Here is a 56624-nt window from a genome sequence, read left to right on the forward strand (position 1 = left end):
AGGAGACCCTCTACGAGCACCCGGCCGTCGCCGAGGCCGCCGTCGTGGGGATCAAGCACGCGGACCTGGGCGAGGAGATCGGCGCCGCCGTGGCCCTCAAGCCCGGCGCGTCCGCGACCGAGGACGAGCTGCGCGAGTTCGTCCGGGAACGGATCGCCGCCTACAAGTACCCCCGCCACGTCTGGCTCGTGGAGTCCCTCCCGAAGGGCCCCACCGGCAAGATCCTCCGCCGCGAGGTCGAACCCCCCGCGCCCGTGGCGGCGCCGACGAGCGTGGACGCGGCGGGCCAGGGGTGACGGCCGCGGCGGAGCGGACGCGCGAGACCTTCGTACTAGTGCACGGTGGTTTCCATGGCGGCTGGTGCTGGCGCCGGGTGGCGGAGCCGCTACGCGTCGCCGGACACACGGTGTTCACCCCGACCCTCACCGGGCTCGGCGAGCGGGCGCACCTGCTCTCCCCGGAGATCGGGCTGGAGACGATGATCTCCGACGTCCTCGGGGTGATCGCGGCCGAGGAGCTCACGGACGTCGTCCTGGTCGGACACAGCTTCGGCGCACTCCCGGTGCTGGCCGCGGCGGACCGCGTCCCCGAGCGGATCAACCGCCTGGTGATCCTGGACGGTCTCGTCGTCGAGCCGGGCGCCTGCGGCTTCGACCTGTTCCCGCCGGAGACCGTCGCGCAGCGCGAGGAGGCCGCCCGCCTTTTCGACGGCGGGACCGCCTTCCCGCCGCCGCCGGCCGCATCGTTCGGTCTCACGGACCCCGTGGATGTACTCTGGCTGGACCGCCGCCTCACCCCGCACCCGTTGCGCGCGTACCGCGATCCGCTGATCCTGCGGAACCCGCTGGGCAACTCCCTGCCCACGACGTACGTGCACTGCACAGCGCCGGTCTACCCGGCCCTGGCCGACGGCCTCCCTGCGGCGGTGCTGACTGCGGGCTGGGAGGTTCGCGAGCTGGCGACCGGCCACAACCTCATGGTCACCGATCCGGACGGCACGATCGCCGAGCTGCTCCGGGCTCCGTGACCGACTCGACGAACCCCGAGGAGCGCTCCACGTGAACACCGAGCTCGCCGCGACGAAGCGGCACAACCTCAAGGCCGCGCTGCAGGGCGCCGTCTCGTCCGGGAAGGCCTTCGCGGTGCCAGGCGTCTTCGACCCGCTGGGTGCGCGCCTGGTGGAGCACCTGGGCTTCGAGGCCGCCTTCCTCGGCGGCTGGGTGATGGGCTCCCACCTCGCCGTCACCGAGCCGCTGATGACCCTCACCGAGACGGCGGACATCACCGCCAAGGTCAGCGCGCGCACGTCGCTGCCGCTGTTCGTCGACGCCGGCGCGGGCTGGGGCGAGGCCGTTCACGTGCGCCGTACGATCCAGGAGCTGGAGCGGGCCGGCGCCTCGGTCATCCAGATCGAGGACCAGTACTTCCCGAAGCGCATGGAGTACCACGCCGGCACCGAGGACATGTGCTCGCGCGAGGAGTTCATCCGCCGGATCCGGGCGTGCGTGGAGGGCCGGCAGAGCCAGGACACCTTGGTGATGGCCCGGACCGACGCCACCAAGGCCCGGGGCGGGAGCGTCGACGAGGCGATCTGGCGGCTGAACGCGGCTCTCGACGCCGGTGTGGACCTGGTCATGCCCTGTATCAACCCCGCTGTGGTCAGCCTGGACGACATGGCTGTCGAGGAGCAGCGCGGCAAGATCCGCAGGGGGCTGCCGGACTCCGCGGTCGTCGTCGCGCTCAGCGGTTACCTGCCCGGGCAGCGACAGCTGTCCCTGCAGGAGTACGCCGAGGAGGGCTGGGGCGTGGTGATGTACCCGCTGATCCCCGCCGTCACCTTCGTCGGGGCCCTGGCCAGTGTGTACCGCCCGCTGAAGGAGACCGGGCAGCTGCCCGCCGAGGGTGCCATCGGCTACCCGGTCGAGGACCACCCTCAGATGCAGGCCCTGGTCGAGGCGATCCTGCCCTACGACGAGCTGCTGGACGTCGAGGGCGACCTCGCCACGAAGTCCTAGGGCCCTCACCCGCGGGCGAACGGCAGGCTCTCCTCGAGGTGCGTCGCCAGCAGGGCCACCCGGTTCCGCCGCGCGGAGTACCGCGAGGGGAAGAGGCTGTAGTAGCGACGGATGTCGACCCCGCCGACCGAGATCAGCCGGTCGGCGGGGATTCCGTGGCGTGAGGCGGCGCGCCCGGTCATCAGCGCCGCCTGCAGGCCGCCGGTGTCGAGGAGGCCGAGCAGCGTCGTCAGGCTGCTCATCCAGCGTACCGACGGGGCCCGCCCGCCCGTGGCGGCGCGCGCGGCGGCGGTCAGCTGGTCCACGACCAGCTGGTAGGGGCGGATCGCGGACAGTTGCAGGTCCGCGAGCGCGGCAGGCTCGATCCGCCCCGCGCCGCGGAGCGGATGGTCCGCCCGGAGCACGACGACGACTTCGTCGCTCCCCAGCGCCACGCCGCCCGGCCGTTCGGTGGCCGGGGCCGTGAGCAGGGCCAGGTCGGCCTCCCCGCCGTCGACGGCGGGGAGCACGTCGTCGTACTCGAGATCGAGGACGACCACCTCCACCCCCGGGTGCCGGGCCTGGAACGACGGCAGCACGGGCTGCAGGAACGACGTCGCCAGGTGCGGGGTCGAGGCCAGGACGACGCGGCCGCTCACCCCGTCCCCGTCCTCGATGAACCCGCCGAGGAACGCGTCCAGCTGGTCGAGCAATGGATCGACCCCCGCCAGCAGCCGTTCTCCCGCTGCCGTCAGCTCCACGCGCCGGGTGGTGCGGGTCAGCAGCTGGGTGTGCAGGGCGGCCTCGATGCGCTGGATACGGCCCGTCGTGGCCGGCTGGGTGAGGTGGAGGCGTTTCGCGGCGGCGGTGAAGCTCCCGAGCTCCGCGACCGCGATGAACGCCTCGATCTCCGCGAGCGTGAGGCGCTCGAGCGCCTGCCGCCGGTGTCCGTCCACGTCGCCGCCCACCACGAGATCCATAAACCTGATGAATGAGTCTATCACGCCATTCGATTGGACCGGCCCGACTGCCCGTGGGTACGGTTCGTCGGCGGATTGCGGGTAGGCAAAGGGAAACGACGACACCTCATCGGGGAGGACTGCTGGTGCGAATAGTCGACGCTCATCACCATTTGTGGGATTTGACGGCACACCATTATCCTTGGTTGACGACGGACATCCAGCCCAAGTCCTACGGCGACTACTCGTCGATCCGGCGGGACTACCTGATCGAGGACTTCCTCGCGGACGTGGACAGCGCCGGGGTCACGAGATCGGTCCACCTGGCCGCGGGCACGGACCCGTTCGCCGAGACCGCCTGGCTCGCGGAGATCGCCGAGGACGTCGACCGTTCCCGCGGTTTCCCGCACGCCCTGGTCGCGGATGTGGACCTCACCGCGGACACCGCGGAGGAGGGCATCGAGCGCCAGGCCGCCCTGAGCGGCCGGATGCGCGGCGTGCGGCAGATCCTCAGCGGCGTGGTCACCGCCGGGCATGCCGATCCCTCGGCGAACCCGGCGTGGCACTCGGGCATCGGCCTGCTCGCGAAGCACGACTTCTCCCTGGACCTGCAGATCCATCCCACGCAGCTCGACCTCGCGGTGGGGCTTGCCCGGGACAACCCGGAGCTCACGGTCGTCCTGGACCACTGCGCACTGGTCGACCAGCGGGACCCCGACGGCCTCGCCCTCTGGCGCCGTGGCATCGCCGAGATCGCCGCCCTGTCGAACGTCCACATGAAGATCTCGGCCTTCATGCTCTACAACCTCGATTTCACCGCCGATTCCATCCGGCCCGTCGTGCACGAGCTCGTCGACAATTTCGGCGTCGACCGTGCCTTCTTCGCCAGCAATTTCCCGGTGGACCGGCTGGCGTGCTCCTACGCGGAGCTGTGGGCCCGCTACCGCGCCTCGATCGCGGATCTCACCGACGACGAGCAGGACCGGCTGCTGTACCGCTCTGCTGCCGCCACGTACCGGATCGACGGATGAGCGCGGGTGGGGTTCCCCTCTTCGTCCCCGCCCACGTGGCGCGGCTGCGGGACAAGGCCGCGGGCCTCGCGGTGCCGCTCATCCTGGACCTCGAGGACGCCGTGCCGCCGGGGGAGAAGGACGCCGCCCGCCGGGGTGCCGCCGATCTCGTCGAGGCGCTGCCCGGCCGCTGCACGGTGCGGATCAACCCGTTGACGGTCGAGCGGGGCTTCGGCACCGCCGTCGGCGCGGACGACCTGCCCGCCGTGCTGCGGCCCGGGCTCGCCGGGATCCTCGCCCCGAAGATCGACGACGAGGCCGCCCTGCACGACGTGGATGCGCACCTGTCCGACGCCGAGCGACGGGCCGGCGTCGCCGAGGGATCGACGCCGCTGCGGGTGATCGTCGAGACGGCGCGCGGCGTGGTCGGCGTGCACGCGCTGGCGCTGGCGGCGGCCGCGCTGCCCCGCCGCGTCGATCTCGCCTTCGGCGCCGGGGACCTCACCACCGATCTCGGCATCGAGTGGGGCCGGGACGAGTCCGCGTTCGACACCCCGCGGGCCCTGGTGCCCCTCGCCTGCCGCGCCGCGAACCTCGGCCGGCCGATGGACACCGTGTTCGCCGACGTCGGGGACATCGAGGGCCTACGCGCCAGCGCGCTGCGCGGCAAGGCGCTCGGCTACGCGGGCAAGCCGGCGATCCATCCCGGCCAGCTCGAGGTGATCCAGGACGTCTACCGGCCGACCCCGTGCGAGCTGGAGTGGGCCCGGGAGGTGGTCGACGCCGCCGCCCGGTATGCCGCGGACGGGGCCGGTGCCTTCCTGTTGGAGGGCCGCATGATCGACGACCCGGTCGTGGCCCGCGCCCGCGACCTGCTCGCCACCACCACGGAAGGACCCCGCTGATGGGCCCCGCACTCGACGGCGTGACCGTCCTGGACCTGACCAGCTACCTGGCCGGCCCGTACGGCTGCGCGCTGCTCGGCGACCAGGGCGCCGACGTGATCAAGGTCGAGGCCCCCGCCGGGGACACGATGCGGGGGTACCCGTCGACACTGAAGGGGGAGAACCGCGCGTTCCTCGGCGCGAACCGCAACAAGCGCTCGATCCGGCTGGACCTGAAGTCCGCTCTGGGGCACGACGCCTTCCTGCGGATGGTTGCGCGGGCGGACGTCGTGGTGCACAACTTCCGGCCGGGCGTCGCCGAGTCCCTCGGGATCGACTACGCGGCGCTGCGCGCGGCCCGCGAGGACGTCGTCTACTGCTCACTGACCGGCTACGGCGAGAGCGGGCCGATGCGCCGGCACCCGGGCTACGACCAGATGCTGCAGTGCTTCACCGGGATGGCTCTCGCCCAGGGCCTCACCACCGCCGCGCCGCAGATCCTGCGGGGCTCCATCGTGGACCTCTTCGCCTCATCGCTGATCGCCCAGGGTGTCCTGGCCGCGGTGCTGCACCGCTTCCGCACGGGAGAAGGCCAGCACGTCGAGGTGTCCCTGCTGCGCTCGGCGATCGCGCTGCAGGCCGGGCGGTTCATCTGGTCGGAGACCGAGCCGCAGGACGTCGAGCGGGAACCGGACTCGAGCAAGTTCAGCGGTGCCGTTCCCACCAAGGAGGGCCACCTGTACTTCCAGGCCGGCACGGCGAAGTTCTGGGCCGCGCTCTGCGAGGCGATCGGCCTGCCCGAACTGGCCACCGATCCCCGCTACGACAGCCTGGTCAAGCGCGCCGCACACGGGGCAACCCTGATGCCGAAGATCAAGCAGGCGCTCCTGGCCCGGACCGCGGTGGAGTGGGAGGAGGTCATGGGCGGGCAGGTCCCGGTGGTCGCGCTGCGGGACATCGGCGAGATGTTCGAGCACCCGCAGGTCCTCGCGGAGGGGCTGGTCACCGAGCACGACCATCCCGAGGTCGGCCGGTACCGCACCATGACCACGGCCGTGAAGATGGGCGCCGGGGACGTCATGACGACCCGGGCCCCGCTGGCCGGTGAGCACACGGACGAGATCCTCGGCCGCTTCGACTTCACCGCCGAGGAGATCGAGGAGCTCCGACGGGCGGATGCGGCGACGTGAGCCCGACCGTCGGCGCGAGTCCTGCTGTCGACGGGGACCCGGCGGTCGACGGTTGCCTCGCGGACGCGATCGTCGGACGGCGGTCCGTGCGGGGGCTCCTGCCGGACCTCGTGCCCGACGACGTTGTCCGCCGGCTGCTCGGCGTCGGCATGTTCGTGCAGAACCTGCTCGTCGCCGCCCAGGCGCACCGGCTCGGGACGTGCCCGCAGGTCGCGGCCGTCTCCTACCCGGACGAGCCGGCCAACACCCTGCGCACGTCCCGGGTGCCGGTCGACGCCTTCGCGACCTTCCACCGGTGAGACCACACACGAGAACAGGTGATCGACGATGACCCGTCCGACCTCCACCGGCCAGACCTCCGGCAACCCGATCTTCGGCCCCAACCGGCTCAAGATGGGCCTCTTCGGCCTCAACGGCAAGGGCACCGCGAACACGCTCGTCCCCGAGGTGCACACCCCGACCTGGGAGAAGAACCTGCGCGCGGCCCAGCTGGCCGACGCCGCCGGGCTGGAGGCGATCGTCCCCTACGCCCGCTGGAAGGGGCACCAGGTCGGCCGCCCGGACCACCCGTCGGGCGTCGTCCTGGAGCCGTTCACCTGGGCGGCGGGCATCGCGCAGGCGACCCGGCACGCCGCGGTCTTCGCCACCTCGCACGCCCCCACGATGCACCCGATCGCCGCGGCCAAGATGGCCGCCACGGTGGACGTCATCTCCGGCGGCCGCTTCGGGCTCAACGTCGTCGCGGGCTGGAACCGGCCCGAGCTGGAGATGTTCGGCGCGCCGCTCAAGGAGCACGACGAGCGCTACGCGCACCTCGCCGAGTGGCTGGAGATCATCACCCGGCTCTGGACCGAGGACGACGAGTTCGACCACGAGGGCCCGTTCTTCACGGTCGTGAAGGCGGCATCTCGGCCGCGGCCCGTCCAGCGGCCCCGCCCCGCGATCATGAGCGCAGGCAGCTCGGGGGCCGGCCGGGACTTCGCGCTGCGCAAACGCGGACATGTGCTTCCTCGCGCTGACCTCGGCAGATCCCGCGGACTGGCGCGCCCAGGTGGACTCCTACAAGACCGCGGCGCGTGAGCAGTACGGCCGCGAGGCCCAGGTGTGGATCATGGCCACGATCGTCCAGCGGAACACGAACGCCGAGGCGGACGCGGCCCTGCGGCGGATCGCGGTGGACCAGGCCGACCACGACTCCGTCGAGGCGTGGATGCAGGAGCGGGCGCTGAACTCCAAGGGCATGTCCGCCCAGACCCGCGACGTCCTGCGCCTGCGGGCCGCGGCGGGGGCCGGCGGCTCCATCCTCTGCGGCGACGCGGAGCGGGTCGCGGACCAGATCCAGGTCGTCTCCGACGCCGGCATCGACGGTGTGCTCGTCGGCTACGTGGACTTCGAGGACGGCCTGGGCCGCCTCGCCAAGGACCTCCTGCCGCTGCTCGAACAGCGCGGCCTGCGCGAACCCTTCGCCCCTCTCGGCTGAGCCCGACCCACGGAACAGGTGAGCAATGACGCTGAACCGCACCTCCGAGACGCCGTCCCCCACGAGTACGGACGAGACGCAGCGCCGCCGCGCGACGTGGTCCGCCCTGCTCGGGACCATGGTGGAGTACTACGACTTCTACCTCTACAGCCTGCTGGCCGCCGTGGCGATCGGCCCGCTGTTCTTCCCGGGCTCCGATCCCACCGCCGCGCTGCTCGCGTCGTTCGCGACGCTCGCCGTCGGGTTCGTCGCCCGGCCCGTCGGCGCCCTGCTGATGACCGCGGTCGGGGACCGGCTGGGACGGCGTCGGGTCCTGCTCGTGACCGTGCTGGCCATGGGGATCGCGTCCCTGCTCATCGGCCTGCTGCCCACGTACTCGACCATCGGCGTCTGGGCCCCGGTGCTCCTCGTCGTCCTGCGCGTCGTGCAGGGCCTGGCCGCGGGTGGTGAGTTCGGCGGCGGGCTGCTGATGTCCGTGGAGTATGCCCGGGAGAACCGTCGCGGCCTGGCGAGCAGCGCGCCCCAGATCGGCCTCTACTCCGGGGTGATCCTGGCCAACGCGAGCCTGCTGCTGGTCTCGCTGCTGCCGCGGGAGCAGTTCCTCGGCTGGGGCTGGCGGCTGCCGTTCTACTTCTCCCTCGTCCTGGTCGCCATCACGCTGTGGGTCCGGGCCCGGGTGGACGAGACGCCGGTGTTCGAGAAGGCCCGCCGGCACCACGAGCTCTCCCGGCGCCCGATCACCGAGCTCTTCCGCACGCAGTGGCGTGGCCTGCTCACGGTCATCGCCGTGGCGTTCATCGTGACCAACGCGTCCGCGCTGAACAACTCGATCGTCCCGGCCTATGCGATACAGACCGGGTTCAGCTCGTCCCAGGCCTTGTCGATGACCCTCATCGGTACCACCACGGGGCTCGTCCTGGTTCCGCTGTTCGCCGCGCTGTCGGACCGCTGGGGACGCAAGCGGCTCGCGCTGGCCGGGGCCGTGCTCGTCCCGCTCATGGGATGGGCGGCGTTCGCGGCCATCGGTCGCGGCACGTTCGGCTGGGCCGTGATCGCCGCGATCCTGCCCGTCGTCGCCCACAGCATGGCGTTCGGACCGGTCGGGGCCTGGATCGCGGAGCTCTTCCCGACCCGGTTCCGCTATGGCGGCGCCTCGCTGGGGTTCCAGATCGCCGCGACGCTCGGCGCCGGGTTCTTTCCGCTGATCGCCACCGCCCTGTTCCGGGCGGCCGGCGGACCGCCGAACTACGGGCTCGTCCTGCTCTACCTCGCCGCCGCCGCGGTCATCAGCATCGTCGGCGTGCTCCTCGCCCGGGAGACCTCCCGGGCGTCCTTCGACGACATCGACGCCACCGGGAAGGACCGAGCATGAGCTTCGCCCTGTTGCGCACCACCGAGGGTCGGCCGCCCGAGTTCGGCCTCATCTACCCGCCGGACCACGGCTGGCTCGCGAAGGCACCGGCCGAGGAGGTGCTGTTCCCCGACCTGCCCGTCGTCGACCCGCACCATCACCTGTGGGAGCACCCCGGGTTCCGGTATCTGCTCGACGAGTTCGCGGAGGACACCGCCGGCGGCCACAACGTGGTCGCGACCGTGTACACCGACTGCCTGACCGCCTACCGCACCGACGGCCCGGAGGCCCTGCGGCCCGTCGGCGAGACGGAGTTCGCCGCGACGGTGGCGGCGCGCGCCGCGAACGGCCCCGTCGCGGTCGGCGCCGGGATCACCGGGTTCGCGGACCTGCGCCTGGGCGCTGCCGTCGAGGAGGTCCTGACGGCCCACATCGCCGCGGGCGAGGGGCGGTTCCGGGGCACCCGGTTCGCCACCAGCTACGACGGCGACCCCGGGATCGAGAACAGCCACACCGGCAGCGTCCCGGGGATGCTGGCCGATCCCGAGGTCCGCAAGGGTGCGGCCGTGCTGCGCGACCTGGGCCTCACCCTGGACACCTGGGTGTTCTTCCACCAGCTCGACGAGGTGGCCGGGATCGCCGACGCGCTGCCGGACCTGCCGATCGTGCTCGACCACTGCGGGGGTCCACTAGGGTACGCCCGGTTCACCGGCCGCCGCGAGGCCGAGTTCGACACGTGGCGCCGCGGTGTGCGGGCGGTCGCGGAGCGGCCGAACGTGAACTGCAAGATCGGTGGTCTGGTCGCCCGGCTCGCCGCGTTCGACTACCGCACCGCGGAGCGGCCCGCCTCCTCGACCGAGCTCGCCGCGCTGTGGCGTCCGTACATCGAGACCTGCATCGAGACGTTCGGGCCGGACCGATGCATGTTCGAGAGCAACTATCCCGTCGACAAGGTCGCGGTCCCCTACCGCACGCTCTGGAACACGTACAAGCGCGTCACCGAGGGCATGACCGACGGCGAGCGGGCCGACCTGTTCGCGGGCACCGCGCGTCGGGTCTACGCGCTGTGAACCCCACCTTCAAGGAGGCCATCGCCCAGGGACGCACGCAGATCGGGCTGTGGCTGGGCCTGCCGTGCACCGAGTCCGCCGAGATCGCCGCGGCGGCGGGGTTCGACTGGCTCGTCATCGACGGCGAGCACGGGCCGTTCGACCTCTCCGTGATCAAGTCGCAGCTGCTGGCGGTCGCGGCCCACCCGGGCGTCGAGCCCGTCGTCCGGGTCCCGTCCGGGCTCGGCGGCTACGGGGAGGCGCAGCTGAAGCGCTGCCTCGACCTCGGTGCCCGGACCGTCCTCGTGCCCATGATCGAGACGGCCGAGCAGGCCGCGGAGGTCGTCCGGCACTGCCGCTACCCCGAGCCCGGCGTCGACGGCCGCCGGGGCGTCGCGGCGACCCGGGCCGCCGGCTTCGGCCGGGACCGGGGGTACTTCGGGCGGGCGAACGCCGAGGTCTGCGTGTTGCTGCAGGTCGAGACCGCCGACGGCCTCGCCGCGCTGGACGAGATCGTCGCGGTCGAGGGCGTCGACGGGATCTTCCTCGGCCCGTCCGACCTGTCCGCGTCGCTCGGTCTGCTCGGCCGACCCGACGCGCCCGAGGTCCGGAGCACGATCGAGGACGCCATCGGGCGCGTGCGGGCCGCCGGCAGACCCGCGGGCGTGATCGCCGTCCGGCGTGAGTCCGCCCGGAGCTATCTCGAGGCCGGCGCGACCTTCGTCGCGGTCGGGACGGAGTGGGGGCTGCTGGTCGAGGGGACCGACCGGCTCCGGGCCGAGTTCTGAGGGCCCACCCTCGGGTGCCGGCCGCCTCGCCGTCATTGCGGGGCTGGGGATCCCGGTGCGGCGCCGAAGGCCTGCCGTTCGGTGAGCCGGGCGATCCTCTCGGTGTCGTAGCCGAGGACCTCACGCAGGATCCGGTCGGTGTGCTCGCCGAGCTGCGGCGCCCGTGTGTGCCGGGTGCGGACCGGGCCCACCCGCACGGCGGAGTTGACGTGCCGGAGCTCCCCGAAGCGCGGATGCTCCGTGGAGACGACGAGGCCGCGGGCGGCGGTCTGTTCGTCCGCGAGCGCGGCGGTCACGTCGTTGGTCGGTGCGCAGGGGACCCCGGCCTCGGTCAGCTGCTCGATCCAGTCCTCGCAGTCGCGGGTCAGGAAGACCGCGTCGAGGATCCCCTCCAGCTCCAGCCGGTGCCGCAGCCGGTCCGCGAACGTGGCGAACCGGCCGTCCGACCCGAGGTCCTCGCGCCCGATCACGGGGAGCAGGCGCGTCCAGAACTTCTCCTTCGCACAGGCGATGACGAGCCATCCGTCCCGGGTCCGGAAGGTCTGGAAGGGGACCAGCGAGGGGTGGGCGGAGCGTCGCGAGCGCTGCGGCCGGTCGCCGCGGCTGAGGTGCCAGGTGGCCAGGTAGGTCAGCAGGCTGACGGAGGTGTCGAAGAGGCTGACGTCGCAGTCCGTGCCGACCCCGTCCCGGCGTGCGGCGTGCACCCCGGCGAGCAGCGAGAGGGCCGCGACGAAACCACCGCAGTAGTCCACCATGGACAACCCACTCTTCTCGGGCGGCGAGCCGGGGTCACCGGTCAGCGACATCCACCCCGAGAGGCCCTGGAGGATCGGGTCGTACGCGGGCTGACGGACCCGCGGGCCCGTCATCCCGAACCCGGAGAGGGAACAGCACACGATCGTGGGGTTGACGTCGGCGAGATCGGCGTAGCGGATCCCGAGCCGCTCCGGGACGTCGCCCCGCAGGTTCGAGTACACGGCGTCCGCCCCCCTGACGAGGTCGAGGAACACCTCCCGTCCGGCCGGGTTGCGCAGGTCCAGTGCGAAGCTCTGCTTGTTGCGGTTGACCGCCTCGAAGTACAGCGAGTCGCCTGCCTCGGCGTGTGGGGGTACCTGCCTCCCGACGTCGCCACCGGTCGTCGGGTCCTCGATCTTGACGACGGTGGCGCCGAGGTCCGCGAGCTGCATGGACCCGAAGGGCCCGGCCCCGAACTGCTCGACGGCGATGACGCGGATGTCGGACAGCGGCAGCCCGGTCACTCCACGCCCCCGTCGTCGAGGAGGGGGGTCCGCGGGGTGGGGAAGGCGGAGCGGCCCCGGGAGGATCCCCGCTTGTGCACCATGAAGGTGCGGACGTAGGACAGCACCTCCGCGCCTTCCTGGTTGAGCCCCCTGCTCTTCACCGTCACGATCCCCGCCTCCGGCCGGCTCCCGGACTCCCGGACGGCCAGCACGGCGGACTCGGCCCACAGGGTGTCCCCGGCGAAGACCGGGCGGGTCAGCCGGATGTTCTCCCACCCGAGGTTCGCCACGGCGTTCTCGGAGGTGTCCGCCACGGTGAGACCACCGACGACGGCCAGGGTCAGCGTGGAGTTGACCAGGGGGCGCCCGAACTCCGACACGCGGGCGACCTCGGCGTTGACGTGCACCTGCGCGGTGTTCATGGTCAGCAGCGTGAACCACACGTTGTCCGTCTCGGTGACGGTCCGCCCCATCGCGTGGCGGTACACGTCCCCGACCGCGAAGTCCTCGAAGTACCGTCCTCGACCCGGCACGATGTCCTCCCTCGGTATCCGTCCTCCCGTTCCTGGGGCGGCCCCGCCGCGTGGCGCGGCGGGGCCGCACGGGTCAGCCGGTGTAGCGGAAGATGCCGTTCCAGGTCGCGAGGACCGCGGCCTGGCGCTGCTGGCGGTCCGCTGTGGTGAACAGCGTGAAGTTGGGGTCACCGGGCTTCGGCAGCACGGCGTCGCCCATCCGGGCCGGCTCGACGTCGGAGCGGGCCGGGGCCAGGCCCAGCGGCCCCAGCTTGCTCTGCCCGGCCCGCGACATCTGCCAGTTGACGAACACCTGCGCGGCGGGGTTCTCCGCGCCCTTGATCGTGATCCCGAACGGGGTGTAGCCGGCCGAGACGCCGTCCGGCGGGATGACCGCGACGACGGGCGCGCCCTGTTCGGCGAGGCTCAGGGCGCTGTTGGCCCCCATCAGCCCGACCGTGAGCTCGCCCTGTCCGAGCGCCGTCCCCATGACCGAGACGCTGTCGAAGATCCGCGGGCCGAGCGCCTGCATGTCCTTCAGATAGCGATCGCCGTAGTCCTGGATCAGCATGTCCGTCAGCGCCGTGTTGTAGCCGCTGCCGTTCGGGTTGACCAGGCCGATCTTTCCCTTGTAGGAGGGATCGAGCAGGTTCTCCCAGGTCTTCGGCGCACTCGCCGACGGGATCGCCTGGGAGTTGTAGGCGAAGGTGTAGATCGCGTAGAAGGCGGAGACGAAGTTGCCGCCCCCGATGTCCAGGGCGCCGTCCTTGCGGAGCTGGTCGTCGAACGGGGTCCGGGTCTGCCCGAACACCCCGTTCTTCGCCATCTCCTCCGCGGCCGTCGTGTCGGTCACGCGGATGACGTCGAAGGAGAGCTTGCCGGCGCCCTTCTCGCTGACGGCGCGCTCGAACAGTTTCGGCGTGGGGAGCCGGACGAAGTCCAGCGCGATGCCGGTGTCGGCCTTGAACTGCTCGGTGATCACCTTCTCCTCGCGTTCGGTCAGTGCCGTCGCGAGGCTCACATTCCCGCCCTTGGCCTTCTCCCACAGGGCCTGGTCGGCGATCGTCTCGCCGTCGATCACCAGCCCGTTCGACGTGTCGATCGAGCGGGCCGCAGGGCCGTCCCCACCGGAGGTGCCCCCGCAGGCGGTCACGCCCAGCACTGCGACGGCGATGGCCGCCGTCAGCAGGCTCCGCGTCGTCCTTCTCATGGTCGTCGTCCTTTGTCGTCGTTGATTCAGGGTGAGCCGGGCGGAAATGCCGGGACTAGGCGTTCGCCTTCTGTCCGAACCGTCGTGGCAGGTAGGCCAGGACGAACATGAGGAGGCAGTAGACGAGGCTGATCGCGGCCGCGGACTGGGAACCGCCGCCGTTCTCGAAGCGGTCGAAGATGGCCACGGACAGCAAGGTGGTGTCGCGGGTGTAGAGCAACAACGGGACGGTCAGCTCGCGCATGCTCAGCATCAGCAGCAACAGGAAGGTCGAGGAGAGCGCGACCTTCATCAGCGGCACCGTGATGCCGAGCACCGCGCGGACCCGGGACCGCCCGTGCACCACCGCGCTGTCCTCGAGATCGCGGTCCGTCGACCGGATCGAGGCCGCCACGCTGCGCAGGCCCTGCGGCATCTGCACCCCGAGGAAGGCGACGACGAGCAGCCCGAGGGTCCCGTAGAGCGGCAGCGGGATCAGGAGCCAGGTCCACAGGATCCCCATGCCCAGCACGAGCGCCGGGATCGCCAGCGGCAGCATCGAGATGGCCTCGAGCTGGGCCCGGGCGCGCGCCGAGGTCCGGTAGACGACGTAGGCGACCGCGAAGGACAGGACGGTCCCGCCCAGCGCGGCGGCGACCGCGACGATCACGCTGTTGACCGTCGAGCTCCAGAACTGGGCGTCGGCGAACACCGTGCCGAAGGCGCTGCCGTCGAGCGCCCCCGGCCGCAGGAGGCTCGAGAACGAGGGCATGAACGGCGACGTGCGCAGGGACGTGACCAGCAGCGCCCCGAGGGGGAGCACGATGGAGGCGACGAAGTACAGGAGGACCGGTACCAGCGCGAGCCACCGGAACCTGCCGAGCGCGATGCGCCGCGCCCGCATTCCCTTGCCGGTCACGGTCGTGAACGAGCGCTTCGCGAGCACCCGCCGCTGCGCCAGGGTGAGCAGCACGACGAAGGCCACCAGCACCACCGCGAGCGCAGCGGCCTCCGTGCCCCGGGACGGGAAGAACCCCATCATCCGGTAGATGTAGGTCGGCAGCGTCTCGATGTTGCCGGGCGTCGCCAGGACCTGGGCGACCGGAAAGTTCTCCAGCACGAGCACGAAGATCAGCAGGGCCGAGCCGAGTACGGCCGGGAGGGCCAGCGGAAAGGTCACCGAGCGCAGCATCCGCCAGCGGGAGCCGCCGTGGATCGCCGCGGCGTCCTCGAGGTCCGGGTTCATCATCGTCATCGACGCGTGGATCAGCAGGAACGCGTACGGCGCGTAGAACAGGGCACAGACCAGGACCAGGCCGACCCGGCTGTAGACGTTGATCTCGAGCCCGAGCCCGAGGTCCCGGAAGGCGACGTTGAGCAGGCCGGACGCCGGGCTGCCGAGCATCGCCCACGCGAGGGCACCCACGTAGGAGGGCAGGAACATCGGGATGAGCCCGCAGGCGTAGATCGCCCGGCCGAACGGGGCGTCCGTACGCGCGGTCACGAAGGCGACGTAACCGCCGATCGCGACCGCCAGGACCGTCGCCGCGGTCGCGATCCCCAACGAGTTGATCGTCGCGGAGCCGACCGCCCCGCTCACCACCGACGCGAGGTTGGCCAGGGTCAGGTCGAACGTGAAGCCACCCGGTCGCGGGACGTCGACGCTGACGGCGGCCAGTGCGACCAGCCCGACCGGGACCAGGATCAGGACGGCGAGAACGACGAGGAGAGGTATCGAGGGCAACCAGCTCCCGCGGCGCTGCCGGGCGGATGTCCGCCGTCGCGGCGGGGCCGCCCCGACCGCCGGGGTACCGACCTCAGGCAGCGGAGGCGAGACCTGGGTGCTCACGACGTCACCAGCACGGCGTCGGGAGCGGTCGCGGGGGTGGTCGACGAGGTCTCCTCGGGCAGGGTGCGCACCCGGTCCGGCGACACCCGGACCACGACCTGCGCCCCGAGGGGCTGGACGGGACCACGCCGGACCTCGCAGACGGCGTCGACGACCGGCCCGTCGTGCAGGTCCACCGAGTAGCGCACCGAGTTCCCCTGGAAGACGGCCACACGCACGGTCCCCGTCCAGGTGTTGGGGCCTTCGGTCGTGTCCCCGGCCGGCCGGACCTCGACGGCCTCCGGCCGGAAGCAGACGGTCGTGTCGTCCGGCGCGACCTCCTCGGCCACCGTGACCACACACTGCGATCCCTCGACCACGACGCTGCCGCGGCCGGCCGGACCTCCGATCGGGAACGCGTTGGTGACGCCGAGGAACTTCGCGATCGAGGCGCTGGCCGGCCGGTCGTACAGCTCGGCCGGCGGCGCGAGCTGGGTGATCCGCCCGCCCTGCATGACCGCGATCCGGTCCGCGAGCGCCAACGCCTCGTTCTGGTCGTGGGTCACGTAGACACTGGTCAGACCGGTTTCCTGCTGGATCCGGCGCAGCTCGACCCGCAGGTCGTCCCGCAGTCGTGCGTCGAGGTTCGACAGGGGCTCGTCCAGCAGCAGGACGCTGGGTTGCATCGCGATGCTGCGCGCCAGGGCGACCCGCTGCATCTGCCCGCCGCTGAGGTTGCTGGCGCCGCGATCGGCGAGGTGCGCGAGGCCGACCATCTCCAGCACCTCGAGCGCCCGGGCACGCGCCGTCGCCTTCCTGGTCCTCTTGACGACGAGCGGATAGGTCACGTTCTGCAGCACCGTCATGTGGGGCCACACGGCGTAGGACTGGAACACCATCCCGATGCGCCGCTTGTGGGCGGCGACGTTGGCCCCGGACGCCGAGTCGTAGACCACGTGCTCACCCAGGCTGATCCGCCCCTCGGACGGCACCTCCAGCCCCGCGATGCACCGCATCGTGCTCGTCTTCCCGCACCCGGACTGACCGAGCAGGACCACCGACTGGCCGTCCTCGACGGTCAGGGACAGGTTCTGGACGGCCACCACGTCGCCGTACCGGAGGCCGAGGCCGTCGAGCGAAACCTTCATCGGTCTTTCCTTCCTTCCGGAGCCGCAACCTGTCGCCCGCCACTGCGAACGGGGCGTCGCCACGATCGGGCCGTCCGCCGGCGATCTCGGGGCTGAGAGTCGGGCGAGGTCGAGCGACCCAGGCGCCCGGTCGCTGCCGGGGCAGCAGCCGATGTCGTGCGATCCATGGCTCTCCTTCGAGCGGATCGGCATGCCGCGTCAGCGGATCACGCGAAATGTCTGACTGGTCGGTCACTGTGGCCGAATGAGAAAAACCTCCGCAATTTAAGTCTCACATGTTGCAACAACACAGCTCAGAAGGGCAAGCTCGAGCGCTGTTCGACCTGCGCCGCTTGATCACGCTCTTGCCACCGCCGAGCCGCAGGTCGGCGAGAACGGCCTTGTAAGAGGTAGCGCGGATTGATGTGTTGATCATGGGTGGCGGGTGGGTCTGGTGTCCCGGCGGTGGGTGATCCAGGCTTGGCGGATCAGGCTACGCACGGTGATGATCGCGTCGGCGAGGCCGAAGAACGCCTGATCACCATTTCGCGTCGTTCGTAGCAGCGCTGCAGCCGGTCGACGAGCAGGACCGTTTCAGGCCTTGTTTGCGTCGGTCGACCGGGGACGGGCCGGCGCACTCGCCACCACCGGGAGCCTTGGTGATGCACCCATCGACGGCGACGTCAGCCAGCAGTAGGCCGACGATGCGGTCGTATGCGTCGCGGGCGATCCGGGCCAGCTCGGCGAACACCCGAGCGCGATCCACTCATCTCGGCGAGCCCGGATCGTGCTCGCCGAGCAGGTCGTGTCGGCGATCGCTGCGCAGGAACAGCCGAGCCGCAGCACATGGACCAGCTTGTCGAACACGATGCGATCCGGGATCCGGCGGCGGTGACAGCCCCACGGATGATTGGCCACGAACATCTCCCGCGGCGGCAGCAGCGCGGCGAACTGGTCCCACAACGGCTCGGTAAGCCAAGATGGCAGAACGGGCACACAGCCTCCACACGATCACGAAGCGTAGACAACTCCATGATCGGCAGGCTGTGTGCCCGCACCCTGCTCACGACACCCGGCGCGACCGAGCTGTGACCATTCCGCGCGAGCTCTTAAGTCATCGCCTCGGCGAGGTCCAGTGCGTCCGCGAGCGCGGCATCGTGGTCGGGATAGGCCCGCATGCGGATTCCGCCCAGGGCCGGGCCGAGGGTGGTGTCGTGGACGGCGATCACCGATCGGAGACCGGATCCAGGGTCTCGGCACAGGACGATCTGTTCGAAGTCGCGGTCGTCCATGACGGTTGCGGGGCTGTTCTAGGCCATGGGGATCCTTTCGGGAACGGGAGACGTGTTCATCGACCGTCCGGTGCTGGAGGGCGGCCGGTAGCCGGCCGACGAGACCCGCAGCCGAGCGGCACGGCTAGCTCAGCAGGAGTTCCCACTTCGGGTTCTCCAGGATTCGGCCGACGCGCGCGAGGACCTTGCTCGCCAGCTCGCCGTCGACGAGGCGATGGTCGAAGGACAGCGCCAGCTGCGTGGTCGACCGGAGCGCGACCTTTCCCTTGTGCTCCCACGGCGAGCGGCGGACCGCGCCGACGCAGAGGATGGCGGCCTCGCCGGGGTTGAGGATCGGAGTCCCGGCGTCGACGCCGAAGACACCGATGTTGGTGATCGTGATCGTGCCGCGGGACATGTCCGCCGGAGTCGCCTTCCCATCGCGAGCGGTGCGCACCAGCTCGGTCAGCGCACCGGCGAGACCTGGCAGCGACAGGGCGCCCGCGTCCTTGACGTTCGGCACCATGAGGCCCCGGGGCGTGGCCGCGGCGATGCCGAGGTTGACCCTGTGGTGCAGCACGATCTCGTTAGTCTGCTCGTCCCAGGATGCGTTGATGTCCGGGAACTCGCGGACGGTCTGGAGCAGCGCCCGCGCGACGAGGAGCAGCATCGTCACGCGGGTGCCCTCGAACGCCCGCTCAGCCTTGAGCCTCTCGACCAGTTTCACCGACCGGGTCACGTCGACGGTCACGAACTCCGTGACGTGTGGGGCAGTGAACGCGCTGGACACCATCGCCGCGGCCGTGGCCTTACGGACCCCCTTGACCGGGATCCGGGTCTCCGCCGGTGACACTGGGTCGGACGCGGGGACCACCGCCTCCCCTGCGATGGGTCCCGCCGCGACAGACTCAGGGGTGACGAGCTGGGGGACGACGTGCTGCGGGCCGCCCACCGCGACCCGCAGCACGTCGTCTCGCGTGATCGCGTGCTGCGGGCCCGATCCCGACAGCTCCCGCAGATCGATCCCGAGGTCCTTGGCCAGCTTGCGCACCGGCGGCTTCGCCCGCGTCTGGGCCGCGGCCACCGCACCGCTGGTGCCGGTCTCGGCGTCCTCGGGCCTGCGCTTGCGCCTGCGCGTGCTGCTGGACTGGCTCGGCCCGTAGCCGACCAGGACGGACGGCGCCGGCTCGGTGCGCTCATCGGCCTCCGCCGGCTCGGCGGCCGGGGCCGGGGGTGCGGCAACGAGCCCGGCGCTGGACCCGATGGCGATGATCGGTGTCCCGACGGCAACGGTCCGCCCCTCCTCGACCAGCAGCCGGGTCACCGTCCCCTCGAACGGCGAGGGCAGCTCGACCACCGACTTCGCCGTCTCGATCTCGACCAGCACCTGGTTGTGGGCGACGACGTCGCCGACGGCGACGTGCCAGGTGACGATCTCTGCCTCTTCCAGCCCCTCTCCGACGTCGGGCAGGCGGAACTCGTGTTCGGTCATGTCGGCACGCTCACCAGGCAAAGGATCGGTCGACGGCGTCAAGGACGCGGTCGAGGTCGGGCAGGTACTGGTCCTCGAACTTCGCCGGCGGGTACGGGGTGTTGAACCCGCCCACCCGCAGGACCGGGGCCTCGAGTCGGTAGAAGCAACGCTCGGTGACCGCCGCGCCGACCTCGGCGCCCAACCCCGCGAAGGTCGGGGCCTCGTGGGCGACCACGCATCGACCGGTCTTGTCGACCGACCGCGCGATGGTGTCGAGGTCCAGCGGCGAGAGCGTGCGGAGGTCGACAACCTCGATGTCCCGGCCCTCGTCGGCCGCGGCAGCTGCCGCGTCCAAGCAGGTCTGGACCATGCCGCCGTAAGTCAGCAGGGTGATGTCCCTGCCCGGCCGTACGATCTGGGCCCGGTGGAGAGGAAGCACCCGGGCGTCGCGGGCGGAGTCGGCGACGTCGGCCTTGGACCAGTACCGTCGCTTGGGCTCGTAGAAGATCACCGGATCCTGCCCCTGCAGGGCCTGGCGGATCATCCAGTGAGCGTCCTGTGGACCGGAGCAGCACACCACGCGCAGCCCCGCGGTGTGGGCGAAGTAGGCCTCGTTGGACTCGCTGTGGTGCTCGACCGCACCGATCCCCCCGCCGACAGGGATCCGGATCACCACCGGCACGGACAGCGTTCCGCCGCTGCGGGCCCGGATCTTCGCCAGCTGGGACACGATCTGCGAGAACGCGGGGTACACGAACCCGTCGAACTGGATCTCGCACACCGGGCGGTAGCCGCGCAGGGCCAGGCCGATCGCTGTACCGACGATGCTGGCCTCGGCGAGCGGTGTGTCGATGACGCGGTCGGCACCGAAGTCCTTCTGCAGACCGTCGGTGACCCGGAAGACGCCGCCGAGACCGCCGACGTCCTGACCCATGACGACGACCTTCGGATCGTCCTCCATGGCCTGACGCAGGCCGGTGTTGATCGCCTTGGAAAGGGTGAGCACGGGCATGTCGACTCCCGTCGAGTGGCCGCGGCGTGACGCCGCGATGAGGATGGCGGTGTGGTCAGTCGATGTAGGAGGCGACGAGCGCCTCGTACTGCTGCCGCTCGGTGGTCAGCAGCACCGTCTCCTCGGCCAGCACCGATCCGAACAGGGCGCGCATGTCGCCCAGCGGGAGCTCGCGGCACACCCGGCGGGTCTCGGCCGCCAGCGCGGCGCCCTCGGCCGCGAGCTCCTGGCGCAGCTCGTCGTCCAGCCAGCCCCGAGCCACCATCAGGGCCTCGAGGCGGGCGATGGGATCCCGGTCCTTCCACGTGTCCAGCTCACCCGGCGTGCGGTAGCGCCCGGGATCGTCCGACGTGCTGTGGCCGGCCATCCGGTAGGTCACGGCCTCGATCAGGGCCGGCCCGCCGCCCCCGCGGATCTGCGCGGCGACCGCGCTGGTGACGGCGTGCACCGCGAGGACGTCGTTGCCGTCCACCAGGTGAGCGTCGAGCCCGAAACCGCGAGCGCGCTGGTGCAGCGGGGCGCGCATCTGGGTCTGTGTCGGCGTCGAGATCGCCCACTGGTTGTTCTGGCAGAAGAACAACAGCGGCACCTCGGCGGCCGCCGCCCAGTTGAAGGCCTCGTTGGCCTCACCCTGGCTGGTCGCCCCGTCGCCGAAGTAGGCGACGACGATCTCGTCGGTGCCGTCGCGTCCCACGCCCATCGCATAGCCTGTCGCGTGGGGCAGCTGGGCGGCGAGCACCAGGGTGTTGATGTGGAACCGGTAGCGGGAGGGGTCCCAGCCGCTGCCCGCGTTGCCGCGCCACTGGATCAAGAGCTCGGCGGGGGTGATGCCGCGGACGAGCCCCGCGGCGTGCTCCCGGTAGCTCGGGAAGACGTAGTCGTCGGAGCGCAGCGCCGTCATCGACCCGATCTGGGCGGCCTCCTGTCCCAGGCTCTGCAACCACAGGCCGAGCTCGCCCTGGCGCTGCAGTGCCAGGGCCTCGTCGTCGAAGCACCGGGCGAGTGTCATCCGCCGGAACAGATCGCGGCACAGGTCCGGGGTGACGTCCAGCGGCCACCGGGGGTGCGGACTCAGTTCTCCGTCGGGATCGAGCAGCTGCACGGGTTCCATGCGGGTCCTCCACGAGATGTTCGCGGACCATCGAGACCCGGTGGGGCGGCGAGGTCCGCGGCAAGCGGCCAGCGGTCGCTGGCATCGGTAGAACATCGAGCTGGAATCCACCGGCGGTGCTCCACCGCCAGGGGCACATCCACGATCGGACGGCCGGGGCGTTCAGCCTCGGCCGACGGGGAACTCGATCTCCCGTTTGACGATCTTCCCCGTTGCGGTCTTGGGCAAGGAGTCGACGAGCCACACGTGCCGCGGATACTTCTGCGGGGAGATGCGGTCCTTCACGTACTCGCGGAGCTGCTCGGCGGACGCATCGGCACCAGGCTTGAGGACCACCGCCGCAGCGACCTCCTCACCGTACGTCGGATCGGGGACACCGACGACCGCCGCCTCGAGGACCGCCGGATGCTCGTACAGCAGCTCCTCGACCTCCCGCGGATACACGTTGTACCCGCCCCGGATGATGAGATCCTTCTTCCGGTCGACGATGAAGAAGAACCCGTCGGCGTCCCGCCTGCCGATGTCACCGGTGCGGAACCACCCGTCCTTCACCGCCGCCGCGGTCTCCTCGGGCCGGTTCCAGTACCCCTTCATCACGTTCGGACCCTTGATGACGATCTCGCCGACCTCACCGGCGGCGAGCTCGGCCCCGGTGTCGTCGACGATCTTCATCTCGACCCCCGACAGGGGCTTCCCGATGGACCCGGCGCGCGTGTCACCCCGGTGGTTGAAGGATGACGTCGGTGACGTCTCGGACAACCCGTACCCCTCGAGGATCGGCACACCGAACACGTCGGCGAAGCTCCGGAGGATCTCCGCGGGAAGTGCTGCACCGCCGGAGACGCACAACCGCAAGGTGGCCGTGTCGGCGACACCGCCCCCCGCGTCGAGCAGCGCGACGTACATCGTCGGGACACCCTGCAGGACGGTCACCCCGTCGCGTTCGATCACCTGCAGCGCCCCCTCCGCGGTGAAGCGGGGAAGGAGCGTCACCGTCGCACCTGCCTGCACGGCGTTGTTCTGCACACAGGTCTGCCCGAACGCGTGGAACAGCGGCAAGCAACCCAGGATGACGTCATCGGAGGTCACCTCCATCATGTCGCCACACGCGGCGGCGTTGAGACGCAGGTTCGAATGCGTCAGCTCCGCCCCCTTCGGCGATCCGGTCGTGCCGGACGTGTAGAGGATCAGCGCGGTGTCCGAGTCGGCCCGATCGACCGTCTCCGGCAGAACCGGCCAGTTCGCCACCACCTCCACCGCGTCCGGGGCGACCGGGACGAGCCGCGATCCGGCCGCCTCGATCGCCCCCTCGGCGGCAGGGACCATCTCGTGCCAGACGAACACCAGCTTCGCGCCGGAGTCTGCGACGTAGTGCCGGATCTCCCGTTCCTTCAACAACGGGTTCATCGGCACGACCACTCCTCCGACCCGGAGGATGCCGTAGTACAACGCGACGAAGGCCGGAACGCCCGGAAGCATCAGGCCGACCCGGTCACCCGGCCCGACATTCTTCTCCTCGAGCCAACCCGCGACGCGCGAGCTCAGGTCGTCGAGCGCAGCGTAGCTGAGGGCCTCGGCGTCGAGCCTCACCGCAGTCCGGTCGGCATGTCGCGTGGCACTGGTCGTCAGGTTCGTCGCGAGGTTGACCATCACACATCCCAATCCGTGCACAACAGTACGAACAGTGGAGTACGACCGTCCCCGACGGACCAGCGGTCGTGGCGGAGCACCAGCTAGCAGGGCGCCGGAACGAGCTTCGTCAAGCCGCACGCCGGTGTCAGGCCGACGCTCAGCGCGTCGAGCGCGGCGACCACGTTGTCGGCGTGGTAGACGAGCGCCGCCTCCGGTGAGCGTCGGTCCTCCATGCGATCGGAATAGGGGCTGTGGCCACGCACGATCGCCCGTACCCGTTCCGGGACACCGCACAACGCGGCCAGCTCGGCGCCCAGTATCCCGTGGTCGGCGAGGGTCCGCCCCGGCCGGAAGGTGACCGAGGCGCCCGAGCTCGTCCACAGCAGGGGCTTGTCCACGTCGTGCAGGACCGCGGCCGCCAGCACCACGTCGTGGTCCACGGCGAGGCCGTAGGTGGTCTCGGCCTGCTCCGTCAGTGCGGTCGCCTGCTCGTCGACCCCGTTGACGTGGTGGAGCAACGTGATCGGTCCCTGCCCCTGGAGGACCTCGTCCAGGCCGGTGTAGCCGGACTCTCTCCATGAGCAGGCCCAGGTGAGGGCGACGGCATCGCGAAGCGCCCGGTCCGTGATCCTCCCGATCGCAGGTATCTGGCCCACGACCTGCGCGACAACGGACTCGTCGACGTCGTCACGGCTGTGTCCGAGCGGTCCTGTGGTCATCTCCCCACTTCCCTCCCCTGCCCGCCGCTACTGTGCAGAGGCGCTGCTCGCCGTGTCCTGAAAGCGCAGCGGCGAGAAGACATTGATGTCCCGGTCGCTGCGACCGTCGAGCGCCAGGTCCGCGAGGATCTCCCCGACCACCGGCACGAACTTGAACCCGTGGACGGAGAACGCGGCCCCGATGGTGACGTTCTCGTGCTCCGGGTGCGGGCCGATGACGAAGTTGTCGTCCGGCGTCTTGGCGTAGATGCATCCGCGGGCGCGCTCGGCCTCCTGCCCCCGCAGCGACGGGATGAGCCGGCCCATGTAGTCGATCACGCTCTCGACCTCCGCTGCGGAGGCCTCACGACGGAACGTGTCCGGCGTCGTCGGCGTGCTCGCGTCGGGTCCCTTGATGAAGGCCACCTTGACCAGGCTGTGCCCGGGCAGCAGGGCGAACCCGGAGGCGACTCGACCGGCCTCGTCCTCGAGCGCGAAGCGGGGGTGCCGGTCGACGGCGAAGAGGGACAGGTCGGCGGCCGGCCGGACCCAGACCTGGACGAGCCGGCCGATCTCCATCGGAATGCCGGGGGCCGCGAGGATGTCACTCGCCCAGGCACCCGGGGTGATGACCAGGTGATCGGCCGTGAACTCCCCTGCCGATGTCGTGACGGTCACGCCGCTGTCACCGGCGCTCCAGCTCTCGACCGCCGTGTCGAAGTGCAGCTCGGCACCGTTGCGGGCGGCCAGGGCCAGGTTCGCCGACACGGCCGCCTCCGGCCGGATGACGCCCTGGCTGTGGTCGAGGAAGGTGAGCGTGCCCGGGGGTGGGGTGAGGGTCGACCACCGCTTCGTGACCTCTGACGGCGTCAGGAGCTCGTAGGGCTGCCCCAGCTGGTCGGCGACGGTCGTCGATGCCGTCACCTCCTCACCCCCCTCCGGTCCGACGATGACCGCATCGCAGGGCGTGACCAGTTCGGTACCGCTGTCCCGTTCGAGCCGCTGCCACAGCGGATACGCCTCCTGCGCGAACGGGACGTGTGCCGGGTCGCTGAAGTAGGCCAGCCGGATGACGCGTGACTCGCCGTGGCTCGAGCCACGGTCGTGCGTGGGCCAGTAGCGTTCGACGCCGATGACCCGGCAGCCACGCTGCGCCAGGCTGGCGGCCGCCGCACTGCCCATGCCTCCGAGACCGATCACGATCACTGTGGGTGCCACTACCATCACCTTCCGCCCACCATCTCACCTTGCGCACTATCATTCCCGCACCCGAACTACGATTCGAATCTCACTTCTATTCTCAGCATGATCTCGACCGCAGTACCTGTCAACAGCCAGAAGAGGCATGTAGATCTGCAAGGTGCGCCTCGTGCTACCGTCCGAGCAGCCTGAAAACTAAGAGACCACTACCTTTTGTCTGGAGGCTGATGTCACACGACCCGCCGAGCGTCACCACCGCCGCGCCAGGCCGAGGTCGGGCGCGACGGCGGGATGCCGTCCGCAATCGTCAACGGCTGCTCGATGCCGTGGGCGAGATCCTCAGGGCCGAGCCGGAGTCGTTGAGCCTTCCGACGGTGGCCGAGCGGGCCGGGCTCTCCGTGGCCACCGCGTATCGCTACTTCTCCTCGCTCGACGACCTGCTGACGAGCTACATGCGTCAGGTCGTCATCGAGCTCCGCGACTACAGCCACGACTGTCCGCAGACCGGCACCGCGCTCTTCGACGCCGTCGCGACTCACTGGGCGCGCCAGGTGCGGTTGCACGGCCCGGCTATCGTTCAGCTGCGTTCACGACAGGGCTTCCTCCGCCGTCTTCTCGACAACGACGAACTGACCGGAATCGTGCGGGACGCCTGGGAACGACCCATTCGTGGCGTCCTCCGGCAACTGCGTATCTCCGATGAGCACTTCAACCACGCCCTCTTCCTCTACAACCTTCTGTTCGACCCTCGTGAGTTGCTCGACCTGGTCGACACCGGCCTCCAGGAGTCCGAGGCCGTCAGCCGGCTGATCGCCGCCTACTTCGGCGCGTTGGAAGGATGGGCGAGAGCCGGGAGCCGTTAGCTCCCGGCTCTACCGTCACCAACCGATCGCGTATCCCGGCCGCCTCGGGTCCGCAGCTCCCTGGTGCACACCGTTCTTGGAGTCGACCAGGCAGACCGCCGCCGCGCGTCCGGTGAGGTCTGGCCACCAGTTGACGTCGTGACCACGGGCCGCGAGGTCCGCGCCCACCGCCTTCCCGATTCCCTCCTCAAGGTTAAGCCGGCCGGGAAAGAGCTCATGGGGTTCGAACGAGTCCGGGAAGCTGTAGCTGGCGAAGCGGGGCACCTCGACCGCCTGCTGCGGGCTCATCCCGTGCACCAGCAGGTTCATCAGAACCTGCGCCATCGCCTGCACCTGGACGTCGCCACCGGGCGTCCCGAACGGGATCAGCCGGCCGTCCGCACCCACCGCCAGCGCCGGGTTGGGAGTGAGCCGCGGTCGTTTTCCGGCCAGAACAGAACTCGGGTGGTCCGGATCGGCCCAGCTCTGCGACCCGCGCGAGGAGACCGTCAGCCCGGTACCCGGAATCACCGGCGTGTCGAACGAGACGTCGCTCGGGGTCGCTGAGAAGCAGTTCCCCCACCGGTCGACGACGCAGATGTACGACGTGTCCGGCACGGGACCGGTGGGGTCGAGACGCGGCTCGAGGCTCAAGGGCAGCGACGGATCGCGGTATCCGCCCTGGATGGGAATATCCGGGATGGACTTCTCCGGGTCGATACGGGCCAACCGCTCACGTGCGTAGCTCTCCGAGGTCAGGAGGTCCATCGGCACGGGCACGAAGCGCGGATCACCGATGTAGGCGTGCCGGTCCGCGAACGCCAGCTTGATGATCTCGACGAAGTGGTGGAGGTAGTCCGCGGTGTTGTGTCCGTACTCTCCGACGTCCCCGAATTTCAGCATCTGCAGGATCTGAAGGAAGGATGGGCTCTGGCACCAGGCTCCACAGCCGTGGACGTCGACGCCCTCGAAGGCCACCCTAGGGGTGTCCTCGATCTCGCTGGCGTACTCCGCGAGGTCATCGAGCGTCATGAGGCCGCCGTTGTCGGCGTGGAACTGGGCGATGGCCTTCGCGATGTCGCCGCGATAGAAGGCATCCCGCGCGGCGTCGAGACCCGCCTCTCGGCCCCGGCCAGCCGCCGCGGCCTCCTGGTCGACCATGTACTGCAGCGTGTTGGCCAGATCGGACTGGACGAACTTCTCACCGGAGCGGGGCGGCTGCCCACCGGGGAGGTAGATCGGCGCGCTGGTCGGCCACTGCGAGTACTCCTTCTCCCACGTCGTGATGCTGTCCACCAGCGCGGGGTACATGACGAACCCGTCGCGGGCCAGGCGGATCGCCGCCGTGGCGACCTCGCCGAACGACATCGTCCCAAACTCGCGCAATGCGCGGATCCACGCGTCCGGAGCCGCGGGGACGACGCTGCGCAACACCCCGAGCGGGATCTTGCCCTCGTGGCGGTCGCGGAAAAGCGTCGGCGTCATCGCGCGCGGCCACCAGCCGAGACCCGAGATCGACTTGACCTCGCCGGACGTCCCGTTGCGGACGATGATCGGCGCCACGCCGGCGAAGTTCACCATGTCGCTCTGGACCACGCCCAGCGCGATGCCGCCGGCCACCCCGGCGTCGATCGCGTTGCCGCCCGCCTCGAGCACCTCGAAGGCGGCGACGGCGGCCAGGTAGTGACCCGCCGAGACCATGTGATTGACGCCGGCGATCACCGGGCGTCCCGCGTCCGCGCCGGTCGGCTTGCGGCGTTGCTTGGAGATGCCGTCGATGGTCATGTCAGTGTGCTCCTGCGGAATGCCGTGGACCGCCCGTCGGGCGGCCGGGTCTGCAATGGTCGTCAGGCGGAGGCGGGCTCGTCCGTCGGTCGGCGGACGGCGGGGGGTGGGCTGAAGGGCTCGACCCCCAGCTCGCGGTAGATGTCGGCCGGGAAGTAGGCGTCCCCATCCTTCATCACCATCCGGACGGCGCGGACGGCGCCGATGTCCACGGTGGGGTCACCGTCGAGCAGGACGCAGGAGGCCACCTTGCCGTACTCGACGGAGCCGTGGTCACGCTCCAACCCGAGGTAGCGGGCGCAGTCGTACGTCGCGCGGCGCAGGACCGTTGCCGGCGCGAGCCCGGCGGCAACGAGCAGCTCGAGCTCGCGGTGGTAGGTGAAGCCCGTGCCCTCGTCGTCCGTTCCCGGCCACACGTCGAGCCCGTTGCCGTCCACGACGGTGACGAGATCGAGCATCGTCGCGAACGCCGCGTGGTAGGCCGCCAGCTCCTTCTCGTCCGTGGTGGGCACCCAGGTCCGGCGGCGACCGCGCTGGAAGCTCACCGGCATGTGCGAGAGGAACGGGGCGTCCGCCTCCAGACCCGTCCGCGACCGCATCCGCAGCACGCGCTCCATGAACCCCACGGTCGCGTCCAGCCCGATGCCCCGCTCGCGCATGAGCGCGATCGTCCGACGGACGGCCTCGGAGGACAGGTCCAGGCCCGCGCCCCGGGCCATCGACGTCACCCGGACCATGGTGCGGCTGTCCTCTCCCTCCTCGAGCAGCCAGCCGAGCATCAGCTGGTTGAGGTGGGTGATCTCGTCGTAGCCGGCCTCGATCATCGCGTGGGCGGTGGTGAACGCAGGTAGGTGGCCGACCACCCGCAGGCCGAGGCGGTGCGCCTCCGCCGCCAGCGGCGCGACCCACTCGGCCGGGATCGAGTTGTAGAGCTTGATCTGGTGGTAGCCCCGGTCCGCGTACCAGTGCACTCCGGCCAGTGCCTCGCCGAGGCTCTCCGCGACGACGTCCGCGCGCACGCTGTAGGGGCTACGCGCCTCGATGAGCCCGGAGCGAAGCACCGTCGGCCCGGCCACGACGCCGGCGTCGATCCGTCCGACCAGCTCGTCGAGCATCTGGTTGTCGTTGCCCATGTCGCGCACGGTCGTGACGCCCGCGGCGAGGTAGTAAAGCGAGCTCCAGGCCGACAGATGGACGTGCATGTCGTGGAACCCCGCAACGAGCGTCCCACCCGCGCCGTCGATGATGGTGTCCCCCGGGCCGGCCGGCTCGGTGTCGCCCGGCTCGATCCGGGTGAACCGGCCCCGCCAGACGGTGACCGACGACGGGCCGGTCAGCCGCTTCTCGTGAGGGTCGAAGATCCGCACGTTGCGGATGCGCACCAACCCGTCGTAGCGGTTCCGGACGCGCTGCTGAATCCCCTCGAGCGCGTCCGCCGTCACCTGCGCCTGGACCCGGGACAGGGTGTTCGCCTGCGTGACGACATCCTCACGCACAAGGATCTCGCGATAGGTGGAGCCGCCACCGATGCTCGCGACGAGATTCGCCCCCGCATCGGCGAACAAGTACTGCGGGAACAGGCTCGCTCCGGTCACGGTGACGACATCCACCTCCGTGTCGCCGACGCGAACCTGGTCGGACACCGACGCCCGGACCTTCCCCGACGGCAGCGCGTCCACACTGCCGCCCGCTCCCAGCGCCGCGCGGGCGTACAACCAGCCCGCGTAGGGGCTGCAGTCCGCCGCGATGTACAACTTCCGTGCGCCGTCGGGGTCCCGCCCCTCGTCGGCCTGGCTGACCCAGGACCGCGAGCTCCCGTCGGTGTCCATGCGCTCGGCGACGGACCCGCCCAGATCCGACTTCCCGTCGATCGTCCAGCTGACGGGCAGTTCGTCGGAGTCCGTCCGGATCCACTCCTCCAGGTGGGCGCCGCGGCCGTTGTTACTGACCTGATAGGTGACCCCGATGCCGTCGGCATCGCTCCGGACCGTGCCACTGCCCAGACGTTCCTCACCCGCGACGACGGCATAGCTGCCGCCGTGCACTTCAGACCCTCGCATCGTCCTTCTCCTTGTCAGCGCGACGGGTGCCACCAGTGCAGAACCCGCTTGCGTCCCGCCTCCGCTGCCATCACGACGATGAGCCCGATGATCGCCAGCAGGACCGCGGTGGTGAAGGTGAGCGTCGCGTCCGCCGTGCTGAGGGACTGGGTGATCAGGAAGCCCAGACCGTTGTTACCGGTGAGCACCTCGCTGGTCACCACCGAGAGCAGCGCGAACGTCACCGCGTTGGGGAGCGACGCGAGCGTCCACGCGAGCACGTACGGCGCCATGATCCGCCAGGTGATCTGGCGCTTCTTCGCCCCCAGCAGCTGCGCGTTCTGCGACATCCGCAGGGGGACCGACTGTCCGCCCTCGTACGCGTTCCAGAACACCACGAAGAAGACGATGAGCACGGAGATGACGATCTCGGCGCCGAGGGAGGCGCCGAAGGCGATGATCACGATCGGGATGAGGGCGATCCGCGGGACGGCGTTGAGCAGCACGATGAACGGGCGCAGCAGCGCGCTCGCGAACGGCGAGTTACTCAGGACGAGCCCCATCACACCGCCGAGGACCATGCCGACGACCAAGCCGACAAGGCTGGCGAGCAGGGTGGGCTGGACGTACGACCACACCGTGAAGCTGCCGTTTCGACCCGTCAGGACATCGACGAGCCGCGAGGCGATGGCCGTCGGGGAGCTGACGAAATAGGGGTCCAGGAAGTGGAAGCGGCTGCTGAAGAAGGGGATCTGCGGCAGCTGCTGCCACGCCACCAGGAACGCGGCCAGGATCAGCAGCTGGCCGACGAGGACCTTGACGTTGTCCTTCGCCCAGACGAGGCGGGCTTTGAGCACTGAGTCGGTGCCGGGCTTCGCACCCGTGACGACGGCGGTCATGATTCCTCACCTCGGATCTGGCGCCGGAGGTCGCTCCAGACCTCCCCGTACAGGTGCAGGAAGTCCTCGGACTCCCTCATGCCCAGGACATCCCGCTCCTTGCCGAACGTCATCAGATGCCGTCCGGCGACCCGGCCCGGGCGCTTCGACAGGACCAGGACCTCGTCGCTGAGCGAGACCGCCTCGGCGATGTCGTGGGTGACAAGGACGAGCGTCGTCCCGAGCTCCTGCGTCACCCGCAGGACGTCCTGGTGCAGGGCCACCCGCGTCGGCTCGTCCAGCGCCGAGAACGGCTCGTCGAGCAGGAGCAGCTGAGGCCGCGGCGCGATGGCCGACAGGAACGCCACCCGCCGCCGCATGCCGATGGAGAGCTGGTACGGGTAGGCGTTCTCGAAATCCTGCAGCCCCACCAACGGCAGCAGCTCGCCGATGAGGTCGCGGACGTAAGACTTGGGCCGACGCCGGAACTTGAAGTGCAGCGCGATGTTGCCCGCCACAGTCAGCCACGGCAGCAGCGTGTCCTCCTGGAACATCATCGACAGGGGGTGTGCCCCCTCCGGCACCGGCCCCCGCGCCAACATCCCACGGGTGGGGGTCGTGAGACCCGCGGCCAGCCTCAACAGAGTGCTCTTGCCGCACCCGCTGGGCCCGGTGATCGCGACGTTCCGCCCCGGCTCCACGCGCAGGTCGACGCCGTCGAGCGCCAGCAGGCCCGAGTCGTACCGGAAGTCGACGTCCCGGAACTCCACGATGGCGGGGGTTGCCTCGTCGGGATCCGTCGTGCCGACGTCGGCATCGGCCCCCACGAGATTCGCATTCGGAGCGGTCACTACTTACCTCCTCGTCAACGGGTGAGCGCCATCGGGCGGGCCGCTCCCGACAGCGGCCCGCCCTGGTGTCACGGGGGTCGTTCCTCAGGTGTGGGACGCGGCTTTGCCCAGCGCCGCATCGAGATAGGACATATCAACGCGCTTGCCGAACGACCAGGTCGGGGCGGTCGCGCCCCCATCCAGCGCGACGCCGCTCGCCTCGATGAAGCTCAGCAGCGGCTGCCAGTCGCCCTCGCTGATGACGCCGCGATTGGGCCAGCGCGCGGGCTGCTGCGCCTTGAGGCTGGTCACCACATCCCCGACCGACTGGGTGTTCCATCCCGGGACGGTGATGATCGCCTTGGCAGCATCATCCGGCGAGCTGTTCATGGTCTCGACGGCCCTGACATAGGCCGTGAGGAACGCCGTGACGGCCGCCTTCTTCTGGCCGAGGTTGTCCGTCAGGCCGAACACCACCGAGCTGGGCAGGTTGGTCGGGAACCCGGCGGGCAGCCCCTTCCTCGTTGCTCCGTCGACGAGCAGCGTGCCCTTACCGCTGCTCAGGGCGGGGGCGAGGATGGAGGAAGGCAGGACCGTGCAGTCCGCCTGACCGGTGGCCATCAGGTTCACCGCGTCGGTCCCGGAGCTGAGGGTCTTGATGGTCCAGGTGGTGTTGAAGGACTTCTCGAAATACTTCGTCAGGCCGTAGCTGCCGGTGCCGACGCCGGTGGTCGAGACAGTCTTGCATTGCTGCACGTCCGTCACGCCTGGGCGGCCAGCGACCTGCGCGAGCGCTGCGCCGTTGCTCTTCTCCGCAAGGATGGTGGTGCTTTTCCCCTGCGCGGCGGGCAGCATCGGCCCGGGCAGGCCGATGGCGCCGATGTCGGCCTGCCCGGACACGACGGCGGCCACCACGTTGCTGCCCGAGTTCACGAACTTCACGCTCAGGCCGACCTCCTTGAAATAGCCCTTCGCCTCCGCCACCGCGCCCTCGGCCTGGCTGGCGTCCAGTGCCGACAGCGCAACGGTCAGTGGAGGGAGCGACTCACCGGCGCTCTCTGTGCCGCTCCCGCACGCGGCTGTCACGAGTGCGATCGCCGCCGACAGACTCGCCGCGGCGAGGACGCGTCTTTTCGGAATCCGCATGATGTCAGGGCGTCCCTTCACGATCCAGGCTTTCGGGCGGCCAGCGCCGCGTCCAATGTGTCACGTACCTTGATGAGGTCGATCAGGCTGGCTCCACCGGCTATGGCTGTCCGGTAGCCGGCCTCGGCTTGTTCGCGCCGCGCACCGGCCGCGCACGCCTCGTCGACGAGTTCCTGCGGCACGACCGTGACACCGTCGGCATCGCCCACGATGACATCGCCCGGCCGCACGGTCACCCCGCCGCAGACGATCGGCTCGCCGACCCGTCCGAGGTTGACCTTGTCCGTGCCCTTGATGCACACGTCCCGGCAGAAGACCGGGAAGCCCAGGCCGACGATCGCCCGGCTGTCCCGTACCGCGCCGTCGATCACCAGACCCGCGATACCCTTCTTCTGGGCGTACTCGCTGAGGACATCGCCCCACGGGCCGGCCGCGGTGAACTCCTTGGCGTCGACGACCAGAACGTCGCCCTCGCCTGCGAGGTGGGCGCCGTAGTGGACGGCCAGGTTGTCGCCCGGCGCGCTGTCCACGGTGAAGGCCCGGCCGACCACAGAGAAGCCCGGGTCCAGTGGCTTGATCGCGTGATCCATCGCGCCCACCCGGCCGAGTGCCTCGTACACGGTCGCCGCGCCGAGCTCCTTGAGCCTGCGCAAAGCGTCGGCTTCGCTATCCATGTGTCGACCCCCTCGTGACGTGGACGAGATGCGGGAATTCCGTTTCCTCGCCCGGTTCCCGGTCCAGTACCTGCTCGACGCAGTCGACGAAGCGGTCCATACCGATCCGCAGCTGCGCCGTCTCGAGCGCGAAGGAGATGCGGATGTGTCCCTCCCCTGTCGGCCCGTACTCGCTCCCTGCACGCACCAGCACCCCAGCTTCCGCCAGGCGCGCCTTCCACTCCACCGAGCTACCACCGAGCCTCGGGAAGGCATAGAAGGAACCCCGAGGGACCTCCAGCGACACACCGGGGATGTCGCGGAGCCGCTCGCACACCATGTCCCGGCGGTCCTGCAAATCCTTGACGACCAGATCGACGTGTTCCTGGGGAAGGCGCAACGCCACCGCCGCGGCGTCCTGGACGAAGGTGTTGAGGGGGCCGTTGATCGTGCGATGAACGAGGTTGATGTCCTGGGCGAGGCGTCGGTCCGCCAGCACCCAGCCGAGCCGCCAGCCGGTCATGGCGAAGCTCTTGGAGAACGTCCCACAACACACGACGTGCGGGTTCTCCGCGATCAGCGGGGCCGCCGACGCGAAGGCCGAGCCCTCGAAGACGATGTCGCGATAGGCCTCGTCGACCATCACGGCGGCGCCGTGCTCGCCCGCCAGCCGCACGATCCTCGCCAGCTCGTCCGGCGCGAGGACGTAGCCCGTGGGGTTGTTCGGGTTGCAGATGATCACCAGTCGCGAGCCCGCCATCGCGGCCTCGAGCTGTGTGAGATCCGGCCGTCCGCTCGCGGCACTGGGCACCCACCGGACCCGCCCACCAGCCATCACGACCTGGTCGGCATAGAGCGAGTAGGTCGGTTCGGGGAGCACCACCACGTCGTCGGGGTCGACGAGCGAGAGGATCGTGGCCCCCAGGCCGGCGCTCGCGCCGTGGGTGACGACGACATTCTCCGGAGTGATCGCCTCACAACCCTCTACGTTGAGCCGGTGAGCAACGTGCGCACGCAAGCTCGGCGAGCCACTGATTCGTTCGTACTTGGTGCGGCCGGACCGCAGGGCGGCGATCGCGGCGTCGACGACCGCCTTCGGCGTCGGCTCCGTCGGCTCGCCCATCGCGAGCGAGATCGCACCCGGAGAAGCGCCGCCGAGATCCGACGGCCGGGTGGAAGCCGCGCGCAGGCGCCCGATCAGGTTCGAGGAGCCGACCTCTGACGGCTTCCTTCGAGGGAATTCGTTCGTAGTCATCGCTACAAGTTGCCCCTTGCTGTGGAAGTCCTGACGTCTGCGACGAGGCCGATCGAACGGGTCACGGAAAGAACTCACTCGCCCGTTCGCCGATCATCACCGCGGTGGCATGAGTCCCCCGGCTCACCACGGACGGGCAGAGGGAGAGGTCGAGCACCCGCAGGCCCGCGACGCCGTGCACACGCCCCTGCTGGTCGACCACGGCGTCCGGATCCGACGGCGCACCCATCCGGGCGCCCGACGAGGTGTGGAATCCCGTGCTGAGGTTGTCGTCGATCCACGCATCGAGGCTTGCGTCGTCCGTCTCCGGTGGGCAGGGCGACACCCGCTGGACACCGATCCTGCGGAACTCGCCGCTGTCCAGCAGTCCGGCTGCCAGTCGCACTCCGTTGCGCAGGCGTTCCCGGTCGTCCCCTGCGGACAGGTAGTTCAGCTCGATGCGCGGCGCCACGTGCGGGTCCGCGGACACCAGTGTCAGCCGCCCCCTGCTGTGCTCCCGGTTCAGTGAACACAGCAGTACCCGGTCATCCGGCTCGTGCGCCTGCTCCATCTCGAAAGGAGCCGACGCAGCCGCTTTGGTACCGGAGCCGCGTTTCCTCCCCCGGAACGAGCCACCCGCCCCGCCGATCTGCATGTCCTCCGCGAAGGTCGACCCCTCGGCGGTGTAGGTGAGACCCATCTGGACGGGCACGAGGTCCCGCTCCGTACCGGCGGCACCCTTCGTCCGGTAGTGAAGCGCAACCGACGGATGGTCCTGGATTCCCCGACCGACGGGCAGGTCCTCGACCACGGGGATGTCGAGGGCCCTCAGCTCGTCCGCCGGTCCGATGCCCGACAGCAGCAACAAGTGCGGCGACTCGATGCCTCCGGCGCTGAGCACCACCTCTTCCCCAAGCCAGGTCTCCCGGTCACCACCCCGGCAGACCTCCACGCCCACCGCCTGCTTGCCATCGACGAGGACGCGCTGCACGAGGCTCTCCCCCAGGATGGTCAGGTTCGGCCGCTCCCGAGCCCCCGCCAGGTAGCCCAGAGCGGTGTTCCACCGGATTCCGTCCACGATGTTGCGGGGCACCGTGCCGACTCCGATTCCGTTGTCGGCGTTCTTGTCCGGGTCCTCCGGGTAGCCCGCGGCCCGGCAGGCGGCGAGGAACGCCCGCGTGGCCGCCCCGAACTCGTCCACCCCGGGGCGCCGGATCCGCATCGGCCCAGCACTGCCGTGCACGTCGGACTCCGGGAAGTCGAGGTCGGTCTCGCTCCTGATGAAGGACGGGAGGACAGCCTCGTAGGACCACTGGTCGTTGCCCGCCCGGGCCCACTCGTCGAAGTCCGCACGACGGCCGCGGATGAAGTACCCGCCGTTGATCGCGCTGGATCCGCCGACGACCTTCCCGCGCAGCACCGGGAAGTTCCACTCCGGGGTCAGCTCAGCGATATAGGACCAGTTGTGGGGATGGCCGGGCGACAGGGCTGCCAGCGAGCTCGCCTGCGCGAGGTGCTCGGGAAACTCCGAGAGGGACCCGTAGAAGGGCCCCGCGTCGATGAGCAGAACCGACCGAGAGGGGTCCTCGCTGAGGCGGGAGGCAAGAGCCGCGCCCGTCGACCCGCCTCCGACCACGATCACGTCGTACGTCGTCACTCGGAGTGCTCTCCTTCCGGTCGGTTCTGCTCAAGGACGATCCGGCACGCCGGCTACGAGAACTGCGGGATGATCTCGCGCCCGAACAGCTCGATCGAGCGGCGCTTCTTCTCTTCCGGCATGCCGGGCAGTCCGAAGGAGCCGAAGATGTACTCCAGGCCCATTTCCTCCAGCTCCTTGATCCGGTGGGCCACCGTCTCGGGTGAGCCCACGAGTGCCGCGGTGCCCGTCGTGTTGTCGGTGACCCGCTTCTCCCGGTCCTTGACCCGCATGGCCCAGCTCTCGTAGCCGGGCGGGACCTCGCCCGCCGGGCTGAGCGGAGAACCGATCTGACTGAGCAGCTTGACGTCCCAAAGCTGGTCGATGGCCGCGATGTCGGCGGCCGCCTGCTCATCGGTCTCCGCCACGTAGATGCCCTTGGCACACGGAAGGACCTTCCCGGACGGGTCGTTCCCGTGATTCGTCATCGCCTGGCGCCAGCGCTCGATCACCTGCGGGGCGATTCCCATGATGTCGGTCGGACCGCCCACGAGAATGCGCAGGTTGTGGCTGGCCGCTAGCTCGAGGCTCCGTGGACTGGCCGAGACAGCGACGTACACGGGAAGATCCGGGCTCTGCCGAGGCTTCGGGTGGATGATCAGCTCGTCCTCGGCGTCCCAGGAGCGGAACTTGCCCTGGAACGAGAGCGCGTCCGAGGACCACGCTGTCGTCAGGATCTCCAGGGATTCGATGAAGCGCTCGCGCGATTCCTTGATGTCGACGCCGAGCCCGTTGAACTCGCGCCACTGGTAACCGGCGCCGACGCCCAGGTCGAGCCGCCCCCCCGACAGCACGTCCACCATCGCGGCCTCCTCGGCCACGCGGAGCGGATGGTGCAGCGGGAGAATGACGACCGCTGTCCCGATCCGAAGGCGATCGGTCTTGCCTGCGATGTGGGAGGCGAGGGTGAGAGTGTTCCCGTAGATTCCGTGCCGGCTGAAGTGGTGCTCCCCGAGCCAGATCGCCTCGAAGCCGAGCTCCTCCGCGAGCTGGGCATGATCGACGACCGCGCGGTAGACCTCCTCGCTGGTCTCGCTCTCGTGCCAGTGACCGACGTCCAGGATCCCGAATTTCACGTGCGTTCCTTCCTCATGAAACGGTCACGAACCCAGTGCGGGCCTATTTCTGGATGTTGATCGCTGCGCGGAGATAGCTCATGTCCACGCGGTTGTCGTACGACCAGATGTCCGCATTGACCCCACCGGGAAAGCTCGTCCCGGCAGCCTCGAGAAACGCGAGCTCGGCAGGCCACGCGGAGCTCTCGATGATGCCGCGACCCGGCCACCTGCCGGGTTGCTGGGCCTTGATGGCAGCGAGGATCGAGTCGGCCGGCTGGGCGTCCCAGTTGGGCACCGAGTGGATGGCCTGGGCCGCGTCCCCGAGCGAGTTGTTCATCAGGGTCACCGCCTGGTCCCAGGCGGTGAGGAAGGCGACGACCGCCTGCTTCTTCGCCTTGAGGTTGTCGTCGAGCCCGTACAGGACCCCACCCACGAGGTTCGACGGGAAGCCGGGCGGCAGACCGGTCTGGCTGGCGGCGGACACCAGCAGCTTCACCTTGCCGGCCTCGACCACCGTATTGAGCAGGGCGAGATCGGCCACGGCACAGTCCACCTGGCCGGTGAGCAGCAGGTTCACCGCGTCCGTCGGAGCACTGAGCGCCTTGATCGTCCAGTTCAGGTTGAAGGCCTTCTGGAAGTACATCGTGAGGTTGTACAGGCCGGTGCCGACACCGGTGGTGGCAACGGACTTGCACTGGTCCACGCTGGTGAGGCTGGGCTTGGCCGCGATATTGACCGAGCTGGTCGGAGTGTTCTTCTCCGCGATGATCTTCAGGTTCTTACCCTGTGCCGCAGGCAAGAGCGGACCGGGCAGCCCCGAGACCGAGATGTCTGCCTGCCCCGACAGGACGGCGGCGAGAATGTTGCTGCCGGAGTTGGTGAACTGGACGTCCAGGCCCAGGTTCTTGTAGTAGCCCTTCGCGATACCGATCGCCGGCTCGGCAGCGGTCGCGTCGATGGCGGGCAGGGCGACCGTGAGCTTCATCGGCGTGCTTGCTGCGGCCTGACCCTTCGTGTCGCGGGCAGCGTCACTCGATCCGCAGGCCACTGTGCCGAGCGCGACTGCCACGGACAAAGCTATTCCCGCAAGGACGCGGCGTCTTGGACGGACCATTTCTCGGAGGACCTTTCTCCCGGGCGGCAGCTCAGCCGCCCTTCTGCCATGAACCGATCACTTCCCCGACTTGCGTGACTACAGACTGCGCCTTGATCAACACCGCGAACGAGTCGTTGACCTCGACGACCACCGAACGGGCATCAAGCGCCACCTGAACGGCGGCCGAGCCTCACAACATGGAGCTTGAACTGCGACCTGTTTCGCAGTTCGCAGTAGCTTGGCGGCCACACGTCGCGATGTCAAGACCAGTAGTCGGACAGACTTCCTCCTCGACGCCTCATCGCCCCCCGCGCTCGACCTACGGTCGCTCCGCCGTGGCCCGGCTCCGCAGGAAGGAAACGCAAGACCAGGTTGCCTGACCTTCGCAGCGAGGTGGAGCCCCCGCGCAGGAGACCCCTCGCGCCGACGTTGGACGCCCTGGCCGGCCATGCCGCCGGAAGTCGCAATCGGACACTTGACGTGATTGCCCGCCGACCCCCAGACTCTCGATCCAAGTAAGATCTCAGTCGCAGTTTCTTCGACTTGCTCGTGTTCGCCCAGCCAGACGTCTATCGCTCTGCGCGAGCACGTCAGAACAGCCCGACACCGGACGAGGAGCTCTTGGTGAGTGACCTGCTGACTATCGAGGACTTCGAGGCCCGCAGCCGCGAGATCCTCCCCCGCCAACTGTTCGACGTAATCTTTGGTGGCTATGGCGTCAGCGGCTTCGAAGGCAACAGCCACAGCCTCGACGCGTTCGAGCGGTGCCGCACCCGCCCGCGGGTGATGACATCGGTGGGGACACGACATGTCGGGACGAGCGTGCTCGGGACCCCGATCAGCTTTCCGGTGATGATCGGCCCGGCGGGAAACCACCAGCGGGCCCACCCCGAGGGCGAGCTGGCCACCGCGCGGGGCGCCGCGGCGGCGGGCACGGTCTTCACGTTGTCGGTCGGTTCGGCCTACAGCATCGAGGAGGTTGCCGAGGCCGGCGACGGGCCACTGTGGTTCCAGATGTACATATTCCGGAACCGCGAGCTGTGCCGACGGCTGATCGGACGTGCCGAGGACGCGGGCTACAAGGCGATCATGGTGACCGTCGACCATCTCGGGCGGAGCCGGGAACGGGAGACCCGCTTCGCGTATGACAAGCACAGCGAACACCGCACGATCCGCACCATCGACCCCGCACGTATCCAGAAGAACTTCCAAGGGATGGCGGGACTGGACCTCGACGATGCGGGCCCCGGCACGGACCCCGAGACGTGGTCGGACGTCTACCACGGCAACTTCGACGGAGAGTTCACCTGGGCGGACCTGGCCTGGCTCCGCTCGTGCACGTCGCTGCCCATCGTCATCAAGGGCATCCAGACCGCCGAGGACGCACTCCTCGCCCGGGAGACCGGCGTCGACGGGATCGTGGTGTCCAACCACGGCGGGCACGGCTCACCGGACTCGAAAGGGACGTTGGAGATCCTCCCCGAGGTGGTCGACCAGGCGGGCTCCTTGATGGAGGTCTACCTGGACGGAGGGGTCCGGAAGGGCGCTGACGTCCTGAAGGCACTAGCTCTCGGGGCACGCGCCGTGCTGGTTGGTAGAGCGACGTTCTGGGGTCTCGCGGTGGACGGACAGGAGGGCGTCACGACGGTGCTGGAGATCCTGCGGCGTGAGCTCGACGAGACGATGATGCTGTGCGGTCTCGCCGACGTGCGCAACGCCTCTCCCGGCCTGGTCGCATTTCCTGGTGACAGCGCTCGGCTGGTCGATGCGCTGGGCGATCTGGTCCGGCTGCACCACGCCGGTGACCTCAGCGAGGAAGAGTTCAGGTCGGCGAAACAAGCACTCCTGGCCGCTGGTCACCGCTGATGAACCGAGTCCGGCGACTTACCGTGATCGAACCTTGAACTCCGCAACGACCGTTTCAGCGTGTCGGAAGGAGGTGGGGGGCACAGGCTCTGCCTGTTGATCGTTCCTGCCGCCGTTCATATCTGCAGGAATCATCAGACGATCACGGGAGAACCGCCCAAACCAGCTCGCCCACACGCCGCACGGTCAGTGCGAGATCGTCAAACGTCGCGATCGCGCGCTAGGCCGCGCACGACGCTCACGACATCACGGATGTCGCTCGCAGGCGTCTGAGCCAGCCAGAGCTGAAGATTGAACCAGGACTGTGAGGCTAGCTGACCGCACTCTTCCGCTCCGTCACGATTCCCGAGGGCGGCACCGTCGGGTCGGGCGCGCATACTCGGCTCCATGTCCTGGACCGCGGACGCGCCCACCTGGGTGGTGCCGTCGCGGGCCGAGATCGCCGACCTGCACTGGCTGGCCTACGCCGATGCAGTCGAGACGCGCTCGCCGAGCGCCGGCGGGATCACGGCCACGCTTGCCTGGGTTCGTGGCGGGGCCGTCGCACCCGTGACCGGGCGTGATCAGCAGCCGGTCACCGTGGCGATGGCGGAAGCCGAGCTCTGGGCAGCATGGGCCCTGCTCACCCCCGACGTTCCCCCGCCGTTGGAGCAGATCTCCCGCGACCTCGGCGTTCCGTTCCTGCCGCCGTTGCCTTTCGCCGCGGGTCGAGGGGACGGCGCGGCGACGGTCCTGAGCTGGCTGCTCGGAACGACGACCGTTCCTCCCATGCCGTTGCCCGCGCGTGCTCCCGATGGACGACCGGCCGATGCCCAGACACTGGTCGAGTCGGCTATTGCCGCTGCGCCGCATCGAATCTGGGGTCCCGAGGAACGGCACGCCGCACGGGCCGCCGCACGCCAGACGGTCGAGCGCTCGCAGCGATTGCTCGCCCGGATCAGGGCAGCGCAGGAGCGGGTCGGCTAGCGCTCGGCGACGAGGTCGTCGTCCCATTCGGCAGTCTCCTCTCGGGTGTCGTCCTGGTGCACGTCCGCCCAGGAGTCGTCGTGCAGGTCCTCGGCGTCGGAGCGGGACCTGATCTCCGCGAGCGCAATCTGCGCGCGGGCGACTGCCTCGGCGGTCTCGTCGGCGGTCGGGATCCGTGTCCGCTCCTGGTCCGCGGTCTCGGTGGGATGGGCGTGGCTTCGGTCGCGGAGATCGGGGACACCTGTCTCGGGGCCGGCGTGCGCGTCGAGCTCGCCGCGGCTTTCGGCGATGTCGAGCTCGCCGATCGCACGGTGGAGGTCCTCTTCACGTTGCGCGGCAACGTGGACGGCGAGCCACTCCTCCGCGGTCACGAGGTCGACCGGCCTCGCCATGTCGACGCCGCGAGCGGCCAGCTCCACCCGAGCCCGCTCCGCCTTGTCCCGCGTCTGCGCGGTGTGTGCGAACCATGTGGCACGAGCGTCGTCGGCAGAGCCGAGCTCCGAGGCGCGTGCAGCGAGCGCGTCCGCCTCCTGCCGCGCCTTCTCAGCGGCGGCGCGCAGCTGGTCGCGCTCGGCCGGCGCCTCGTGCGTGTCCGCGCGAGCCGCCCATACCTCCGCGTCTGCTCGGGCCCTCGCCGCGGCATGGTGGGTGTGGTCGAGCTCGTCGCCCACCCAGCGCGGCGCCCACGCGGTCTCGCGCTCGTACGCCCGGACCCGCATGCGGAGCAGGCCGTCGCTCAGGCCGGCTTCCTCGGCGCCGGCGTCCGGCAGGTCGAGCGCGCGGTGAGCAGCACGGAATATGGCAGCGGACTCCGCCATCCCTGCCGGCGGAGCCGCACCGAGCGGGTCGGTCTCGTCGCTGTGGCCGGCCATCTCCCGATAGGCGGCAGCCCACCCGGCACGCTGCTCCCATTCCGCTCGTCCGATCACGTCGTCCGGAACCGGACCGAGGGCCGTGACCGCCCACGCCGGCGCCGCCTCGGACATCTGCTCACCGAGTTCGCGACGGCGCTCGTCGATCGCTTCGGCCCTCGCGGAGAGCCAGGCGGTCCAACCGTCCGGAGCATCGCGCGGCACCAGGTCGACAGCGCTGGTGATGTCAGGGGTGAGCCTTCCCGCCAACGTCGTCGAGATGCGGTGGTGCAGGACCTTCGCGGGAGACCGGGCGTCGTCGAGGCCGCGGCCGTCGACTGCTGCGGACAGGACAGCCCGCGGATCGTGCCCGGCGAGCTCGGCGGTGCGGAGCAGCCGGTCCAGCGAGCCCCCGGCCTCGTCCGCCGCGAGCCGCTCGCGCGCCTGAGCGGTCAGCATCCCGGCCGCCGTTAGCCGGTCGAGAGTGGCCGCTGTGCGGCCCGCGGTGACATGCCCGATCCCCTCGACGAGCTGTCCGCCGTGCGTGAGGGTCGACCGGGCCGCGATGGCGGCCTGCTCCCGCTCGGCCAGAGCGGTGCGGTCCTCCTCGTTGCGGCGCAACGCATCCGCCAGGACGGCGCGGGCGTGACGCGGCTCGACGTCGAAGGTCTCCCCCGGCTTCGCGTCGGCCCCGGTCGGACGAGTGACGGTCCAGGCGGTGTTGGAGTTCCGGCCCCGGGTCATCGCGACGTAGAGCGCGGAGGCGTCGACGCCCGAATCGACGACCACATGAGCGCTGTCCACTGTCCTCCCCTGGGCCGCATGCACCGTGCTGGCGTAGGCGAGCGAGAGGTGGCTGCGGGTGTAGTCAGCGGGGAGCTGAATCGGGCGGCCCCCGAGGACGGGGCTGACCGTCAGTCCTCCGTCGGCCCGAAGAGCGGTCACCGTGTACGTGGTGCGGTTGATCGGCGCGCGCTCGTTGCCCTCGAACCCGCGCAGGTGCCAGCCGTTCCGCCTGGCCTGCACGAGGTCCCCGACACCGGCGACCGTTCCCTGAGCGAGTTCGACACCTGTCTCCTCGACCCGGCCGAGCTCGATGAGCTGCGCCCGTAGCGCTGCGCTGGCCCGGGCAGCCGCGTCGTTGCTCCCGACGATCAGGACGGACTCGCGACCGCCGAGGGTGTCGGCGAGCCAGGCCCGCGAAGCGGCAGTCTCCGCCTGCTCCGGGGTTCCGGCGTCGATCAGGCGGCCATGACGCTGGTACTGGTCGAGCGCCGCGGGGTCCGCCTCGCGGAGCTCGAGCGACGCCTGGCGCTCCCACGCTGCCGAGAACCGCCGGACCTCACCGAGCTCGTAGACGATCCCTCGTGCCGCGACATCCGCCAGAGCGCCGCCCGGCCCGACGGCACCGAGCTGACGGGAGTCGCCGACGAGCAGAAGCTTCGCTCCCGCAGCATCGCAACGGCGCGCGATCTCGGCCAGATCCGGTGTGGTCGCCATTCCGGCTTCGTCGACGACAACCAGATCACCGTCGCCGGCGGCCATCCCGTCCGATGCGTCGAGGAGCCACCGCGCGATGTTCGTCGCCGTCAGCCCTTCCTCGGTGAGGAGATCGGCGGCGACCTGAGACGGCGCCAACCCGATCACGCGATGCCCGGACTCCGTCCACGCCTCGGCCAGCGCGCCCATGGTGAACGTCTTCCCGGTTCCGGCCGCTGCCGAGAGCAGCTCGACTCGCGCCCCTGAGGTCAAGACACCGCGCACCGCCGCTGCCTGGTCCGCGCCGAGCTCGTGACCCGACTCGGCGAACCGGGCGATGACGGCTGCAGCCTCCTCCGCGTCGATGGCGCTCGCCCCACGCGCGACCGCCCTTCGCCGGAGCTCGCCCTCGGCGACGAGATGGCCCTCGACGCTGAAGCGGTCGCTCCCCGGTCGCAGGAACATCGACTGGCCGTCCGCACGGCGAAGCTCGTCGGGAAGGTCGTCCAGCACCGGAGGCGGAGTGATCGGCACGGCGTCGCGGAGAGCGAGATCGGTGAGCCGCTCCAGGAGCGGCCGCACCTGGTCGGCCTCGAGACCGAGCCGCCCGGGGAGCTCGTCCGACACCGCGCGCATCAGGTCCTGACGCGACCACGACGCCCGTCGCTGCCCGACATTGGCGAGAGCCCGCTCCACGACGTCCCGCTCGGACCATTCGGCGCCCGGCTCCACGTGCTGGGCCCGACGCACGACGTCGTCCGCGACCCTGCTCAGCCCGCCCACGACCGCGCGACGGGACTCGGCCTCCCACCGATCCAGGCGTTGCGCGATCGACTCGCCGCCCGCGGACTTCGACGCGCGTGTGGCCAGAGTGGCCTGCTGAGCGAGGCGGGTGCGCTCCAGCGGCGCAGGCTCTCGCCCGAAGCGGGCGACGAACGCCTGCTCGAGCTCCCGGGAGCGGGCGGTGATGGCATGGCGGCGGGAGGAGAACAGGTCGAGCAGCTCCCGGTCGACGCCCACCACCTCTCGGGCTCGCCCGTCCGGGCGGGTGGCGACCTCGACCCCGAGGGTGCGCGCGAGGTGGGCCTCCATGACGCGCTCGGCGATCGCGCCCGCCGCTCCCCGGTGGGCGTGGATCGTGCGGGAGTCCAGCGCCCGCCAGGCGCCGTCGACGCTCTGGACGCGGTTGAGGATCGCGTTGTGGACGTGGAGCTGAGGATCCCGGTCCCGGGAATCGTGCTGCAGGAACTGGGCGACGACGAACTCGTGGGCGTCGACCCAGCGCCCGCCGCCGCCACCGTGGTGACCTGCGCGGGAGTAGCCGGCGGCATCCTGCAGATAGTCGAGTCCCGCCCGCGCACCGGACAGCACGGCGTCCTCGACCGCCCGCTGATGCGCGGACCACGCCTCGGCCGCCCGCTCGTCGCCCGCCGCCCGGGCGTCGTTGGCCGCACGTTCGAAGGCCACCCCCAGCACCGTCACGCTCTTCGGAGCGGAGAAGGTCGCATCGATGAAGGACACCGCCTGCCGCGCGGAGCGCTCCGCCTGCAACCGCAGCTCGGCCCGGCGCTCCGGGCCCGTCCCCTCCTCGGCCGCGAGCAGGTCGGCGTAGACCTGGTCCGCAGAACGGAACGCCTTGTGCCTCGACGCGAGCAACGGGGCTTCACCCCACGTCGAGCGGCTGTGCGTCGCCTGGTCCCTAGGGTCGAGGAGATGTGTGTAGACGGCCTCCATCAGATCGGCGTCGACCTCGCCGGCCAGCCCGAGCCGCTCCGCGCCGGCGCCATACCAGAGCCCGGCGGGCTCGCCGGTCGTCACCGCACCCGTGTAGTAGCCCTCCCGGCCGCCGGCGACCGCGCCGGTGAGATAGCCGGTGTCGTAGCCGATCGCGAGGCTCAGCACGAGCACTCTCCCGTCGCCTCGCGACGCTCCATCGGATCGTGATGCCTTGGTGTGAACGGCTTTGTGATCTTGCTTTGTTGATCTTGCTTGGAGTTGGTCATCGGTGGCTCCTGCGGTGCTGTGCTCGGTCGTACTGCTCGGCGTCGTTCAGCTGGGGCTCGGTCGGATCGGGTAGCGCGCGGCTGGTGGTCCAGCTCCGTGCGATCTCGGACGCGGCGTCGGCGAGAGGGGCGATCGGTCCGTCGTGCAGGTCCGTTCCGGCGCGGTGGAGGGCGAGCTCGCAGTCCCCGACGGCGGCGCGCAGCCGCTTGACGACTCCGGGCCGGAAGCGGTCGTGCCAGTCCCCGATGCGCTGCCACGAGCCGGCCGAGTCGTCGAAAGCGGCGCCATGCGCACCACGGAGCCACCACAGCTCCTCGACCACTGCCGGATGCCAGAGCCAGCAGGACGGGAGTTCGGCGTCCGGGAAGCGGAGATAGACGCCTTCCACCCACTCGATCAGGTCCGCGATCCCGGCGGCGCTCACCTCGTGATCGGCCACGCCGAGCCAGCCGCCCGGGTGGCGGCCGCCGTCTCCCGCCTCGCCGACAGGCGCTCCCGCCGGCGGGTTGGCCCGGGCGAGCGTGGCGACGTCGGTGGCGAGACGCCGGACGAGCTCCTCCAGCTCACCCACCCGCCGCAGCGTCCGTTCGAGCGAGCGGGCGAGGCCGACGACGGTCGGGTCGGCGCCGCTCACCCGCGCGACCCGGGCAGCGGGATGACGTTGGCCGGAGACTCGACCGCCGCGGGCGGCGCCGGATCACGACGGGCGTCGTTCGCCTCGCGGACACGGCGGGCAAGCTCGCCGAACCGGTCGGGCCAGCGCGACGCGAGGCCGTCGACGATCGTCCCCAGCACCACATCCCGTCGAACTCGTAGCCGGATTCGGCGCCGGGCTGCGCGCTCCGCCCGCGCGTGTGCCCGGACGTCGCGACGACGCCAGGCCATCTGCACCCGACCGACGACCGGCGGAATACCGCGCCGGTAGACGACCGCCTGCCCTGCCGGGAGATTCGCAACCTGCGCCGGCGCCAGGACCGGTACACGCCGCACCGTGCGGGAGAACGCCCGGCCGTGCAGGTCGGTCGTGGTGACGGGCTCGTCCCGCTCTCCTGCGAGGGTCGACCAGAACGCGAGGTCGTCCTTGTCCCTCGTCCCGCCGAACACCATGACCGCCGCGGCGTTGTTGAGGATGATCGCCGCGCCGTTCTCCCCCCACCGCGTCGCGACCTGGGCACGGGACTGGAAGGCCGCGATGATCGTGACCCCGCGACCTCCCATGTCCGCCGTCCAGGACTCGAGCGGCACCGGCGAGATCAGCGCGGCCTCGTCGAGAGCGAGGGTGAGCGGCGGGTCCAGCCGCCCGGACGGTCGCAATGCGGCCAGCCGCCGGGCCTCGCGAGCGACGTAGCCGGTGAGCGCGCAGACCAGCGGCGCTGCCTGGGTCTCCTCGGCGCCGAGCAGGTAGACGGTCGCCCCGGAGTCGAGCAGGTCCTCGACGACGAACGGGTGCCGGCCCGTCGCCGCAGCCGACGCCGCGGGCGATGTCAGCCAACCGAGCGCGGGCATGATCGTCGAGGTGATCGACGTCCTCGTCCGGTCGTTGGTGGTGACGAACTGGGTCGCGTCCTTCGCGTACTCGGGGGCGGGAGAGGAGCGGAGCAGCGAGGTAACCTCGCGCTGCGCCTTGTCCGGATCGGTGACCCACTGCAGCACCTCGCGCATCGACAGGTCGCCGAGCGCGGCAGCGTGCATCAACGCGGCGAGCACCCGGCGGGCCTGGGCGTTCCAGAACTCGCGGTCGCCCCCGCCGTGCGTGCTGGCACCGAGGAGGTCCCCGGCCCGTTCGGCCGCAGTGACCGGGTCCGCGCAGCCCGTCAGCGGGTCGAACGTGATGGTCGACGGGCGACCACCAAGTCCCACCGCGTTGAAGACGTAGACGGGTCCGCGCCGAGCCCGAAGCGGTCCGGTCAGCTCGAGCAGGTCGGTTCGGGTCGAGGTGACGAGCACTGCGCCGGGAGCGTCGATGACCCGCCCGGCCAGCCAGCCCGTCTTGCCGGTCCGCGGGCCGCCGAACGTGATCGCGACGTCCTCGACTGAGGAGTAGACCGGCTGGAAGCCGACGCGGCAGAGCAGCATGCCGACGTCGCCGGCCCGGATCGGCCCGCGCTCCGCGAGCGGGAGGGCGGTCAGCTCGGGGCGCACCGCTGCCGCCTTCCTGCGCATCGCTGCACCGGACGCGACCCGGGCGATGTCGACGGAGGAGGCGACGCCGGACTTCCGGCGGGAGCGCGCACCCCAGCGCACGACTCGCGACGAGGTGCGGCTCCAGCGATGCCATCCGAGTGCGCCGATGAACACGAGGCCGACGGCGACGTAGCCCCACCCCACCTCTCCGGCGAGGCGCCAGAGAACGAGCACCGCGAAACCTGCGGCCGCCACGGCAATCACCCGGGCGCCCTTCCGCCACGCCAGGACGCAGGCGATCACCGTGCACACCAACAGGATCAGAGTCATTTCGGGTCCCCTTCGGTCTGGTGCAGGCCGGCGCCGTTCGTCGCCCGGGACGCCGCGAGCAGCTGTCGGGCCTCGTGCTCGGTCACGCCGAGCTCCTTCGCGAGCCGCCGCCGACCGACTCCGTCGGCGATCAGCTGCGATGCGCGGTCAAGAACGTCGGCGGCCGGGGGCGCCGTCTCCCACCACGACAGGCCCTGGTCGTGGAGGTCGGTCTCCGGCTCGGGAAGGTCGACGATCGGCCGCCGACCACCCCGACCGACGAGCACCGCCAGGTGCACGACGGCGCCGAGAACCGCGGGAGCCACGCCCGACACGACGACCACTACCCACCAGACCGGCTCGAGCCGGTAAGCCTCGAGCGCATGCCCGAGCGCGTTGGCCGCCACGGACAGGACGAGGAGCCCGAGCGCGAGGCTCCGGGCGAACCGCCGCGCCTCGTCCACCGCGTCGTCTCCGAGCCAGACCATTGACCCGGCGGCGGCACCGGCGTCGACCACCACCGGCAGCAGCCACGCGAGCCGCGGGTCGAAGCCGCACAGGCGCGCGAGATCCCGCAGGGCAGCGAACGAGAGGACGGCAGCGGCCGCCGCGACCACGGCCAGCATCGCGAGCAGCCAGCGCTGTGGGCTCACGACGAGCCCTCGATTCGAGGGCAGTGGTCCTCGTGGCCCGACTCGTTGTTGACCGCGCAGCCGTCGTAGGGGCCGTGATCGACGACCGACTCGCCGCACGATCCGCAGGTCCAGCGAGCTGTGGGCTGCCACAGCGACCGACGGCGCGGGACGGCCCGACCCTCGACGATCAACTCGTAGGCGAGCTCGGCCGGTACACCGTGCTCGTCGTCGACACCGAGCGCCTCAGCGATGTCCGCCCAGGTCGAGCCCGTCGCTCGAGCACCGGTCGCGTAGTCGTATAGCTCGGCCCGGGCGACCGACGCAGCGAGAGCCGACGCCCGGACGCCCGCGAGCCCGTCCTCCAGGCGGGCTACCGACACGATCGATCCGGGAACAAGCGGCCTGTCGACCACGGTGGCCCCGAAGACGTCGCCCGCGATCGAGCAGATGAGCTCGGCGAGGCGCCGTCGAGCCCACGATCGGGCATCGGGGCTCATCGCTCCCCCCGCCGGTCGTGCCGGCGACGGGCGGTGGCGCTCATCCCGACGCATCGGAACCCCCGCCGTTCAGCACGGGCGTCGCGGCGTGGTCGATCGTCGAGAAGAACTCTCCGATCGCCGCGGGAACCCCTCGACCCACCGGCGTCGCCACGAAAAGTGTCAAGGCGATCAGCGAGAACACCACCGCACCGCCCGCCGCCCGTGCCCTCGCACAGATGGCGGCCCCGACCAACGCGAGGAATATCGCGATCCCGAACCCGGTCTCCATGTCCGTCCTTTCCGTCGGTTCGTGTGGTCATGCGGCTCGTCCGCCTCGAGCCGGAACCGGGAGGCCGGCTCGCCGGAAGTCGCGCGCGAGGCGGTTGCGCTCGCGGCCGGTCAGACCGCCCCAGATGCCGTACGCCTCGCGCTGGACGAGCGCGTGGGCGAGGCAGTCGAGCCGCACCTCGCAGGAGTTGCAGATCGCCTTGACGCTCTTCGCGGAGTCACCCTCGTCCGGGAAATAGAGGTCCGCCGGGATCTCGCGGCAGCTCGCCACTGCGCGCCAGTCCGGGTCCGGCTCGCCCTCGAAGAGGGCCGCGTGGAGGTCACCCGTGTCCATCGGAACCATCCGCGGCCGCGGCGGTCCACTCGGCGACGTCGACGACGCGCCGGCTCGAGACCGCCTCCTCCGTCAGCGCCTCGGGGGCCCGGGCCGGGATGACGATCCGCCCACGGATCCGCAGCGCCGGGAACTCGCCGTCCTGGACTGCCCGGTAGATGGTCATCTCCGACGCCCCGAGCATCCGTGCGGTCGCGGCCACGCTGTAGAACGCCGGCGCGGTCTGCTCCCCACCATTCGTCTGAAGGCTCATCCGAACTCCTCCATTCGCCTTAATCAACTATATGCACATAGTGCTCATGATGCAGTAGGTCACGACACGCCTGTGGATGGATCGACCGCGCCTCCCCGGGTCCGGACCGGCAGAATGCCGAGACCGAGGCAAGGAGGGCGGGTGGCCAGGAGCCCGAAGTACCAGCAGGTCGCCGACGACCTACGCCGCAAGATCCGAGACGGGACCTATGCGGTCGGGGACCTCCTGCCCTCCACGTCCGCGCTGATGTCGACCTACGACGTCTCCGTCACCGTCGCCAGGGCCGCGATCAAGCAGCTGCAGAACGACGGCATCGCGGAGGGACAGCCCGGAAAGGGCGTCTACGTCTCCCGCGAGCCCCGCGCTGCGGAGCCGTCCGCCGAGTTCCTGGAGATCAGCCGCAGGGTCGACGACCTCCGGGCGGCTCTCGCCTCGGCGATGCAGGCTCTCGACGCTCGGGTCGCCGAGCTGGAGAAGTCCGTCCGTCGCTGATCCGGCCCGAGAGCTCCTCGATCTGACTTACGACGCCATCCGCCCACGCGCGGACCTGCGCGCCGAGATCGTCGAGCCGGGAACGGATCACGTCCACCTCGTCGCCGGTCATCCCGTCCTCCCCCTCCGCCGCCTGCCGCCGCTCCTCGTTCACCTGATCCACTCTGGCTTTCGTCAAAACGCCACGGCAGGGCACAGAAGGGGGCACACTCGGACGCCGGTGGGCACAGAAGGGGTCGATGGCGGGTGAACGAGCAGCTCAGAGGCGTGCTGCTCGACGCCGGCTTCCTCGACCGCGACGGCACGGTGGGCCGGAAGCGCTTCGCCCGGGCGGTCACCGAGGCCGCCGCGAGCCGCGGGCTCGAGCGGGTCTTCACGCACACCTACGTGAGCCGGTGGCTCGCCGGGACCGTGCCGCGCGACGAGGAGACGCGGGCATGCGTCCTCCAGGCCCTGGGCCGACAGCTGGGACGGGCGGTGCACCCGGACGAGGTGGGGTTCGCCCTCGGCGGCGGACTGTCCCCCGACGTCGGTCTGGCACTACCCAGGTCTTCCGACGAGGCCACGGCGGCCGTCGCTACGCTCCTCCAGGCCGATGCTGACGACTCGTCCGTGCTGGTCGACTCAGCGGTCAGCCCGACTGCCTGGACGGACGCGTCGCTGACCTGGCTCGTCGGTGCACGGCGACCGCACGACGAGGTTCGCCGCTCCGTCGACATCGCCGATGTCGCCCGGTTGAGACAGACGCACGTCCGCTTCGGCTCGCTCGACAACGCGTTCGGGGGCGGCCACGCCCGGCAGGCTCTGGTCACCTACCTTCGGCACGATCTCCCGAAGCTGTTGCGCGCCAATGCCTCCGATGCCGTCCGGACACAGCTCTTTGCGGCGGCCGCCGAGATCACCCAGCTCGCCGCGTGGTCGTCGTACGACTCCGGCCGCCACGGACTCGCGCAGCGATACTTCATCCAGGCACTCGGCCTCGCCGACGTCTCCGGAGATCGCGCACTCGCGGCCGGCGTCCTCGACGCCATGAGCCACCAGGCTACCTACCTCGGACGCCTCCACGAGGCGACGAACCTCGCGCGAGCCGCCCGACTAGGCACCGACGAGCTCGCGTCGCCGATCCTGAGTGCGCACTTCCACCTCATGGAGGCACGGGCGCTCGCGCGCGCCGGGGACGCGGCGGCGTGCGATGCCGCCATGAGTGCGGCAGTAAGCGCCTTCGACCGCCACGCGGTGGGCGACGGTCCGGAGTGGATCCAGTACTTCGACGAGGCCGAGTTCGCCGCCGAGCTCGCGCACTGCCATCGCGATCTGGGCCGGCCGGCGGAGGCGATCGAGTGGGCGACGGCCGCGGTCGACGCGGCGAGCGGGGACTACGCGCGGAGCGACTTCTTCGTGACGATGGTGCTGGCGCACGCCCAACTCGACGCCGGCCATCCGGAGGCCGGCGCCGAGACCGCCCTGCGCGCGTTGGAGTTCGGCGAGACACTGCACTCCGCGCGCGGCGCGCAGTACGTCAGAGAACTGCGCGAACGACTTCCCCGCTTCCGCGGCTCCCGTGCTCTCGCCGGCTTCGCCGATCAGGCGCGGCATGGCCGGCTCTGGCAGGAGATCAGTACGGGGACCAGTCGCGCCGGCAAGCCCCCGTCCGGATGGCCGCAATCCGCTTGGCCGCCTCGCGTGCGGAGCGTTCCGAGGTCGCGGCCTGGGTACTGAGCCACGCCGTCATCGCGATCTCCCGCATGTCGGCGAGCTGCTCGTAACCCTCCCATTCGCGCAGGTCGTACCCGTAGACGTCGACGAAGCGCGCGTACTCCTCCGCGGTGTGCCAGCCGAGCCGGTCGGCGAACAACGCCGTCTGGACGAGGTCCCATTCCCGCGGGCCGACCGAGACGCTGTCGAGGTCGATCAGGAGGGGCCGGCCGTCCCGACCGATGATCACGTTGCCCACGTTCGCGTCGCCGTGGATCACTCCCCGCGGCAGGGCATAGGGAAGCTGAGAGAAGGACTCCCGCGCCCAGTCGTACCGCTCGCGGAGGAACGACTTGTCCGGTTCGGCCAGTCCGTCCAGCGGCGGGAGCTTAGAGCGGAACGGTTGCGACACAGGAAGTTCGAGGCGATCGGGTTCCTGGAGCTGATGCAGCCTCCGGAGCAGGTCGGCTACGTCCGCGATGTCCGCGTACGTCTCGTCGTCCGACGCCGACCGCCAGAAGGTGACAACTCGGTTGGCGGCGGCGACGGGCTGCGGTATATCGACGACCTCGACTGCCGGCAGGTTCATGTCGGCCAGCCAGCGGGCGACGTCGACCTGCCGCCGCGCGTCGCTCAAGGATGCGCCGGGGCGCGAGACCCGAGCGATGACGTCGTCGGGGAGCCGGAATACCGCGTTGGAGCCGTATCGAACGAGCGTCGCCGGCTCCGCTCGTAGCTCTGCTGTCGCGGCCGCCGAGCGCAGTGCCGGGAGTGGATCGTCGGCAGACTGCCGCTCGGGATCCTGGGCGTCGTTGATCGTGCACCTCATTCCGTTGCAGGGACCTCCGTCGCCGTGCGCCGAGCCTACGGCGGGAGGCACGGCTGTCAGTCCGTCGGGTACAGGCGCCGTGTGAAGCAGCGCTGTTGCTCGTCGCCGTTCATGAACCAGGCGACCGAGCTGCGCGTGCCGAGCTGCCCGACGAGGAAGCTTGTCACCGACGTCGACAGCACCCGCTCGTCCGTCGACCGCGACCGCGCGTAGGCACGGGCCTCCCGCTCGGTCCGGAAGATGACCTCCACCGCCCCCACGTCGTCCGGCTTGGTTGCGTGGACCGAGAACACGATCTCCGACACGACAGCCTCCGTAGATACGTCAATCTACGACAAGATACGACATTTGGTCGGCGGGGAGCTGACAGCTGCTTAGCCTGCGTGTCGTGGGGAGGTTGCTGACGAGCGGAGAGCTCGCGAAGGAGCTCGGAGTCAGCTTCAGGACGATCCAGCGTTGGTTCGCGGATGGGGTCATCACCCCGAAGTACCGAACCGCCGGGCGCCACGGGCGCTACGACGCCGACGAGGTCCAGGAACAACTTCGCGAGCACGAGAAGCGCAGCGGCCAGTAGGCCTCAATGGCGCCTGTAGGGCAGCACCCTCAATGGTCGGATACGGCAAAGCGGCGCGAGTCCACCCTGACGCGCACAACGCTCAGCGGGATCTCCTCGGCCATCGGGCCTAGCGTGCGGGTCGTGAATGACGATCCGGTCGCAGGCCCCTCGACCCTGCTGGAGCGAATGATCGCGATGTCGATCGGCGAGGACCGCGCGCAGGTTCATCTACGCGGCCGCTTCGTGAGAGTCGGCGGCGAGCCGGTCACCGACCCCGACTTCCGGACGACGGCCCCGTTCGTGATCTGCCCGCCGGCGATCACCGAGCACCAGGCCGCCACGGCCTGACACCGAAAGGACCTGGCCGGCCTGGCCAGTAGCGGCCGAGTCACGCCGGCCCAGCGGCCCCGAAGGACCTCCGCTGAGCCCAGCCTCGCCCGGCGGGGGCCGCGACCGAGCTCCCGACCAAGCCCCACCAGCCCGCCCGCAGTGCGGTCCGCCCTCCCCTCCCGGCCCAGGCGGCCGGGAGCCCTTCCCGTGCGGAGTGCGGGCCGGCGCGCCGTTCGCCGGCCGGTGCTCCGCACGACACGACACCGCCCGCGAGGCCCGCTTCCCCGACAGGCCGGGCCGAGCGAGACATGCCGCCTCACCCGGCCCGGCGCGGTCAGAGGATGCGGATGGTCGAGCACACCCACCGCGTGGGCCGCCGCACAAACGGCCCCGGACCCGCCGGGATGAACGACGCGGCCAACGCCCGCGGCCGACCGGCGACCCTGACCGATCCCGCGACCTCCACCGCCTCCTCGTGCGGCTGGGAGCAGCGCAGGGACAGCAACCGGACGCCGCCCCGCCCACCGGAACGCCTGGTCGGGACAGCCCGCAGGTACCGCAGCACCTGCGGCGCCGCGAGCTCGGCGAGCTGCTTGGGCGGGCGGCGCTGGTCCAGCACGTCCACCAGCCCGCCCACCGTCCGCGTCGCCGCGGCCAGCGCCGCCGGGTCCGCCACCACATCCCGGGTCGGCTCCCCCGGCGGCAGACTTGGCGGGACCTTCACCGGCGGCAGGTGCCCGCAGTGCGTGCAGACCTCGATGAACCCGCCCCCGTCGTAGATGACGGTCCGGACCGGCTGCAGCCCAAGCAGGTGGCGCAACTCCTGATCGGTCTCGTCCTGGCGGATCTCGTTGTGATGGTTGTGGGTCGTGGACATCGGCAGCCTCCCGGCGGGTAGGCAGCCAGCCCGGGCTGGGCTTGTGATCGGTGGGGCTGGCTGCGGGGCGCGGTGCGAAGCGCCCGCCCTTTCCCCCGCGCCCGACTCCGCCCGGCGAGGCTCACGAGCAAGGGCGGCCCGCAGGGCCGTCAGCGCCAGCTGATGCCGAAGGCACCCTTTCTCGTGAGACCGGGCGGAGTAAGCGGCCCCACCCTGTAGTCACAGCCCGGCCTCAGGCCGGACAGATAACGTCACACTTCGCGCCATAACACTCATCGACAGCTCGAACGACCAGTACTGCGAACTTCGGCACTCCGAGTGGGCACGGCACCGCCACTTCCAAGTTGCCACGCTGGCTCGAGTATCGTTCACCAACGCACAATACCCACCTCGAGGGCGTGCAGAAATGGACGAATCGGTGCCGGAACCGGAGCTTAAATGCATCTACTTCGACTTGCCCTTCGTCCTCTGGCTTCGCGACAGCATGGATGATCCGATCCTTCGCGAATGGGCGAAGGCGTGGTCTGCTGGCGATCGCGAGAACTTGCCCGTCTCACCCTATGCGCCAGCGACCGTCGATCACGAGATCGTCATCGGCGGTCCGTGCCCGGTATACCTTCCGCCTCAAGAACTCGCTGACTACTACCAGGTCAACCTTTTGGGAGGCGAGATCGAGTGCGGCCTCCGACTGCTGCGGCGGGCGAACAATCGCGGTCGGCCTGGATTCCATATGATGGGCGCAACCCCCGGCGACAGACTAGGCCGCTTCTCCTTCAAAACTGTCAAAGCAATGTTCGATCTGGACCAGGTTGATCGATCCCGGTTTCACGATCCAGCATATTTCAGCAACCTTGCAGTGGATGCCATAAATCACTTGATCAGCCACTATAGGGTCATCGCCGACGCACCATGGATCAACCCGGTCACTTCCGAGATGCTAGGCGAGTTCCAGGTCGAGACCATCTACTCGGACAGATCCGCCGAGTGCTTCGCCTACGGCGCGAGTGCTGGACCACTCGAAGGATTTGGCAGCGCCCTCGATGCCAATCGCGATCACGCCCTTCGCATTGCGGCAGCCTCCGTTGGTCCGCCCGAAATGTCCCTAGCCCTTGACGTCAACGTCCGCAACAACCTAGATCTTCGAGATTGGCGGATGGCCGCGATCGAATCAGCGGTCATGTTCGAGGCATGGCTAATTCCGGCCCTGAAGACACGACTTGCGGTTAATGGAATTCAAGACCCCGACATCGACTCACAGTTCCGCAAGCCAGACGGGTTCCCGCGCAGCATCACTCATGTCGCAAAGAAGGTCGTGAAGGAGGCGTGCGGCCTGGACTTCGAGGCGACTACGGAGTTCACGGAATGGACCAGGAATGTTTGCGACATCAGAAACGCACTCATTCACGGTTCGCGAATTGACGCGACTCCGGACGAGGCGCTCCTTGCCTACCGTTCCGCCCGAGCAGCGATGAAGCTCATCGAGGCGGCACTCTGAGACGTGGCTCAGGGTGTACTCAAGCACTCAGAGCGACTGCCTATCGCGGACGCTCACACCGCCACGAAGGTGCGAATCCGCTCTTTCCTGACCGGGTCGGCGATCTCCATGGTGAAGTCGGCCAGATCGGAGGGGTCGCGCCCGTCCCGCCTCACCGCGCCGACGAGTAGCTCACGCAGGGCGGCAGCGTCGTCCGTATCTGCCTCGGCGGAGAAGTCCGCGATCACGTAGCCGCGGCGGCGCACGACAAAGTCCAGCATCCGGTTGGGCGATCCAGCGACGTCCTCGGCGGGGCCAGCCGACGTGGGCTCGGGAACTGGCTCCGGCTCGAGGCGCGACTCCGGGGCGAGCACAACCGGTCGGTTGCCGGCCTGCGTCTGGACAGCACCCCAAATACGCAGCAGCTCGAAAGCCTTGTAGACGGTGCCGATGCCGACCGAGTACTCCGCCGCGAGTTGGTTCACGGACGGGAGCTTCTCTCCCACCGCAAACTCGCCGGACTCGA

56 protein-coding genes and 1 pseudogene (1 of these 57 running past the window's edge) are annotated in these 56624 nt (G+C 70.1%); 20 read left to right on the forward strand and 37 right to left on the reverse strand.

Translation table 11 applies throughout. The features are described 5' to 3' along the window. The 3 genes from ABD324_RS21150 to ABD324_RS21160 all read left to right on the forward strand — a co-directional run. Positions 1-296, forward strand: a 296-nt coding sequence (locus ABD324_RS21150) for an AMP-binding enzyme (protein ID WP_425565877.1), incomplete at its 5' end; no start/stop codon positions are given. Beyond that, entirely contained in the window at positions 293-1027 is a 735-nt protein-coding gene (locus ABD324_RS21155; RefSeq protein WP_344419739.1) for an alpha/beta fold hydrolase, read from the forward strand. The genes ABD324_RS21150 and ABD324_RS21155, both read left to right, overlap by 4 nt. Positions 1028-1058: 31 nt before the next feature. Next, entirely contained in the window at positions 1059-2015 is a 957-nt protein-coding gene (locus ABD324_RS21160; RefSeq protein WP_344419742.1) for an isocitrate lyase/PEP mutase family protein, read from the forward strand. A gap of 5 nt (positions 2016-2020) precedes the next feature. On the opposite strand, the gene ABD324_RS21165 is transcribed toward ABD324_RS21160, so the two are convergent. Continuing rightward, positions 2021-2974 carry a LysR family transcriptional regulator gene (locus tag ABD324_RS21165; protein ID WP_344419745.1) on the reverse strand — a complete coding sequence of 318 codons (954 nt, stop codon included), beginning with the start codon at positions 2972-2974 and terminating at the stop codon, positions 2021-2023. A gap of 11 nt (positions 2975-2985) precedes the next feature. Here ABD324_RS21165 and ABD324_RS21170 point away from each other — a divergent pair, with 11 nt between their 5' ends. Genes ABD324_RS21170 through ABD324_RS21210 form a run of 9 tightly spaced genes read left to right on the forward strand, consistent with a single transcriptional unit; the run spans position 2986 to position 10705 of the window. After that, on the forward strand, positions 2986-3984 hold the full coding sequence (locus ABD324_RS21170) for an amidohydrolase family protein (RefSeq protein ID WP_344419748.1): 999 nt from the start codon (positions 2986-2988) through the stop codon (positions 3982-3984). Continuing rightward, positions 3981-4868 (forward strand): HpcH/HpaI aldolase/citrate lyase family protein, encoded by an 888-nt coding sequence (locus ABD324_RS21175; protein ID WP_344419750.1) that lies wholly within the window; start codon positions 3981-3983, stop codon positions 4866-4868. The genes ABD324_RS21170 and ABD324_RS21175 overlap by 4 nt, the downstream gene beginning before the upstream one ends. Beyond that, a complete protein-coding gene (locus ABD324_RS21180; protein WP_344419753.1) occupies positions 4868-6037 on the forward strand; it encodes a CaiB/BaiF CoA transferase family protein in 1170 nt (389 codons plus the stop codon). The genes ABD324_RS21175 and ABD324_RS21180 overlap by 1 nt, the downstream gene beginning before the upstream one ends. Further along, the gene (locus ABD324_RS21185; protein ID WP_344419755.1) at positions 6034-6336 is read left to right on the forward strand and encodes a nitroreductase family protein; all 303 of its coding nucleotides are present in this window, start codon (positions 6034-6036) and stop codon (positions 6334-6336) included. Before ABD324_RS21180 ends, ABD324_RS21185 begins: the two co-directional genes overlap by 4 nt. A gap of 28 nt (positions 6337-6364) precedes the next feature. Next, the gene (locus ABD324_RS21190) at positions 6365-7117 is read left to right on the forward strand and encodes an LLM class flavin-dependent oxidoreductase (protein ID WP_344419758.1); all 753 of its coding nucleotides are present in this window, start codon (positions 6365-6367) and stop codon (positions 7115-7117) included. Next, positions 7038-7517 (forward strand): LLM class oxidoreductase, encoded by a 480-nt coding sequence (locus tag ABD324_RS21195; protein ID WP_344419761.1) that lies wholly within the window; start codon positions 7038-7040, stop codon positions 7515-7517. The genes ABD324_RS21190 and ABD324_RS21195 overlap by 80 nt, the downstream gene beginning before the upstream one ends. Positions 7518-7542: 25 nt before the next feature. Then, a complete protein-coding gene (locus ABD324_RS21200) occupies positions 7543-8889 on the forward strand; it encodes an MFS transporter (protein WP_344419764.1) in 1347 nt (448 codons plus the stop codon). Further along, entirely contained in the window at positions 8886-9938 is a 1053-nt protein-coding gene (locus ABD324_RS21205) for an amidohydrolase family protein (protein WP_344419766.1), read from the forward strand. Before ABD324_RS21200 ends, ABD324_RS21205 begins: the two co-directional genes overlap by 4 nt. Next, positions 9935-10705, forward strand: a complete 771-nt coding sequence (locus ABD324_RS21210; protein ID WP_344419769.1) for an HpcH/HpaI aldolase family protein — start codon at positions 9935-9937, stop codon at positions 10703-10705. Before ABD324_RS21205 ends, ABD324_RS21210 begins: the two co-directional genes overlap by 4 nt. Before the next feature lie 32 nt (positions 10706-10737). Here ABD324_RS21210 and ABD324_RS21215 read toward each other — a convergent pair whose 3' ends face one another. From ABD324_RS21215 to solA, 13 genes and pseudogenes are all read right to left on the reverse strand, one after another. Next, positions 10738-11964: a CaiB/BaiF CoA transferase family protein gene (locus ABD324_RS21215; protein ID WP_344419773.1), complete on the reverse strand. Its 1227-nt coding sequence runs from the start codon at positions 11962-11964 to the stop codon at positions 10738-10740. Continuing rightward, complete coding sequence (locus ABD324_RS21220) at positions 11961-12479, reverse strand: MaoC family dehydratase (protein ID WP_344419776.1); 519 nt, start codon at positions 12477-12479, stop codon at positions 11961-11963. The genes ABD324_RS21215 and ABD324_RS21220 overlap by 4 nt, the downstream gene beginning before the upstream one ends. 73 nt (positions 12480-12552) lie before the next feature. Continuing rightward, positions 12553-13668 carry an ABC transporter substrate-binding protein gene (locus ABD324_RS21225; RefSeq protein ID WP_344419779.1) on the reverse strand — a complete coding sequence of 372 codons (1116 nt, stop codon included), beginning with the start codon at positions 13666-13668 and terminating at the stop codon, positions 12553-12555. Between the two features lie 55 nt (positions 13669-13723). Beyond that, positions 13724-15391, reverse strand: a complete 1668-nt coding sequence (locus ABD324_RS21230) for an ABC transporter permease (protein WP_344419782.1) — start codon at positions 15389-15391, stop codon at positions 13724-13726. Positions 15392-15492: 101 nt separating this feature from the next. Continuing rightward, entirely contained in the window at positions 15493-16623 is a 1131-nt protein-coding gene (locus ABD324_RS21235; RefSeq protein ID WP_344419785.1) for an ABC transporter ATP-binding protein, read from the reverse strand. Between the two features lie 411 nt (positions 16624-17034). After that, positions 17035-17598, reverse strand: a pseudogene (locus ABD324_RS21240) (transposase). A 113-nt stretch (positions 17599-17711) separates the two neighbouring features. Next, on the reverse strand, positions 17712-17894 hold the full coding sequence (locus ABD324_RS21245; RefSeq protein ID WP_344419787.1) for a Glu/Leu/Phe/Val dehydrogenase dimerization domain-containing protein: 183 nt from the start codon (positions 17892-17894) through the stop codon (positions 17712-17714). 124 nt (positions 17895-18018) lie between these two features. Further along, complete coding sequence (locus ABD324_RS21250; RefSeq protein WP_344419790.1) at positions 18019-19365, reverse strand: dihydrolipoamide acetyltransferase family protein; 1347 nt, start codon at positions 19363-19365, stop codon at positions 18019-18021. 10 nt (positions 19366-19375) lie between these two features. Next, on the reverse strand, positions 19376-20359 hold the full coding sequence (locus tag ABD324_RS21255) for an alpha-ketoacid dehydrogenase subunit beta (protein ID WP_344419793.1): 984 nt from the start codon (positions 20357-20359) through the stop codon (positions 19376-19378). A gap of 55 nt (positions 20360-20414) precedes the next feature. Continuing rightward, entirely contained in the window at positions 20415-21470 is a 1056-nt protein-coding gene (locus tag ABD324_RS21260; protein ID WP_344419796.1) for a thiamine pyrophosphate-dependent enzyme, read from the reverse strand. A gap of 162 nt (positions 21471-21632) precedes the next feature. Beyond that, complete coding sequence (locus ABD324_RS21265; RefSeq protein ID WP_344419799.1) at positions 21633-23120, reverse strand: long-chain-fatty-acid--CoA ligase; 1488 nt, start codon at positions 23118-23120, stop codon at positions 21633-21635. Between the two features lie 83 nt (positions 23121-23203). Beyond that, the gene (locus ABD324_RS21270) at positions 23204-23821 is read right to left on the reverse strand and encodes an HDIG domain-containing metalloprotein (RefSeq protein WP_344419802.1); all 618 of its coding nucleotides are present in this window, start codon (positions 23819-23821) and stop codon (positions 23204-23206) included. 27 nt (positions 23822-23848) lie between these two features. Continuing rightward, entirely contained in the window at positions 23849-25018 is a 1170-nt protein-coding gene (gene solA / locus ABD324_RS21275; protein ID WP_344419805.1) for an N-methyl-L-tryptophan oxidase, read from the reverse strand. Positions 25019-25326: 308 nt separating this feature from the next. Between solA and ABD324_RS21280 the strand changes: the two genes are divergently transcribed. After that, positions 25327-25863, forward strand: coding sequence for a TetR family transcriptional regulator (locus tag ABD324_RS21280; RefSeq protein ID WP_344419807.1), 537 nt, complete (start codon positions 25327-25329; stop codon positions 25861-25863). Positions 25864-25878: 15 nt separating this feature from the next. Here the strand turns inward: ABD324_RS21280 and ABD324_RS21285 are convergent, their stop codons facing one another. From ABD324_RS21285 to ABD324_RS21335, 11 genes are all read right to left on the reverse strand, one after another. Next, positions 25879-27564: a gamma-glutamyltransferase family protein gene (locus ABD324_RS21285; RefSeq protein WP_344419810.1), complete on the reverse strand. Its 1686-nt coding sequence runs from the start codon at positions 27562-27564 to the stop codon at positions 25879-25881. Positions 27565-27689: 125 nt separating this feature from the next. Then, positions 27690-29687, reverse strand: a complete 1998-nt coding sequence (locus ABD324_RS21290) for an amidohydrolase family protein (RefSeq protein ID WP_344419812.1) — start codon at positions 29685-29687, stop codon at positions 27690-27692. 14 nt (positions 29688-29701) lie between these two features. Next, positions 29702-30565: an ABC transporter permease gene (locus tag ABD324_RS21295; RefSeq protein ID WP_344419815.1), complete on the reverse strand. Its 864-nt coding sequence runs from the start codon at positions 30563-30565 to the stop codon at positions 29702-29704. Continuing rightward, on the reverse strand, positions 30562-31395 hold the full coding sequence (locus tag ABD324_RS21300; protein ID WP_344419818.1) for an ABC transporter ATP-binding protein: 834 nt from the start codon (positions 31393-31395) through the stop codon (positions 30562-30564). The genes ABD324_RS21295 and ABD324_RS21300 overlap by 4 nt, the downstream gene beginning before the upstream one ends. A gap of 84 nt (positions 31396-31479) precedes the next feature. Next, positions 31480-32520, reverse strand: a complete 1041-nt coding sequence (locus tag ABD324_RS21305; protein WP_344419821.1) for an ABC transporter substrate-binding protein — start codon at positions 32518-32520, stop codon at positions 31480-31482. A 17-nt stretch (positions 32521-32537) separates the two neighbouring features. Further along, complete coding sequence (locus tag ABD324_RS21310; protein WP_344419824.1) at positions 32538-33194, reverse strand: 4-carboxy-4-hydroxy-2-oxoadipate aldolase/oxaloacetate decarboxylase; 657 nt, start codon at positions 33192-33194, stop codon at positions 32538-32540. Continuing rightward, positions 33187-34296, reverse strand: a complete 1110-nt coding sequence (locus ABD324_RS21315) for a pyridoxal phosphate-dependent aminotransferase (protein ID WP_344419827.1) — start codon at positions 34294-34296, stop codon at positions 33187-33189. Before ABD324_RS21315 ends, ABD324_RS21310 begins: the two co-directional genes overlap by 8 nt. A gap of 193 nt (positions 34297-34489) precedes the next feature. Further along, complete coding sequence (gene mftG, locus ABD324_RS21320) at positions 34490-36064, reverse strand: mycofactocin dehydrogenase MftG (RefSeq protein ID WP_344419830.1); 1575 nt, start codon at positions 36062-36064, stop codon at positions 34490-34492. Positions 36065-36117: 53 nt separating this feature from the next. Beyond that, positions 36118-37179, reverse strand: coding sequence for an LLM class flavin-dependent oxidoreductase (locus tag ABD324_RS21325; protein WP_344419834.1), 1062 nt, complete (start codon positions 37177-37179; stop codon positions 36118-36120). A gap of 43 nt (positions 37180-37222) precedes the next feature. Further along, complete coding sequence (locus tag ABD324_RS21330) at positions 37223-38230, reverse strand: ABC transporter substrate-binding protein (RefSeq protein WP_344419836.1); 1008 nt, start codon at positions 38228-38230, stop codon at positions 37223-37225. A gap of 76 nt (positions 38231-38306) precedes the next feature. Then, positions 38307-38429, reverse strand: a complete 123-nt coding sequence (locus ABD324_RS21335; protein ID WP_344419839.1) for a hypothetical protein — start codon at positions 38427-38429, stop codon at positions 38307-38309. A gap of 452 nt (positions 38430-38881) precedes the next feature. On the opposite strand from ABD324_RS21335, the gene ABD324_RS21340 reads away from it, so the two are divergent. Together ABD324_RS21340 and ABD324_RS21345 are read left to right on the forward strand one after the other, a co-directional pair. Continuing rightward, positions 38882-40123: an alpha-hydroxy-acid oxidizing protein gene (locus ABD324_RS21340; RefSeq protein ID WP_344419842.1), complete on the forward strand. Its 1242-nt coding sequence runs from the start codon at positions 38882-38884 to the stop codon at positions 40121-40123. A gap of 387 nt (positions 40124-40510) precedes the next feature. After that, positions 40511-41089 carry a hypothetical protein gene (locus ABD324_RS21345; protein WP_344419846.1) on the forward strand — a complete coding sequence of 193 codons (579 nt, stop codon included), beginning with the start codon at positions 40511-40513 and terminating at the stop codon, positions 41087-41089. Here the strand turns inward: ABD324_RS21345 and mobF are convergent. The 8 genes from mobF to ABD324_RS21385 form a co-directional block, all read right to left on the reverse strand. Beyond that, positions 41086-45321: a MobF family relaxase gene (gene mobF, locus ABD324_RS21350; protein ID WP_344419849.1), complete on the reverse strand. Its 4236-nt coding sequence runs from the start codon at positions 45319-45321 to the stop codon at positions 41086-41088. The two genes, ABD324_RS21345 and mobF, sit on opposite strands and share 4 nt — an antisense overlap. A gap of 97 nt (positions 45322-45418) precedes the next feature. Further along, positions 45419-46057 carry a hypothetical protein gene (locus ABD324_RS21355; RefSeq protein WP_344419852.1) on the reverse strand — a complete coding sequence of 213 codons (639 nt, stop codon included), beginning with the start codon at positions 46055-46057 and terminating at the stop codon, positions 45419-45421. Continuing rightward, on the reverse strand, positions 46054-47877 hold the full coding sequence (locus tag ABD324_RS21360; protein ID WP_344419855.1) for a type IV secretory system conjugative DNA transfer family protein: 1824 nt from the start codon (positions 47875-47877) through the stop codon (positions 46054-46056). The genes ABD324_RS21355 and ABD324_RS21360 overlap by 4 nt, the downstream gene beginning before the upstream one ends. Then, the gene (locus tag ABD324_RS21365) at positions 47874-48509 is read right to left on the reverse strand and encodes a DUF2637 domain-containing protein (RefSeq protein ID WP_344419858.1); all 636 of its coding nucleotides are present in this window, start codon (positions 48507-48509) and stop codon (positions 47874-47876) included. Before ABD324_RS21365 ends, ABD324_RS21360 begins: the two co-directional genes overlap by 4 nt. Then, on the reverse strand, positions 48506-48871 hold the full coding sequence (locus ABD324_RS21370) for a hypothetical protein (RefSeq protein ID WP_344419860.1): 366 nt from the start codon (positions 48869-48871) through the stop codon (positions 48506-48508). Before ABD324_RS21370 ends, ABD324_RS21365 begins: the two co-directional genes overlap by 4 nt. A gap of 157 nt (positions 48872-49028) precedes the next feature. Further along, positions 49029-49259, reverse strand: coding sequence for a hypothetical protein (locus ABD324_RS21375; RefSeq protein WP_344419862.1), 231 nt, complete (start codon positions 49257-49259; stop codon positions 49029-49031). Between the two features lie 27 nt (positions 49260-49286). Then, positions 49287-49592 (reverse strand): WhiB family transcriptional regulator, encoded by a 306-nt coding sequence (locus ABD324_RS21380; protein ID WP_344419865.1) that lies wholly within the window; start codon positions 49590-49592, stop codon positions 49287-49289. Further along, a complete protein-coding gene (locus ABD324_RS21385; RefSeq protein ID WP_344419868.1) occupies positions 49579-49845 on the reverse strand; it encodes a helix-turn-helix domain-containing protein in 267 nt (88 codons plus the stop codon). The genes ABD324_RS21380 and ABD324_RS21385 overlap by 14 nt, the downstream gene beginning before the upstream one ends. Positions 49846-49986: 141 nt before the next feature. On the opposite strand from ABD324_RS21385, the gene ABD324_RS21390 reads away from it, so the two are divergent. Then, positions 49987-50337 (forward strand): winged helix-turn-helix domain-containing protein, encoded by a 351-nt coding sequence (locus ABD324_RS21390; protein WP_344419871.1) that lies wholly within the window; start codon positions 49987-49989, stop codon positions 50335-50337. Between the two features lie 246 nt (positions 50338-50583). Continuing rightward, positions 50584-52056 carry an NsdA family TPR-like regulatory protein gene (locus ABD324_RS21395; protein ID WP_344419872.1) on the forward strand — a complete coding sequence of 491 codons (1473 nt, stop codon included), beginning with the start codon at positions 50584-50586 and terminating at the stop codon, positions 52054-52056. Here the strand turns inward: ABD324_RS21395 and ABD324_RS21400 are convergent. Further along, a complete protein-coding gene (locus ABD324_RS21400) occupies positions 51953-52861 on the reverse strand; it encodes a phosphotransferase family protein (protein ID WP_344419874.1) in 909 nt (302 codons plus the stop codon). The genes ABD324_RS21395 and ABD324_RS21400 overlap by 104 nt on opposite strands. Positions 52862-52917: 56 nt before the next feature. Then, a complete protein-coding gene (locus ABD324_RS21405; RefSeq protein ID WP_344419876.1) occupies positions 52918-53166 on the reverse strand; it encodes a hypothetical protein in 249 nt (82 codons plus the stop codon). Between the two features lie 83 nt (positions 53167-53249). On the opposite strand from ABD324_RS21405, the gene ABD324_RS21410 reads away from it, so the two are divergent. Next, positions 53250-53435 (forward strand): MerR family transcriptional regulator, encoded by a 186-nt coding sequence (locus ABD324_RS21410; RefSeq protein ID WP_344419879.1) that lies wholly within the window; start codon positions 53250-53252, stop codon positions 53433-53435. Positions 53436-53558: 123 nt separating this feature from the next. After that, the gene (locus ABD324_RS21415; protein ID WP_344419882.1) at positions 53559-53765 is read left to right on the forward strand and encodes a hypothetical protein; all 207 of its coding nucleotides are present in this window, start codon (positions 53559-53561) and stop codon (positions 53763-53765) included. A 316-nt stretch (positions 53766-54081) separates the two neighbouring features. On the opposite strand, the gene ABD324_RS21420 is transcribed toward ABD324_RS21415, so the two are convergent. Next, positions 54082-54624 carry an Rv3235 family protein gene (locus ABD324_RS21420; protein ID WP_344419885.1) on the reverse strand — a complete coding sequence of 181 codons (543 nt, stop codon included), beginning with the start codon at positions 54622-54624 and terminating at the stop codon, positions 54082-54084. Positions 54625-55030: 406 nt separating this feature from the next. Here ABD324_RS21420 and ABD324_RS21425 point away from each other — a divergent pair, with 406 nt between their 5' ends. Beyond that, on the forward strand, positions 55031-56119 hold the full coding sequence (locus ABD324_RS21425; RefSeq protein ID WP_344419888.1) for a hypothetical protein: 1089 nt from the start codon (positions 55031-55033) through the stop codon (positions 56117-56119). A 53-nt stretch (positions 56120-56172) separates the two neighbouring features. Here the strand turns inward: ABD324_RS21425 and ABD324_RS21430 are convergent, their stop codons facing one another. Further along, a protein-coding gene (locus ABD324_RS21430) for a tyrosine-type recombinase/integrase (protein ID WP_344419891.1) crosses the window boundary here: on the reverse strand, positions 56173-56624 show its 3' portion. The gene runs 1375 nt beyond the window's last position; only the last 452 of its 1827 coding nucleotides appear in the window; its start codon lies beyond the right edge, outside the window; its stop codon occupies positions 56173-56175.

It is taken from the genome of Pseudonocardia ailaonensis, from assembly GCF_039531635.1.
Classification (GTDB): Bacteria; Actinomycetota; Actinomycetes; order Mycobacteriales; family Pseudonocardiaceae; genus Pseudonocardia; species Pseudonocardia ailaonensis.

What these genes read in the sequence shown, in the direction of transcription:
- ABD324_RS21385 (WP_344419868.1), bottom strand. Translation starts at nt 49,845, where the DNA reads ATGAGCCTTCAGACGAATGGTGGGGAGCAGACCGCGCCGGCGTTCTAC.
- ABD324_RS21345 (WP_344419846.1), top strand. Translation starts at nt 40,511, where the DNA reads ATGTCCTGGACCGCGGACGCGCCCACCTGGGTGGTGCCGTCGCGGGCC.
- ABD324_RS21400 (WP_344419874.1), bottom strand. Translation starts at nt 52,861, where the DNA reads ATGAGGTGCACGATCAACGACGCCCAGGATCCCGAGCGGCAGTCTGCC.
- ABD324_RS21170 (WP_344419748.1), top strand. Translation starts at nt 2,986, where the DNA reads ATGAGTCTATCACGCCATTCGATTGGACCGGCCCGACTGCCCGTGGGT.
- ABD324_RS21380 (WP_344419865.1), bottom strand. Translation starts at nt 49,592, where the DNA reads ATGGACACGGGTGACCTCCACGCGGCCCTCTTCGAGGGCGAGCCGGAC.
- ABD324_RS21235 (WP_344419785.1), bottom strand. Translation starts at nt 16,623, where the DNA reads ATGAAGGTTTCGCTCGACGGCCTCGGCCTCCGGTACGGCGACGTGGTG.
- ABD324_RS21260 (WP_344419796.1), bottom strand. Translation starts at nt 21,470, where the DNA reads ATGGAACCCGTGCAGCTGCTCGATCCCGACGGAGAACTGAGTCCGCAC.
- ABD324_RS21190 (WP_344419758.1), top strand. Translation starts at nt 6,365, where the DNA reads ATGACCCGTCCGACCTCCACCGGCCAGACCTCCGGCAACCCGATCTTC.
- ABD324_RS21205 (WP_344419766.1), top strand. Translation starts at nt 8,886, where the DNA reads ATGAGCTTCGCCCTGTTGCGCACCACCGAGGGTCGGCCGCCCGAGTTC.
- ABD324_RS21375 (WP_344419862.1), bottom strand. Translation starts at nt 49,259, where the DNA reads ATGGAGACCGGGTTCGGGATCGCGATATTCCTCGCGTTGGTCGGGGCC.
- ABD324_RS21270 (WP_344419802.1), bottom strand. Translation starts at nt 23,821, where the DNA reads ATGACCACAGGACCGCTCGGACACAGCCGTGACGACGTCGACGAGTCC.
- ABD324_RS21200 (WP_344419764.1), top strand. Translation starts at nt 7,543, where the DNA reads ATGACGCTGAACCGCACCTCCGAGACGCCGTCCCCCACGAGTACGGAC.
- ABD324_RS21225 (WP_344419779.1), bottom strand. Translation starts at nt 13,668, where the DNA reads ATGAGAAGGACGACGCGGAGCCTGCTGACGGCGGCCATCGCCGTCGCA.
- ABD324_RS21310 (WP_344419824.1), bottom strand. Translation starts at nt 33,194, where the DNA reads ATGGATAGCGAAGCCGACGCTTTGCGCAGGCTCAAGGAGCTCGGCGCG.
- ABD324_RS21255 (WP_344419793.1), bottom strand. Translation starts at nt 20,359, where the DNA reads ATGCCCGTGCTCACCCTTTCCAAGGCGATCAACACCGGCCTGCGTCAG.
- ABD324_RS21245 (WP_344419787.1), bottom strand. Translation starts at nt 17,894, where the DNA reads ATGGACGACCGCGACTTCGAACAGATCGTCCTGTGCCGAGACCCTGGA.
- ABD324_RS21195 (WP_344419761.1), top strand. Translation starts at nt 7,038, where the DNA reads ATGTGCTTCCTCGCGCTGACCTCGGCAGATCCCGCGGACTGGCGCGCC.
- ABD324_RS21180 (WP_344419753.1), top strand. Translation starts at nt 4,868, where the DNA reads ATGGGCCCCGCACTCGACGGCGTGACCGTCCTGGACCTGACCAGCTAC.
- ABD324_RS21425 (WP_344419888.1), top strand. Translation starts at nt 55,031, where the DNA reads ATGGACGAATCGGTGCCGGAACCGGAGCTTAAATGCATCTACTTCGAC.
- ABD324_RS21315 (WP_344419827.1), bottom strand. Translation starts at nt 34,296, where the DNA reads ATGGGCGAGCCGACGGAGCCGACGCCGAAGGCGGTCGTCGACGCCGCG.
- ABD324_RS21305 (WP_344419821.1), bottom strand. Translation starts at nt 32,520, where the DNA reads ATGCGGATTCCGAAAAGACGCGTCCTCGCCGCGGCGAGTCTGTCGGCG.
- ABD324_RS21250 (WP_344419790.1), bottom strand. Translation starts at nt 19,365, where the DNA reads ATGACCGAACACGAGTTCCGCCTGCCCGACGTCGGAGAGGGGCTGGAA.
- ABD324_RS21265 (WP_344419799.1), bottom strand. Translation starts at nt 23,120, where the DNA reads ATGGTCAACCTCGCGACGAACCTGACGACCAGTGCCACGCGACATGCC.
- ABD324_RS21360 (WP_344419855.1), bottom strand. Translation starts at nt 47,877, where the DNA reads ATGACTCTGATCCTGTTGGTGTGCACGGTGATCGCCTGCGTCCTGGCG.
- ABD324_RS21165 (WP_344419745.1), bottom strand. Translation starts at nt 2,974, where the DNA reads ATGGATCTCGTGGTGGGCGGCGACGTGGACGGACACCGGCGGCAGGCG.
- ABD324_RS21290 (WP_344419812.1), bottom strand. Translation starts at nt 29,687, where the DNA reads ATGCGAGGGTCTGAAGTGCACGGCGGCAGCTATGCCGTCGTCGCGGGT.
- ABD324_RS21295 (WP_344419815.1), bottom strand. Translation starts at nt 30,565, where the DNA reads ATGACCGCCGTCGTCACGGGTGCGAAGCCCGGCACCGACTCAGTGCTC.
- ABD324_RS21420 (WP_344419885.1), bottom strand. Translation starts at nt 54,624, where the DNA reads ATGTCCACGACCCACAACCATCACAACGAGATCCGCCAGGACGAGACC.
- ABD324_RS21175 (WP_344419750.1), top strand. Translation starts at nt 3,981, where the DNA reads ATGAGCGCGGGTGGGGTTCCCCTCTTCGTCCCCGCCCACGTGGCGCGG.